Annotated in this window: 37 protein-coding genes and 1 pseudogene (1 of these 38 running past the window's edge); 22 read left to right on the top strand and 16 right to left on the bottom strand. The window is 69.2% G+C overall.

The window, feature by feature from the left end:
• From ACJ8AT_RS38950 to ACJ8AT_RS38935, 4 genes are all read left to right on the top strand, one after another.
• Nucleotides 1-56: the 3' portion of a Coq4 family protein gene (locus ACJ8AT_RS38950; protein ID WP_407743061.1), read on the top strand. 625 nt of this gene lie to the left of the window's left edge; the window shows 56 of its 681 coding nt (coding positions 626-681); the start codon falls outside the window, past its left edge; the stop codon is at nt 54-56.
• A gap of 16 nt (nt 57-72) precedes the next feature.
• Entirely contained in the window at nt 73-1,635 is a 1,563-nt protein-coding gene (locus tag ACJ8AT_RS38945; RefSeq protein ID WP_407743070.1) for an acyl-CoA carboxylase subunit beta, read from the top strand.
• A gap of 102 nt (nt 1,636-1,737) precedes the next feature.
• Nucleotides 1,738-2,340 (top strand): hypothetical protein, encoded by a 603-nt coding sequence (locus ACJ8AT_RS38940; protein ID WP_407743069.1) that lies wholly within the window; start codon nt 1,738-1,740, stop codon nt 2,338-2,340.
• A gap of 86 nt (nt 2,341-2,426) precedes the next feature.
• Nucleotides 2,427-3,527 carry an MBOAT family O-acyltransferase gene (locus ACJ8AT_RS38935; protein ID WP_407743060.1) on the top strand — a complete coding sequence of 367 codons (1,101 nt, stop codon included), beginning with the start codon at nt 2,427-2,429 and terminating at the stop codon, nt 3,525-3,527.
• 921 nt (nt 3,528-4,448) lie between these two features.
• Here the strand turns inward: ACJ8AT_RS38935 and ACJ8AT_RS38930 are convergent.
• From ACJ8AT_RS38930 to ACJ8AT_RS38920, 3 genes are all read right to left on the bottom strand, one after another.
• The gene (locus ACJ8AT_RS38930; RefSeq protein WP_407743059.1) at nt 4,449-4,670 is read right to left on the bottom strand and encodes a hypothetical protein; all 222 of its coding nucleotides are present in this window, start codon (nt 4,668-4,670) and stop codon (nt 4,449-4,451) included.
• 589 nt (nt 4,671-5,259) lie between these two features.
• Nucleotides 5,260-6,435, bottom strand: a complete 1,176-nt coding sequence (locus ACJ8AT_RS38925) for a hypothetical protein (RefSeq protein ID WP_407743058.1) — start codon at nt 6,433-6,435, stop codon at nt 5,260-5,262.
• A gap of 20 nt (nt 6,436-6,455) precedes the next feature.
• Nucleotides 6,456-7,601, bottom strand: coding sequence for a hypothetical protein (locus ACJ8AT_RS38920; RefSeq protein WP_407743057.1), 1,146 nt, complete (start codon nt 7,599-7,601; stop codon nt 6,456-6,458).
• A 127-nt stretch (nt 7,602-7,728) separates the two neighbouring features.
• Between ACJ8AT_RS38920 and accC the strand changes: the two genes are divergently transcribed.
• From accC to ACJ8AT_RS38905, 3 genes are read left to right on the top strand one after another with little or no spacing between them, the layout of a single operon-like run.
• A complete protein-coding gene (gene accC / locus ACJ8AT_RS38915) occupies nt 7,729-9,243 on the top strand; it encodes an acetyl-CoA carboxylase biotin carboxylase subunit (RefSeq protein WP_407743056.1) in 1,515 nt (504 codons plus the stop codon).
• Nucleotides 9,244-9,273: 30 nt separating this feature from the next.
• Nucleotides 9,274-9,783 carry a biotin/lipoyl-containing protein gene (locus tag ACJ8AT_RS38910; RefSeq protein WP_407743055.1) on the top strand — a complete coding sequence of 170 codons (510 nt, stop codon included), beginning with the start codon at nt 9,274-9,276 and terminating at the stop codon, nt 9,781-9,783.
• Nucleotides 9,783-11,444 (top strand): methylmalonyl-CoA mutase, encoded by a 1,662-nt coding sequence (locus ACJ8AT_RS38905; protein WP_407743054.1) that lies wholly within the window; start codon nt 9,783-9,785, stop codon nt 11,442-11,444. Before ACJ8AT_RS38910 ends, ACJ8AT_RS38905 begins: the two co-directional genes overlap by 1 nt.
• Nucleotides 11,445-11,517: 73 nt before the next feature.
• Here the strand turns inward: ACJ8AT_RS38905 and gvpU are convergent, their stop codons facing one another.
• A complete protein-coding gene (gene gvpU, locus ACJ8AT_RS38900) occupies nt 11,518-11,991 on the bottom strand; it encodes a gas vesicle accessory protein GvpU (protein WP_407743053.1) in 474 nt (157 codons plus the stop codon).
• 114 nt (nt 11,992-12,105) lie between these two features.
• On the opposite strand from gvpU, the gene ACJ8AT_RS38895 reads away from it, so the two are divergent.
• Nucleotides 12,106-12,621: a YfbM family protein gene (locus ACJ8AT_RS38895; RefSeq protein ID WP_407743052.1), complete on the top strand. Its 516-nt coding sequence runs from the start codon at nt 12,106-12,108 to the stop codon at nt 12,619-12,621.
• Nucleotides 12,622-12,636: 15 nt separating this feature from the next.
• On the opposite strand, the gene ACJ8AT_RS38890 is transcribed toward ACJ8AT_RS38895, so the two are convergent.
• The gene (locus ACJ8AT_RS38890) at nt 12,637-13,404 is read right to left on the bottom strand and encodes a TSUP family transporter (protein WP_407743051.1); all 768 of its coding nucleotides are present in this window, start codon (nt 13,402-13,404) and stop codon (nt 12,637-12,639) included.
• Nucleotides 13,405-13,519: 115 nt separating this feature from the next.
• Between ACJ8AT_RS38890 and ACJ8AT_RS38885 the strand changes: the two genes are divergently transcribed.
• The 3 genes from ACJ8AT_RS38885 to yhbY all read left to right on the top strand — a co-directional run bounded on the left by ACJ8AT_RS38885 (nt 13,520) and on the right by yhbY (nt 17,245).
• Entirely contained in the window at nt 13,520-14,332 is an 813-nt protein-coding gene (locus tag ACJ8AT_RS38885) for a hypothetical protein (protein ID WP_407743050.1), read from the top strand.
• Between the two features lie 77 nt (nt 14,333-14,409).
• The gene (locus ACJ8AT_RS38880) at nt 14,410-16,899 is read left to right on the top strand and encodes a DnaJ domain-containing protein (protein WP_407743049.1); all 2,490 of its coding nucleotides are present in this window, start codon (nt 14,410-14,412) and stop codon (nt 16,897-16,899) included.
• A gap of 55 nt (nt 16,900-16,954) precedes the next feature.
• A complete protein-coding gene (gene yhbY / locus ACJ8AT_RS38875) occupies nt 16,955-17,245 on the top strand; it encodes a ribosome assembly RNA-binding protein YhbY (RefSeq protein WP_407743048.1) in 291 nt (96 codons plus the stop codon).
• 24 nt (nt 17,246-17,269) lie between these two features.
• Here the strand turns inward: yhbY and ACJ8AT_RS38870 are convergent, their stop codons facing one another.
• The 4 genes and pseudogenes from ACJ8AT_RS38870 to ACJ8AT_RS38855 all read right to left on the bottom strand — a co-directional run.
• Nucleotides 17,270-17,869, bottom strand: a complete 600-nt coding sequence (locus tag ACJ8AT_RS38870; protein ID WP_407743047.1) for a hypothetical protein — start codon at nt 17,867-17,869, stop codon at nt 17,270-17,272.
• Nucleotides 17,870-18,032: 163 nt separating this feature from the next.
• A complete protein-coding gene (locus ACJ8AT_RS38865; protein ID WP_407743046.1) occupies nt 18,033-19,343 on the bottom strand; it encodes a neutral/alkaline non-lysosomal ceramidase N-terminal domain-containing protein in 1,311 nt (436 codons plus the stop codon).
• Nucleotides 19,344-19,548: 205 nt separating this feature from the next.
• Nucleotides 19,549-20,019, bottom strand: a complete 471-nt coding sequence (locus ACJ8AT_RS38860; RefSeq protein WP_407743045.1) for an NUDIX hydrolase — start codon at nt 20,017-20,019, stop codon at nt 19,549-19,551.
• A 1,388-nt stretch (nt 20,020-21,407) separates the two neighbouring features.
• Nucleotides 21,408-22,646: pseudogene (locus ACJ8AT_RS38855) on the bottom strand (hypothetical protein); the annotation flags it as partial.
• A 340-nt stretch (nt 22,647-22,986) separates the two neighbouring features.
• Between ACJ8AT_RS38855 and purF the strand changes: the two are divergent.
• From purF to ACJ8AT_RS38825, 6 genes are all read left to right on the top strand, one after another.
• A complete protein-coding gene (gene purF, locus ACJ8AT_RS38850) occupies nt 22,987-24,447 on the top strand; it encodes an amidophosphoribosyltransferase (RefSeq protein ID WP_407743044.1) in 1,461 nt (486 codons plus the stop codon).
• A gap of 21 nt (nt 24,448-24,468) precedes the next feature.
• Nucleotides 24,469-26,091, top strand: a complete 1,623-nt coding sequence (locus ACJ8AT_RS38845) for an ATP-binding protein (protein WP_407743043.1) — start codon at nt 24,469-24,471, stop codon at nt 26,089-26,091.
• Nucleotides 26,088-27,452, top strand: coding sequence for a sigma-54-dependent transcriptional regulator (locus ACJ8AT_RS38840; protein ID WP_407743042.1), 1,365 nt, complete (start codon nt 26,088-26,090; stop codon nt 27,450-27,452). Before ACJ8AT_RS38845 ends, ACJ8AT_RS38840 begins: the two co-directional genes overlap by 4 nt.
• A gap of 138 nt (nt 27,453-27,590) precedes the next feature.
• Nucleotides 27,591-28,904, top strand: a complete 1,314-nt coding sequence (locus ACJ8AT_RS38835; protein ID WP_407743041.1) for a TolC family protein — start codon at nt 27,591-27,593, stop codon at nt 28,902-28,904.
• Nucleotides 28,905-28,988: 84 nt separating this feature from the next.
• Entirely contained in the window at nt 28,989-30,125 is a 1,137-nt protein-coding gene (locus ACJ8AT_RS38830) for an efflux RND transporter periplasmic adaptor subunit (protein WP_407743040.1), read from the top strand.
• 18 nt (nt 30,126-30,143) lie between these two features.
• Nucleotides 30,144-33,281: an efflux RND transporter permease subunit gene (locus ACJ8AT_RS38825; RefSeq protein ID WP_407743039.1), complete on the top strand. Its 3,138-nt coding sequence runs from the start codon at nt 30,144-30,146 to the stop codon at nt 33,279-33,281.
• 80 nt (nt 33,282-33,361) lie between these two features.
• Here the strand turns inward: ACJ8AT_RS38825 and ACJ8AT_RS38820 are convergent, their stop codons facing one another.
• The 3 genes from ACJ8AT_RS38820 to wecB all read right to left on the bottom strand — a co-directional run bounded on the left by ACJ8AT_RS38820 (nt 33,362) and on the right by wecB (nt 35,995).
• Nucleotides 33,362-33,598 (bottom strand): hypothetical protein, encoded by a 237-nt coding sequence (locus ACJ8AT_RS38820; RefSeq protein ID WP_407743038.1) that lies wholly within the window; start codon nt 33,596-33,598, stop codon nt 33,362-33,364.
• A 99-nt stretch (nt 33,599-33,697) separates the two neighbouring features.
• Complete coding sequence (locus ACJ8AT_RS38815; protein WP_407743037.1) at nt 33,698-34,732, bottom strand: RluA family pseudouridine synthase; 1,035 nt, start codon at nt 34,730-34,732, stop codon at nt 33,698-33,700.
• A 135-nt stretch (nt 34,733-34,867) separates the two neighbouring features.
• A complete protein-coding gene (gene wecB / locus ACJ8AT_RS38810; protein ID WP_407743036.1) occupies nt 34,868-35,995 on the bottom strand; it encodes a non-hydrolyzing UDP-N-acetylglucosamine 2-epimerase in 1,128 nt (375 codons plus the stop codon).
• Nucleotides 35,996-36,100: 105 nt separating this feature from the next.
• On the opposite strand from wecB, the gene kdsB reads away from it, so the two are divergent.
• Nucleotides 36,101-36,853, top strand: coding sequence for a 3-deoxy-manno-octulosonate cytidylyltransferase (kdsB, locus tag ACJ8AT_RS38805; RefSeq protein ID WP_407743035.1), 753 nt, complete (start codon nt 36,101-36,103; stop codon nt 36,851-36,853).
• Between the two features lie 3 nt (nt 36,854-36,856).
• On the opposite strand, the gene ACJ8AT_RS38800 is transcribed toward kdsB, so the two are convergent.
• Nucleotides 36,857-38,263: a SagB family peptide dehydrogenase gene (locus ACJ8AT_RS38800; protein ID WP_407743034.1), complete on the bottom strand. Its 1,407-nt coding sequence runs from the start codon at nt 38,261-38,263 to the stop codon at nt 36,857-36,859.
• Nucleotides 38,264-38,423: 160 nt separating this feature from the next.
• Nucleotides 38,424-38,771, bottom strand: a complete 348-nt coding sequence (locus ACJ8AT_RS38795) for a hypothetical protein (RefSeq protein WP_407743033.1) — start codon at nt 38,769-38,771, stop codon at nt 38,424-38,426.
• Nucleotides 38,772-39,024: 253 nt separating this feature from the next.
• Between ACJ8AT_RS38795 and ACJ8AT_RS38790 the strand changes: the two genes are divergently transcribed.
• Together ACJ8AT_RS38790 and ACJ8AT_RS38785 are read left to right on the top strand one after the other, a co-directional pair.
• Nucleotides 39,025-41,238, top strand: a complete 2,214-nt coding sequence (locus tag ACJ8AT_RS38790; protein ID WP_407743032.1) for a TOMM precursor leader peptide-binding protein — start codon at nt 39,025-39,027, stop codon at nt 41,236-41,238.
• A gap of 9 nt (nt 41,239-41,247) precedes the next feature.
• On the top strand, nt 41,248-42,408 hold the full coding sequence (locus ACJ8AT_RS38785; protein ID WP_407743031.1) for an amidohydrolase family protein: 1,161 nt from the start codon (nt 41,248-41,250) through the stop codon (nt 42,406-42,408).
• A gap of 51 nt (nt 42,409-42,459) precedes the next feature.
• Here ACJ8AT_RS38785 and ACJ8AT_RS38780 read toward each other — a convergent pair whose 3' ends face one another.
• Complete coding sequence (locus ACJ8AT_RS38780) at nt 42,460-46,464, bottom strand: TOMM system kinase/cyclase fusion protein (RefSeq protein WP_407743030.1); 4,005 nt, start codon at nt 46,462-46,464, stop codon at nt 42,460-42,462.
• A gap of 147 nt (nt 46,465-46,611) precedes the next feature.
• Here ACJ8AT_RS38780 and ACJ8AT_RS38775 point away from each other — a divergent pair, with 147 nt between their 5' ends.
• Both ACJ8AT_RS38775 and ACJ8AT_RS38770 read left to right on the top strand, forming a co-directional pair.
• Complete coding sequence (locus ACJ8AT_RS38775) at nt 46,612-47,481, top strand: AAA family ATPase (protein WP_407743029.1); 870 nt, start codon at nt 46,612-46,614, stop codon at nt 47,479-47,481.
• A gap of 106 nt (nt 47,482-47,587) precedes the next feature.
• Entirely contained in the window at nt 47,588-49,348 is a 1,761-nt protein-coding gene (locus ACJ8AT_RS38770; RefSeq protein WP_407743028.1) for an ABC transporter ATP-binding protein, read from the top strand.
• Between the two features lie 55 nt (nt 49,349-49,403).
• Here ACJ8AT_RS38770 and ACJ8AT_RS38765 read toward each other — a convergent pair whose 3' ends face one another.
• A complete protein-coding gene (locus tag ACJ8AT_RS38765; protein WP_407743027.1) occupies nt 49,404-57,644 on the bottom strand; it encodes an immunoglobulin-like domain-containing protein in 8,241 nt (2,746 codons plus the stop codon).
• Nucleotides 57,645-57,671 lie beyond the last annotated feature (27 nt).

The raw sequence follows: 57,671 nt of genomic DNA, 5'->3' as shown, positions 1-57,671 counted from the left end.
GGTTGGAGCTGGAGGCCGTCGAGGCGTTGCTGCCCGCCGTTCCCCAATCGTGCTAGAGGGCGCCCCATGCCCATGGACGGAACCCCCGAGAAGGACCCTCTTCGCGCACGGCTCGAGCAGATGGAGAAGCAGGCCGAGCTGGGCGGCGGCGCGGACCGCATCGCCAAGCAGCACGAGGCCGGCAAGCTCACCGCTCGCGAGCGCATTGAGCTGCTGCTGGATCCCGGCTCCTTCTGCGAGCTGGACAAGTTCGTCACCCACCGCTCGAGCGACTTCGGCATGGGGGACAAGAAGATCCTCGGCGACGGCGTCGTCACCGGCTACGGCACGGTGGATGGGCGCCAGGTGTTCGTCTTCGCCCAGGACTTCACCGTGTTCGGCGGCTCGCTGTCGGGCGCGTACGCGCAGAAGATCTGCAAGATCATGGACATGGCCACCCGCGTGGGCGCGCCCGTCATCGGCCTGAACGACTCGGGCGGCGCGCGCATCCAGGAGGGCGTGGAGAGCCTGGCGGGCTACGCGGACATCTTCCTGCGCAACACCCTGGCCTCGGGCGTGGTGCCGCAGCTCTCCCTCATCCTGGGCCCGTGCGCCGGCGGCGCGGTGTACTCGCCGGCGATCACCGACTTCATCCTCATGGTGAAGGACACCTCGTACATGTTCATCACCGGCCCGGACGTCATCAAGACGGTGACGCACGAGGAGGTGACGAAGGAGGCGCTGGGCGGCGCGCTCACGCACAACCAGAAGTCCGGCGTGGCGCACTTCGCCGCGGAGAACGAGCAGGCCGCCATCCTGATGACGCGCGAGCTGCTCTCGTTCCTGCCCTCCAACAACCAGGAGGATCCGCCCGTCCAGCCGAGCGACGATGATCCGTTCCGCACCGAGGACAGCCTGAAGGACATCGTCCCGGCCAACCCGAACAAGCCCTACGACATCAAGGACATCATCCGCGCAGTGGTGGACCACAAGCACTTCTTCGAGGTGCAGGAGCACTACGCGAAGAACATCGTGGTGGGCTTCGCGCGGATGAACGGGCGCCCGGTGGGCGTGGTGGCCAACCAGCCGGCGGTGCTGGCGGGGTGCCTGGACATCGACGCCAGCGTGAAGGCGGCGCGCTTCGTGCGCTTCTGCGACTGCTTCAACATCCCGCTGGTGACTTTCGTGGACGTGCCGGGCTTCCTGCCGGGCACGGACCAGGAGTGGGGCGGCATCATCACCCACGGGGCCAAGCTGCTGTACGCCTTCGCCGAGGCCACGGTGCCCAAGGTGACGGTGATTACCCGCAAGGCCTACGGCGGGGCGTATGACGTGATGGCCTCCAAGCACATCCGCGCGGACATCAACTACGCCTACCCCACGGCGGAGATCGCCGTCATGGGCCCCGAGGGCGCGGTGAACATCATCTTCCGCAACGAGCTGGGCAAGGCCTCGGACGCCAACGCCGAGCGCACGAAGCTGGTGAACGACTACCGGGAGAAGTTCGCCAACCCCTTCAAGGCGGCGGAGCTGGGCTACATCGACGAGGTGATCCGCCCCGAGCAGACGCGGGCCAAGGTCATCCGCGCGCTGGAGATGCTCAAGGACAAGCGCCAGGAGAACCTGCCGCGCAAGCACGGCAACATCCCCCTGTAGGGTGGGCTGGGCCTCAAGCTGAGCAGGCAAGCACGCGCCGTCCGGGAAATTCTCAGGCGGCGCACAAGCTTTCTAGGGAGCTCACTTTTAATGGAGATCTCTTTGTCCCACCCGCGCCTCATCCTGTTCCTGTCCGACGTCGAAGGAAACCTCACCGCGCTGCGCCAGACGTTGAAGCGGGTATGTGAGGACCTGGGCCAGTCCACCCCTGAAGTGAAGTGGACTCAGAGCGCCTCGGCGCTGGGAGACGCGGGTTGGCACGTGGCCGAGGTGACGCTGCCCACCCAGCGCAAGCCCCGCGAGAGCCACCTGGAAGAGCACCTGGACAAGCTGACGCAGGCGCTGTCCCAGGACTTCCGCGACCGCGCGGTGGGCCTGTTCGCGGACAAGGCCAACAGCTATGCCCGCGTGTGCGTGGGCGGCCCGGGCCGGCCCTCGAAGATGCTGGAGGGCGAGTTCCTGGACGTGCTGCGGCAGGCGGCCAAGTGGCTCGAGGTGGAGACCACGGTGCTCGCCCGCCTGCTGGGCAACAACCCGGCGCGCAACCTGCTGGCCGCCGCGGTGGACTTCGGTGAGGAGGGCAAGGAGGCCACCGAGCAGCCCGCCCCGCCCCCGGAGCCGGACGAGGAGGACCGCTTCGTCGAGGCCAAGCTCTCCGAGGCCAAGCTGCTCATGGAGCGCTACCTCACCGCCACGCGCAAGTAGCAGCCCCCAGGTCCAATCGGTTGGACCTCCCGATTCAAGGGGCAAAGCGAGGGCGAGGGCCAGAACCCGCGTGTTAGATTGAGCGGGTGCTGCTCCTCGTCCTCTACGTGGGGCTGGTCTACGGGGCCGCGCTGATCGCGGCGCTGCTGGCCACAGGCCCGCGCTGGCGGCGAGGCGCGGCGGTGCTCCTCGTCGCAGCGGGGTATGCCGTCCCCTTCCTGGCTCCCACCGGCGACCCGACCTTCCGGGCCTTCGTGGCGCTGGGCAGCCTGTGGTTCACCGCTCGCACCGTGGAGCTTCTGCGCGAGCCCAAGCCCGTGCCCACCTCGCGCCGCATCTGGCATGTCCTGGGGTTGGTGGACACCCTGCGAGCGCGCCGCATGACTCCCCGGGTGGATACGTCCGCGCTGATCCGGCTGCTCGTGTGCGCGCCGCTGGTGGCCGCCGGATGGGCTGGAGTCTCCTTCGGCAGCTACCTGCCCTCGGGCGCGGCCCGGCTCGCGGTCCGCTGGAGCGCCGGAGTGGTGCTCGTGTACACCGGCGTGGAGACGGTCGTCGCCCTCGTCATCCTCCTCTATGGCTTGCTGGGCGTTGATCCCCGCCCGCTCCATGACGATCCCATCCGCTCGCGGACGATCACCGAGTTCTGGAGCCGCCGCTGGAACCGAGCCGTCCACCGCTTCCTGAAGCAGACCGTCTTCGCGCCCGTGGCGCGCCGGGGGCGCACGGGGCTGGGCCTGGTGCTCACCTTCCTGATGAGCGCCTTCATCCACTTCGCCTTCATGCTGCCGGCGGTGGGGCTCTTCTGGGCGGGGATGATGGGCGCGTTCTTCGTGCTCCAGCTCCCCTTCCTGTGGGCCGAGCGCGCCCTGGGCGTCAACCGATGGCCTGGGCTCCTCGCCCGGGCGTGGACCCTGGGCCTGCTGCTGGTGAGCTCCCCGCTCTTCGTCGAGCCGGCGCTCCAGATCGTCGATAGCTGGAGCGCGCCTCGGTCTTCGCAGTCGCTGACACGTCGCCTCAGCCCCTCTCAGCGAGATCCTCAGCTACCCAGTTCTGACGCGGAAGACCGGCGCGTGGTGATCGAGGCGGAGGGGACGAAAGCCGAGAGCTGGGGCAGTTTCACCCTCAAGGTATGGAATGATGACAGGACTCGGAGCCTCATCATCTCAGGGGTGACGTTCCCGTGAAAGAGCGCAGGTGTAGCGATGGGTACGCGGGGGCAGGAAGCTACCAATCTGGATGGCACCCAAAGGGCGAGTCGGGCCAGGGCTGCCGACAGCGATACCCCTCGGCGCATATGGAGGGGCACTGGGGATCGCAAGCCGGGACGCATTCATATTCGCTGCAGACCTTTCCCGTTGGGCAGGGCGGATCATTTTTGCCGCCGCACCCCTGGACACACCAGAGCCACGCCTTTCCGGGTTGCGGTGGGTCAGGCAAAGCTTGGCATTGCCGGCCCTCGGGACAAGGCGTCTGTTGGCAGTTAGGGCCGTACACGTGGACGCACCGGGAGGAGTCCTCGGAGAACCGGATGCACTGCTGGCCCGCAGGGCATTCTCGCCTCTCGCAGGTGGGCAGACATGCAGGCTCGGGAGTCGTGTCCGCGCAGAAGAAGCCCTCGGGACACTCCGCCTGCGCGCCCAGGCGGCATGAGTGGGCACACCAACCAGCCCGCCCCGCGCACAGAAGTCCGGCCGCACAGGCGCTCTTCTGGTCTACCGGAACTGGGTCACAGTTCTCGCCCTCCTGACGCACGCCCACGGGAATGCAGAGGCGCACGGCCGGTCCATGCTTTTCCGTGGCAAGCCTGAGGCAGACCTGTCCTTCGGGGCACTGCGCATCCGTGGTGCACTGGCTGTCAGTGCAGAACGCGTGCCGGTACCGGGACTGATACAAGCAGCCCAGCGGTGGGTCGCACTCAGCACCCGACTCGCAGGGCCGCTTGTACGTCAACAACCGTTCGCGCTGCTCACTGTCGAGCATCGGGCTGATGCGCACTCCTGTCGGGTCCGCTGGCTCGATCTCTGGGCGAAGGAGCGTCCCTAGCAGTAGTAAGAGCGGCAGCGGCAGGAGCACGCCCGCGCAGACGCTAAGGAGCGTGCGCCAATTCATGGGCCGCCGCACTGGTGACATTTCTTCTCATCCTTGTCGGGGCCATTGCCGCATACAGCATCTTTAAATGCCTGCGAGCAGCTCTTGAGCATCAGCAGGTTCTCCTGCGAATCGTTATGGACGGCCTTGGCCACGCGGCCGTCCTTGCCTAATTCAGAGGGGCAGCCGGTCATCGCCATGACTGAAAGCACGACCACTCCCGCTTGGAGCCACCGCATCAGGCCCTCCCATGAAGGACCCTCGACGCTACCAGCGCAGTTCCCGTAGCGTCCACGCTTCAACAAGTAGGCAGCACCAGTCGTGGACCCGTCGGAGTTCTGGATGAAAGAGGCAGCTAATGCTCTGAAGCGTTCGCGCTAACGACTGCCGCATTTTTGCGTCTGCATCAGGGGTGGGGCGGGCCCTTGGCCTCGCCCGCAGGCGGCCCCTGCCTACCCGGACGCGCTCCCCCCTCCCGATCATCGGGCCGGATCTGCGAGCTGCCAGCATCCGGGGCGATTCCGGCATCCGCTTTCTGTGTCCACGCACCCGACGAGGACTCGGTGGGAGCCTTTGCCGGGGCCCGCTCAGGAGCAGGCGCGGTGTCGCCGACTCCCGTTGCTCCATGCATATGCGGAGCCGAGGGCGTCGCCTCGGGAGTGGGGCTGGCCTGGGTGGGATTGGCTTGTGAGGGTTTGGCCTGGGCCGGAGTCTCAGCCGGCGGAGGGGTAACAAGCTTGTTGTCCTCGCAGCCTCCCAGCAGGAAGGCGGCGAGCAGGAGCTGTCCAACAGCGTTGCGCATGGGTGAAGTCCTCTCGATGGAAGGCGCTACTGCGAAGGGGCGGGTCTCGGCCAGAACACGGGAGCGCTGGCTTCCTCGACGGCGACGACGCGCTCCTTCTTCTTCGTATCCCAGACCTGGGCCGAGTGCGGATCCGCATAGTTGGCGATGAGCAGCCACTGCTCCTGGAGCCGCAGCCCCAGATAGTCATCCGGCTTGGCCCACAGGTCCTCCAGCTCCACCGGCTTTCCGCCCTGCTCCCAGGCCAGCGGCGCGGACGGATAGAGCAGCTCGCCTCCCAGCGCGCCCCGGTAGTAGACCGTCCCGCCCGGCGTGGACAGCGCCATCCACTTCCCCTCCTCGTGCTGCTCGGGCAAGGGCAAGGCCGCATCCAGCTTCTTCGCCACGCTCTTGGACACCTCCTGGCCCGGCAGCTCCGGCTCGGTGGGAAAAGCGCTCGCGATGAGCCCCAGGGTCTTCACCGTGTCGAGCACGCGAATGCCCGGCACGAAGTCCGACTCGAAGCCGCTGGCCTTCGTCTCCACGCGCTTCCAACTTCCCTCCTCGAGCCGGTACGCGTGAGCGAGCCCCGGAGAGCCATCCACCAACTCGGGCAGTGGGTAGCGCTGGCCCTCGAAGGTCAGGAACCGCTGGCCCTGGAGCCCCTTCTCGGGCGTCCTCTTCACGTAGACATCGGCGAGGATCGCCACCAGCCGGCCCTGCTTGTCGAAGCCGAGTTCCTGGATGGACGGCTTGTCCGGCCCAGCAGGCCCCGTGCCTCCGGGCAGCGTCTTCAGGTCGAGCGGCTTCCCCTTGTGCGTCGCGAGGTCTACCCGCCAGGCCCTCTGCACCTCCCCCTCGCCAGAGGGCCACGTGAACACGAGCCCCTCCTTGCCCTCCGGGCTCCAGGACACCATGGACCGGTCACACGCCCCGTTGAAGGAGAAGACCGCCACCGGCTCTCCAGAGGGGAGCGGATGCCGCAACCACTCACAGCGCTCGGGATCCGAGGGCTTCAAGTAGGACAGCGCGGGCCCAGCAGCGAGGACCGGCGCGGGCGCGGGCGTGGGAGCAGGCTTGGGCGCGGGAGCAGGCGCGGGAGCCGGAGCCGCAGCCGCGGCGGGCGGGCCCGAGTCCTGGGCCGTGGTGGACGGAGCGCTGTGGGACTTGCAGCCCGCCAGCACGAGGGTGCCCAGCAGGAGCTGTCCCAGGACATGGCGCATGGCGAAGGTCCTCCGAGCCATCACGGGCCGCCGGGCTTGGGCCAGAAGGTGGGCGCGTTGGCCTGTTCGGCGGTGAAGACTCGCTCCTTCGTCCGCGTATCCCAGACCTGGGCGACGTACGGCTCACTGTAGTTGGAGATGAGCAGCAGCCCATCCTGGACCTCAAGCTCAAGCGGATCCTCCGGCTTCGCTGACAGGCCCTTCACCGGCACCAGCTTTCCTCCCTGCTCCCAGGCCACGGGAACGGACGGAAAGAGGAACTCTCCGCCCTGTGAACCTCGGTAGTAGAGCGTCCCGCCCGGCGTGGAGAGCGACATCCACTGCCCGTCCGCGTCCTGCCCGGGGAACGCCACATCCAGCTTCTTCGCGGCGCTCTCGGAGGCCTCCTCCCCGGGCATGCGCCCCCCGATCCCCGGCTCCGGCACCACCGGCATCAGCGTCTCCCCCGCCTTGAGGATCCGAATGCCCGGAGCCAGATCCGTCTCGAAGTGGCTGGCCTTCGTCTCCACGTGCTTCCAGCCCCCCTCCTCGAGCCGGTACGCGTGGGCCAGCCCCGGTTCGCCCTCCTGGTTTTCATTGAGTGGGTAGCGCTGGCCCTCGAAAGTCACGAACGCCTGGCCGTCCTTTCCCTTCTCGGGCTTCCGCTCGCTGTAGATGTCTTCCAAGAGCGCCACCGGACGGCCCTGCTTGTCGAAGCCGAGTTCCTCGATGGACGGCGTATCCGCCTCGCCCGAGTTGCTGCTCCCAAGCAGCGCCTTCAGGTCCAGCGGCTTGCCGGTATGAGCTACCAGATCCACCCGCCAGGCCTTGACCGCGGGCGGGACGAACACGAGCCCCTCCTTGCCGTCCGGGCTCCAGGACACCATGGCCTGGCTGCAGGGCTCCTGGAAGGAGTACACCACCGCCGGCTCGCCCGAGGGGAGCGGTTGCCGCACCCAGTCACAGCTCTTGGGGCTCGTGTCCTTCAGGTAGGACAGCGCGGGACCGGACGCGGGGGCCGGAACAGGCGCGGGCGCGGGCGTGGGCGCGGGTGTGGAGCCCTTGGCTGAGGCCGAGGCCGCTGGCGTTCCCGAGCCCTGTGCAGTGGAGGACGGCTCGTCATGGGACTTGCAGCCCGTCAGCGCGAGGGCGGCGAGCAGCGCGGGGGTCCAGCGGCTCAGGGACATGGCGTTCCTCGAAAGTCCGGGTGCGTCAGAGCGGGCAGACTATCCCCGCTCCGCCCGGGGGAGTCACTCTCCGTGAGGCTCCCACGGCGTTCACCGAGCCAGCGCCCGCGTGTGGTAAAGGGCGCCCATGCCCAAGATTCGCAAGATCCTCATCGCCAACCGCGGAGAGATCGCCATCCGGGTGATGCGCACCTGCAAGGAGCTCGGCATCGCCACGGTGGCCGTCTACTCCGAGGCGGACCGCTCCGCGCTGCACGTCCGGATGGCCGACCAGGCCTACTTCGTGGGCCCGCCTCCCTCCCGGGAGAGCTACCTGGTCCAGGAGCGCATCCTCGAGGCGGCGAAGAAGTCCGGGGCGGACGCCATCCACCCGGGCTACGGCTTCCTGTCCGAGAACGCCTCGTTCGTGCGCGCGTGCGAGAAGGCGGGCATCACCTTCATCGGCCCGCCGGCCTCGGCCATGGACGCCATGGGCGAGAAGACGCGGGCCCGGCAGAACATGATCAAGGCCGGAGTGCCCGTGGTGCCCGGCACCGCCGCGCCCATCGACACCGAGGAGGAGGCGCGGGTGTACGCGGAGAAGATCGGCTTCCCCATCATGCTCAAGGCGGCCGGCGGCGGTGGCGGCAAGGGCATGCGCCGGGTGGAGGGCCTGCAGGAGTTCGCCTCCGCGTGGCGCGGCGCCAAGGGCGAGGCGATGAGCGCGTTCGGCAATGACGCGGTCTACATCGAGAAGTACCTGGAGAAGCCCCACCACGTGGAGATCCAGGTGTTCGCCGACCAGCACGGCACGGTGGTGCACCTGAACGAGCGCGAGTGCTCGGCGCAGCGGCGCCACCAGAAGGTGGTGGAGGAGACGCCCAGCCCCATCCTCACCCCGGAGCTGCGGGCGAAGATGGGCGCGGTGGCGGTGCAGGCCGCTCGGGCGGTGAACTACGTGGGCGCCGGCACCGTGGAGTTCCTGGTGGACGTGCACCGCAACTTCTACTTCCTGGAGATGAACACCCGCCTCCAGGTGGAGCACCCAGTGACTGAGTGGGTCACCGGGCTGGACTTGGTGGCGCTGCAGATCAAGGTCGCCCAGGGCGAGAAGCTGCCCTTCACCCAGCCCGAGCCGCCGCGCGGCCACGCCATCGAGGTGCGCATCTACGCGGAGGATCCGGCGCGCAACTTCATGCCGAGCCCGGGGAAGATCCAGTACCTGCGCGTGCCGGGAGGCCCCAACGTGCGAGACGACTCGGGCGTGTACGCGGGCTACACGGTGCCCAACTTCTATGATCCGATGATCTCCAAGCTGTCGGTGTGGGCGCCGACGCGGGCCGAGGCCATCGCTCGGACTCAGCGGGCGCTGAGCGAGTACGTGGTCAAGGGCATCACCACGAACACGCGCTACCTGAAGGCCATTGTCAGCCACCCGGAGTTCCAGGGCGGCGACTACGACACCAGCTTCCTCACGCGCGAGCACACCACGCTGCTGGGCCACGAGGATCCGAAGCTGCAAGAGGTGGCGCTGCTGGCGAGCGCGCTGTTCGCCCACCAGCGCGACCAGAAGCGCGCGAAGACGCTGCCCCAGAAGGCCGGCGCTGCCGGGACGGGCGGCATGTCCCCGTGGCGGCAGGGCCTGCGGACCCGTCGGCGTTAGCACTCCACCCTCTCTCGAGACACTCACTCCATGCGTTACTTCGCGAAGCTGCAGGGCCAGAAGGAAGCGGTGCCGGTGGACATCGAGCACCTGGGCGGCACCCAGTACCGGCTGACGCTCCAGGACAAGACGTACACGGTGGACGCGCTCACGTTGGATCACGGCGCGGTGTCCCTGCTGGTGGACGGCACCTCCTACCCCGTCGAGTTCGAGGAGAACGGGGATGAGGTGGGCGTGCTGGTGCGCGGGCAGGTGACCCGGGTGGACGTGGCGGACGAGCGGCGGCTGCGGCTGCGCGCGGGCTCCGCGGGCTTCACCGCCGAGGGCAAGCAGATCATCAGCGCGCCCATGCCCGGCAAGGTCGTCAAGGTGCTGGTGAAGCTGGGCGACGAGGTGAAGGAGGGGCAGGGCCTGGTGGTGGTGGAGGCGATGAAGATGGAGAACGAGCTGAAGAGCCCCAAGGCCGGCAAGGTGGTGGAGCTGCTGGCCAAGGAGGGCACGGCCGTGGAGAACAACGCGAAGCTCGCGGTGGTGGAGTAATGGCGGACATCAAGGACGAGAAGGCCCGCTGGCGGAAGCAGGTCTACGAGAAGGCCAAGGCGAAGGGCGGCGAGCGCCACCCCTCGTTCGTCACCTCGAGCGGCCTCGAGGAGCAGCCCGTCTACACCCCCGAGGACGCGCAGGGCGAGTACCTGGAGCAGCTCGGCTTCCCGGGCGAGTACCCCTTCACCCGCGGCGTGCAGCCGACGATGTACCGCGGCCGCTTCTGGACGATGCGCCAGTACGCCGGCTTCGGCTCGGCCGAGGAGTCCAACCAGCGCTACCACTACCTGCTGAAGTCCGGGCAAACGGGCCTGTCGGTGGCCTTTGATTTGCCGACGCAGATGGGGCGCGACGCGGACCACGCTCGCGCGCGCGGCGAGGTGGGCAAGGTGGGCGTGTCCATCTCCTCCCTCCAGGACATGCAGGTGCTGCTCAAGGGCCTGCCGCTGGCGGACGTGTCCACGTCCATGACGATCAACGCCACGGCGCCCATCCTGCTGTGCCTCTACGCGGCGGTGGGCGAGCAGAACGGCGTGGCGCTGGAGCAGCTCTCGGGGACGGTGCAGAACGACATCCTCAAGGAGTACATGGCTCGCGGCACGTACATCTACCCGCCCGCGCCATCGCTCCGGCTCATCACCAACCTGTTCGCGTTCTGCGCGAAGCGCATCCCCAAGTGGAACCCCATCTCCATCAGCGGCTACCACATCCGCGAGGCGGGCTCGACGGCGGCGCAGGAGAGTGGCTTCACGCTGGCTGACGGCATCGCCTACGTGGAGGCGGCGCTCAAGGCGGGCCTGCAGGTGGATGAGTTCGCCGGCCGGCTGTCCTTCTTCTTCAACGTCCACAACAACTTCCTGGAGGAGGTTGCGAAGTTCCGGGCCGCGCGGCGGCTGTGGGCGCGCATCATGAAGGAGCGCTTCCAGGCGAAGGATCCGCGCTCGATGATGCTGCGCTTCCACGCGCAGACGGCGGGCAGCACGCTGACGGCGCAGCAGGTGGACAACAACGTGGTGCGCGTGGCGCTACAGGCGCTGGCGGCGGTGATGGGCGGGGCGCAGTCGCTGCACACCAACAGCCGGGACGAAGCGCTGGCGCTGCCCTCCGAGGAGGCCGCGCGGCTGGCGCTGCGCACGCAGCAGGTGATTGCCTACGAGTCCGGCGTGGCGGACATCATCGACCCGATGGGCGGCTCGTACGCGGTGGAGGCGATGACGGACGAGCTGGAGGCCAAGGCCCAGGACTACATCCGCCACATCGACGACATGGGCGGCATGGTGGAGGCCATCGCCAAGGGCTACCCGCAGAGCGAGATCCAGGAGGCTGCCTACCAGGCCCAGCGCGAGCTGGAGCAGAAGCGCCAGGTGGTGGTGGGCGTGAACCAGTTTCAGATCCAGGAGCCCCCGCCCTCCGGGCTGCTGCGCGTGGACGAGAGCGTGGGGCGCGCCCAGTCCGAGCGCCTCCAGAAGCTGCGCGCCGAGCGGGACAACGGGGCGGCGGCCCGGACCGTGAACGCCCTGCGCAAGGCCGCGGCCACTGCGGACGAGAACCTCATCCCGCTGATCCTCGACGCGGTGAAGGCGTCCGCGACCCTGGGGGAGATCTCCGACGCCATGCGCGACGTCTTCGGCGAGCACAAGGAGCACGTAGTCCTCTAGCGCCCTGCCTCGGCTCGCGGCCCCTCCCGCGACGCGGGCCCCAGCTGGCAGGGCCCGCGCGCGGAGCCGGTGACTACTCCGCCTTCAGCATGCCGAGCGTGAAGCCATCCACCGCCGACAGCTTGCCGCGCCACCAGATGCCCTTGTTGTTCGGCACCGGCGTGCCGTTGGCCTGGAAGAAGCGCGCGTTGCGCAGGTGGATGTACGACGGGCCGGACGCCGTCCCCGTGCCGGACGCCGTCGCGTCATTGCCACCCTTGCGGTAGATCTCCCCCATCTTCGCGAAGGACTCCTTGGCGCCCTTGGCCGCCTTCTCGTCGCTGAAGTTCTGGGTGAACTCGGCGCCGAAGCCCTCGAAGTAGTGCTGGCCGCCCACGAGCTCGCCGGAGACGAGCACGCCTCCCACCGAGAGCGTGACGCCAAAGGACATGGCGCTGCTGTTCACCATCTCCACCAGGCTCTGGAGAAACCAATCCACGCGCGCGTTCCACTCACGCTCACGCTCGATCGTCGCATCGTCCAGCGTACCCTTCTTCTGATCAGCCATTGTGCCCTCCCTCTTCATCGAACCAGGCCCCTGAATAGCAGCCCACTGGGCAAACGCGAAAGATCTGGAATCAAAAGGCTTGAGCCGCCCGGGAGCGGATTGGAGGATGGCCGGATGGAGATGCTCTGCACGTTGCGCAGCGCGACGGAGTCCCAGCGCCAGGCGCTGCTGAAGGCACCCGAGCGGCTGCAGGACTTCCTGGATGACGCGGAGGACTTCGGGGACGCAACGGGCGCCAGGTTCCTCGAGCTCGACATCGGGGAGACGTGGCACGGGCTCCAGTACCTGATGACGGGGACGTCCTGGGAGGGCGCGGCGCCGCTGGACTTCCTGGTGCGCGGCGGCGAGGACGTGGGCGACATCCCCTCGGATGAGGGCACGGCGCGCATCTTCAAGCCCGCCGAGGCGAAGAAGCTCTCCGAGGCGCTACAGGCCCTCTCGTTAGACGCGCTGCGTCGCCGCTTCGACACCGGGAAGATGCAGGAGCTGGACATCTACCCCGGGCTCTGGGACGAGCCGGCGGACGAGGTGGATCCGCTGGAGGAGCTGATCAGCTACTTCGCGGAGCTGCGGAAGTTCGTGAGCCAGGTGGCGCAGCGGGGGCACGCGCTGCTGGTGCACATCGGCTGAGCTCCCGCCGGGCCCTCAGCCCATCAGCACGTCGCGCCCGAGCTTCAGCACGAGCGCCGTCACCACGACGAGCACCACCTTGCGCACCAGCTTGTCCCCGCCGCGCACGGTGAGGTGGGCGCCGATCCACGCGCCGGTGAACTGGGCCATCGCCATGGGCAGGGCCAGGTGCCACAGCACCACGCCCTTCCAGGAGAAGATCACCACCGAGGCGACGTTGGAGGCGAAGTTGACCACCTTGGCGTCCGCGGACGCGCGCATCAGCCCGTGGCCCAGCAGGGTGGAGAAGGCCACGATGAGAAAGGTGCCGGTGCCCGGGCCGAAGAAGCCGTCATAGGCCCCGAGGGTGAGAGCCACCACCCCACCCATGAGCCGCAGCTTCTCGAGCGGCGGCTCGGGCCTGTCCCCTGGGGGCGGGCCCTTGCGGAAGGCCAGGAAGGCGGCCACGGCCACCAGCAGCACGAGCACCAGCGGCTTGAGCACCTCGGGCTTCACCCACAGCACCAGCCGCGCTCCGGCGAACGCGCCCAGCAGCCCCAGCGGGAAGCTCACCCAGGCCAGCTTCCCGCTCACCAGCCGAGCGCGCGAGAAGCGCACCATCGCCGCCCCGGAGCCGAAGACGGACTGGCCCTTGTTGGTCCCGAGCACGAAGTGCGGCGGCAGCCCCGTGGCCAGCAGCACGGGCACGGTGATGAGCCCTCCGCCCCCCGCGATGGCGTCCACGCAACCGGCGCACAGCGCGGCCAGGCACAACAGGGCGAGTTGGAGACCGGTGACGTCCAAGGCAGGGCCCACCTCCCAGCGGGCGGCGCTCCCACTACCACGCCCGCCGTCCGCTTGCTTGCGCCCGAGCGAAACCTGAGCGTCAATCCGGGGGCTGCTCGCCCTCGAGGTGCTCGTGTCCGCTTCGCTCGTTCCCTTGATGCTCGTGCTGTTGTCGCAGGCGCCGGGAGCCACGGATCCCTCGGCGCCCAACTGCCGCTCCATCGACGGGCAGATCGCCTGCGGCTACGCCTGCAAGTCGGATGGCCTGCGGGTGCGGTGCGCCAAGACGCCCCAGGGCCGCTGCCAGGTGCTGGACGGCCAGGTGGTGTGCTTTGATCCGCCCGCCTACGTCATCCGGGCCTATGGCGGCTCGCTGCCGGAGCCCGAGTGCAAGGCCGGCGAAGGCGAGGTGGCGTGCGGCTACTCCTGCACCATGTACTTCGGGAAGCTGAAGTGCGCGAGCACCCCGGCGGGGATCTGCCGAGGCCGAGGCAACGCGGTGGAGTGCTTTGATCCGCCCGCCTCGGTGTTCGCCATCTACGGCCGGGAGACCCCCAAGCTCGAGTGCCGCACCCAGGGCACGGAGTTCGCGTGCGGCTACCACTGCACCAGCGGCTCCGAGGGGCTGAAGTGCGCGGCCACGCCCTTCGGCGTGTGCAAGGCCGAGAGCGGCCGCGTCACCTGCTTCGATCCCTCCCCCGAGGCCATCTGCGCCTTCGGGCGCTCCCTGCCCGCGCCCCAGTGCAAGAGCAGTGAGGGCCAGCCCGTGTGCGGCTATGGGTGCGCCTCGTCCTACGGGCGGGTGGCCTGCGCCTCGACGCCCCAGGGCTTCTGCAAGGCCTTCGACAGTGAGGTGCGCTGCTTCGATCCGCCGAGTACGCTTCAGGCAGAGTCCTCGTGTCTGGCCCTGCTCGGGCTGGCGGCGATTGAAGGGGCCAGGCCCTGACCCGGAGTACCCGCCCGCTTGCTTGGTTCGGCTCGCGGGTGGCGCTAGGGTTCAACCTCTAAGGAGCGAGACCGCACATGGCGGAGGGAGAAGTCCGGCAATACTTCGTCCGCAACGACAAGGGCACCCTCTGGGGCCCGCTGACCCTGACGACCATCGAGCTGCTCATCGATAACGGCGTCATCCAGGGGCGGGTGCAGGTGTCCGAGGACGGGCTCCATTTCGCCTTCCCGGGCCGCTTCCCGCACCTCCGGGATGCCTTCCCGCGCGAGCTGTGGGGAGACGTGATTGCCCCGGGCGAGACCGTCCAGGTGGCCAAGGCCGAGCTGCCCCCGGAGATGATGGGGCAGCGCGCTCCCGTGCCGCCCGCGGGCTCGGCTCCGTCGGCGGCGGGTGCGGCGCCCATGGCGGGTCCGGGCGCCATCTCCCAAGCCGCCGCGCCCCGGCCCGGCCCTGGAGCCATGGCCCAGTCCTCCGCGCCCAGGCCGGGTCCAGGCGCCATGTCACAGACCGGTATCCCCGCGGTGGGCCCGGGCGCCGTGCCCCGAGGCCCCGCGCCCATGGCGCCCCCCGGCGCTCCCGCCCAGGCCGCTGGGCCCAGACCGGGGCCCAGTGCCGGGGCCCAGCCCGGTGCTCCCGTGGCGGGCCCAGGGGCTCGTCCCGCGGCTCCTCCCGTCGCCGGGCCCGGGAATCCCTCGGGGAGCTTCCGCCCTGTTGCTCCCGCCAGCGCCGGGCCTCGTCCTCCGCCCGCGGCGGCTCCTGCTGGGGCGGCTCCGATCGCACCGCCAGCCCCTGCCGCCGCGGCCACGCAGGGTGCTCAGCCGGTGATGACTCCCTCGGGCATCTTCACCGCGACGGCCTCACCTCCGGTGCCTCCCGCGCAGGGCTCGCTCGATCAGCTCTCCCCCGTCGCCCTCTATGGCCGCATCGCCGCGGGCAGCCTCACGGGATTGCTCACCCTCTCCCTGGCCGACCGCTCCATCCAGCTCCACTTCCGCAAGGGCAGCCCTGAGTTCGTCGACTCGTCGCATCCCGAGGATGCCCTCGGCCCGATGCTCACCCAGGCGAAGCTGCTCACCCCCGAGCAGCTCCAGCAGGCCGAGGGGGCTCGCGGACGCTTCGGTGGAGAACTGCTCGCGGCCCTGTTCGGCCTGGGGTTGCTGCAGCCGGCCACCGCCTTCAATCATCTCTCGCAGCGCGCGCTCTCCATCCTCCACAAGGGCCTGCGCGCCGAGTCCGGCACCTTCACCTACGAGCCCAAGGAGCTGCCGGCGGCGAAGGCGATGCCGCTCGGCAACAAGTGGGCCGTGCTGAGCGATCAGATCCGCCGCCTCCCGGCCGTGGACCTCAAGCGGCGCCTGCAGCCGGTGCTGACCCTGCCCATCATGAAGTCCGAGGGCGTCGTCGCCACGAGCGACCTGCGCCTCACGCCTCACGAAGTGCGCATGCTCACCTTCGTCGATGGCGCGCGCTCCCTGGCGCAGCTGCTCACCGACTTCGCCCAGGACAGTGAGTACCTCATGCGGCTCGCGTTCCTCTTGAAGGAGCTCGACGCCGTGTCATTCGCGGCCGTCTCCCAACGCGCCCCCGAGCCGAAGGCGGCAGCGCCCAAGCCCGCTGCACCCCAGCCGCCTCAGGCGAGTGCGCCCGCCGCCGCGCCCAGGCCCGCCGCTCCCAATCCACCTGCCGCCGCTGCCCCCAAGCCGGCTGCGCCCAACCCGCCTCCGGCTGCCGCCGCCGCGCCCAAGCCCGCCGCTCCCGTCATCAAGCCCTCGGCACCGGCCGCGGCTCCAGCGCCTGGCGCGCCCGCGAAGCCCTCGGCACCGGCCGCACCGCAGGCAGGCGCTCCCGCGGCGGCAGCCACCCCCGCGAGCGGCTCCGGCGCGGAGGATCTCCCCGCGCTCCGGCAGACCGCCGCGACGATGAAGGGGCAGAACCACTTCGAGCGGCTGAGCCTCACGGACCAGGCGGACGCCAGCGCGGTGAAGGTCGCCTACTTCAAGCTGGCCAAGCTGTACCACCCGGACACGCTGCCGCCCGGCGCGCCGCCCGAGCTGGAGAAGCTCAAGGCCGAGATCTTCGGCTACATCGGAGACGCCTACCGGACGCTCACGGACGACAAGAGCCGCAAGGACTACCTCGAGCAGCTCAAGGCGGGAGACTCGGGCAAGGAAGAGGTGGACGTGGTGGCCATCCTCCAGTCGGAGGAGCGCTTCAAGAAGGGCATGGTCTTCGTGAAGGCGCGCAAGTACGCCGAGGCCGTCTCCATCTTCGACGAGGCCATCAAGCTCAACCCGGCCGAGCCCGAGTTCCAGGCCTGGCGCGGCTACGCCCGCTTCTGCGCCGCCACGGACAAGAAGGCCGCCATGGCCGAGTCGTTCCGCGAAATCCAGGGCGCCATCAAGAAGAACGATCGCTGCGCCCCCGCCCACTACTTCCTGGGTGTCATCGCCAAGACGCTGGGAGACCTCTCCGGCGCCCAGAAGCACTTCAAGCGGACCGTGGAGCTTCAGCCAGATCACATCGACGCGCTGCGGGAGATCCGCATGGCGGCCCAGAAGAAGTAGGGTGCGCCCTCCCATGGGCCGCCGGGAGGCGCCCCACCACTTCTGAGGAGGAGCTGTGCCGCTTACCGGGAAGCAACGCCGCGCCCTGCGCGCCAAGGGTCACCACATGGAGCCCATCGTCATCACCGGCCAGTCCGGAGTGACCGAGGGCGTCCTGAGCGCGGTGACGCAGGCGCTCCAGGACCACGAGCTCATCAAGGTGAAGATCAACGAGGGCCCCGAGGACCGCCACGAGGCCGCCGAGAAGATGGCGCAAGGCACCGGCGCGGAGCTGGTCCAGCTGCTGGGCCGCACCGCGCTGCTCTTCAAGAAGCGCGAGGAGGACTCGGAGTTCGAGGACCTCTGAGCGCCCGCGCCCCGCGCCGCGCCCCTACCAGGTGATGATGTAGCTGCACGTCGTGGAGCCCTTCTTCCGGCACGTGCTGGGGGTGTCGTGCTCCACCAGCGCGCCGGGCGCGAAGCGCCGGGCCCTCGCCTCGATGAGGGCATGGTCGAACGCGCAGGGGTACGGATCGTCGCAGCGCATGAGGATCCGCCGCTGTCCCACCACGTGCTGGCAGTGGTAGTGGCCAATCCCCTCCAGCATGACGCCCGTGATGCCGTCGAACATGATGCGCCCATGCTGGCGGTGGTTCATGTGGTAGCTCACGTCCATGCCCTGCATCGAGGTGGTGATGTCCACGAAGGTGGGCGGGGACAGGGAATAGCGCGCATGGGTCAGGCCCAGCTTGCGGATGAGCCCCGAGCCCAGCTGTTGCTCGATCTCCCTGCACGTCTTCAGGTACCCATCGAGCGGATACCAGCCATCCGTGTCGACCTGGACGAAGCCGTTCCTGTCGGCCCGGCCGACTCCGTTGGCCATCAGCATCTGCCCGGCCAGCACCGTGAATTCGCCAAAGGCCTCGAGCGCCGCGGGAATGACTCGGCCCGTGACCTCGATGCCTGAATGGATTGGGACGCCCGTGCGCATGGATGCCTCCCCCTGAAAAGGCGTCGTCGCAGCGATTGCTTTCAGCTCTTTCTTTCTATTGCAGCACTTCCAGCCTTCCCCGAACAGGTGGGATGGACGCTCCCCTCCAAAGGGGTAGCCGCGCATTGTGGTGACACTGCTCTTTTATGCGCAGAGTCCCTGCTCAAGGCTCGCGGCTGAACCCGGCGGTCTCGGCGGCGAGCTGGGCCGCGGCGCCCAGGTCCTCGAGCAGCTTGGGGCCGTAGTACTGGCGCTTGGACTCGCCGGCGGACTGGGCGACGAGCTCGGGAGTCTCCACGTAGCCCAGGTAGTCCCCGGACAGGCCGAGCACCCGCGTGGCGCCCGTGCGCCGTGTCAGCACCTGCCCCGCGCCCACGGTGGGCTCGCCCGGGAGGGTGAGCAGCTCCAGCGGCCCGAGCACCAGCGCATCCACCTCCGCGGTGCGCGCGGCGGAGCTGCACAGGAAGTTGTCTCCGGCGGCTCGCGTCACCGAGGGCACCAGCCGCGAGGCATCCGGCCGAGGCAGCGCCACCTCCGCGCGAGCCAGCGCCAGCCGTGCCGGGGCCGCCGTGGCCACGGGAGCGGCCTTGTCCGCCAGCCCAGAGAGCGCCTGCGCGAAGGCCGCGGCACGCTCCACGCCCTGGCCCTCGTTGAAGGAGACAGAGGCGTTGCCCACCGCGCCCTGGAGCATGAGCACCACGCCACCCTGGGCCTCGCGCAGCTCGCTGAGGCGGCCGGGGTAGTCGGGATCCACGTACTCACGCTGCCTCGGCACCAGCGCGGGGTGCGCGGCGAAGATGAGCAGCTCGGCGACGGGGCCCGTGGCGCCTCGGAGGACGGCGCGGGTGAGCGCCCCGTCCGGAGCCTCTCCGCCCGAGCGAGAGAAGACGAAGGCGGGCTCACGGGACTGGCCCACCTCCAGCGTCACATCGGAGAGCGTGGCGGTGGCCTGGTGGAGCGCCTGGTTGGCCGCGGAGACGGCGGCGCTCACGGAGTCCTCGCGGTAGCGCCCGGTGCCCACGAGCTGGGCCACCACCCGCGGATCATAGCCTCCGAAGGAGGAGTGCGTGTGCGTGGCGAACACGAGGATGCCGTTGAGCCCCAGGTCCGAGGCCTGCGAGCGGATCTGCTCCACCATGGGAGCCGTCACCGACATCATCTCCAGGGACACGAGGCCCACGCGGGCCGCTCCTGCCTGAAGGACGACGGCGCGGGCATGGAGCGGCGGGTTCGCCTGCGAGGCCTGGGCGCGAGGGGGTGGATAGCCGGCGACGATGATGGGGAAGGGAGGCACGAGGTCCACCTTCGCGGCGCCCGCGCGGAGCGGGCCTTCGGCCTTCACCTGGCCTCGGAGCACCGGGGCGCTCTCATCCCAGCGTCCGCACCAGTTCCACGAGGCGAGGGCATACGCCGCGCCCGCGGTCAGGAGCGCAAAGGGGAGCAAGGAGCGCAGGTAGCGGCGTCGCGTCGCCATAAGAGGGCCAGCCTAGCTGTTCACGCCGGTGCTCGGGGGGTTGTCGTCCTCGGTCGATCCGCCTGGATGCTCGCCATGGGGCCCCGCGAGCGCTGTCAAGGTGCCCAGCGGCTCCGGCCATGCCCGAACGTTCGGTCATGTCCCTCCATCTCCACCCGCCCCAGGGGGAAACCCCAAGCCTTCGTGAGTTCTAAAGCCTAGCTGATCAGACCTCATCATCCGGCAGGAGCGTGCGCAGCAACTCGTCATCAGGGCCGAGCGGGCGCCAACCGGCCGGAGGTGGATTGGCTCGAAGCGCTGCCCGGACTTGCTCGGCTCGCGACTGATGCGTCTCGGGAGTGTAGGCGGACCAGCGGCCGAGCGCCTTGGCGACCTTGAAGCGGTTGTCGTCGTCCATCACCGTCGGCCAGCCGTCAGGGAGGCTCTGAGACAGCATGCGCACGAGGACATCGCGCACAAAGCGCGTAACCTGCTTGCGCTGCTCTGCCTCGGCGAGCAATCCACTTAACACCTGTACCGCAGCGACGTCGTCCTTGCCCAGCTCATCGGCCAGCACGTACAGCGGGACGGCAGGCCGCGCCTCGGCGAAGGCGGTGAGCGAATCGTAACCGCGCTCGCGGACCCGCTCATACAAGCGTGCCTTGATATTCCCCCGCCAGGCACCTCCTTCGCTCATCGCTGTCTCCCGGAAACGAAGTTCAGCGGGATTTTATAGTCCTTCATATTCTCCGCGACGATGTTCAGGATCTCGTTCCGCGTCAACATCCGGCCAGCTTCGGTCTCGGCGTCACGTAGCGTCTTCATGATCATCCGGTTCCATTCGCCAGGCCATTTGCGGCCCAGGCGCCAGTCGCCACCACCGTGAATGGCCTGATGGTCGGCCTCTTCCAGCTCGACGCAGAACTGGTCGATGTCCATGGCTCCAGTGAAGCCGTGCTTCTCGAACCACTCGCGGGACTCATCCGGCATCACGTGGTGCCGGGGCCGCTCGGCCATGCCCGCCCCCGCCTTGCCCGTCTCGCGCATCGCGTCCACCTCGGGCCCATCGCCCAGCGCGTCTCGCACTCCCTGCGGCAGCTCCGGGTTCGCCTGCGCCATGAACACCTGGCCGGCGTGGATGCGGATGGCCGCGCTCACCGCTGGCACCGAGAGCACTCCGGCCTGCACCAGCCGGCGCATCATCTCCACCCACTCGGCACTGACCACCACCTGCGAGCCCACCATGACACCGCCGGAGCCCATCACCAGCTCCGCTCCCACCAGCGCGGGTGCGCTCGGCGGCAGCCGGGGCAGCGACAGCTTCATCGCCGACATCATGGTGATCATCTCGATGAGCTGAGCGGCCGCCAGCGTCTTTCCGCCGCGCTCGTTGGCCGTGCGCGCTCGCTCCTGAAGGGCCTGGAACTCGCCGGTGAGCTGGCCCATCAGCTCGGGCATCCGCGTGGCCGCCGCCTCCACCTGCCCGGGCTCCAGCGAGGCCAGCGCCGTCATCGTGGGCTCGATGCGCTGGCGCACGCGCTCCACGTCCATGAACAGCGTCTCGGCGCCGTAGAAGGGGCACTGGTGCAGCACCGCGTCCGCCAGCGAGAGGTAATCCACCCACGCGGCCAGCAGCGTGGTGCCGAACAGGGCCGCCTCCACCCGGGGGCCGCTCAGCCGCAGCAGCGCAAGCTTCAGGTCCGGATCCTCGACCTCCCGCGCCGCGTCGGCCAGCGTGGTGGCGCCCTCCAGCGCGCCGTGAATCCATGGCAGTTGCTGGCCGCCATACTCCACGGAGCGGTTGAAGACACCGTTGGCCCGGCTTCTCAGTCCCGCGAGCCTGGGCAGCGCGCCCGCGATACCCGCCGTGGAGCCCGATACTTCCTCCAGGGCCTGGAGGACCGTTTCACGGGTCAGCGTGGGGCCCGAGCCCTGCGAGGCTCCCGCCGCGCTCGCAGGGGCCGCCGCCGTCACCTCCTCCCGCTGCTCCCGGCGGCGGTGCAACCGCTGGGGCGCCTCGGCTTGCGGCCCGGAGGATGGAAGGGCGGCCAGGGTGCGGGGACGCTCCTGCTCCGGCCGTGGCGCCAGCCCCAGCCCCAGGGACACCAGCGCTCCCGGGCGCAGCGTCCCATCTGCTTGAGGAGACAGCAGCGTGCCCGCCGTGCCCAGCGCGTACAGCCGTCCTCCCAGGAAGCGCCAGCGTACCTCAGCTGCCCCCAGGTAACGCGCCCCGGGCTGCCCCAGGCCCACTCCCAGCCCCTTCACCGCCACCTCCAGGTCGCGGTGCAGCAGTTGCACCGCCACCCGCCCATCCACGTCCAGCCGGCCCCAGCTGAAGGCCTCGGCGCCCAGCGACAGCTTCAGGTGCCGCTGCTGCCCGCCGTAGCGCACTCCATCCCAGCCCACAACTGCTTCGCCATAGAGGGAGAAGCCCTTTGGAAAGCGCTCCTCGGCCAGCGGCAGCCCCGACGAGCCCGCGGCCCGAAAGCGTGCCAGCTCATAGTCCGGGCCGAAGAACCCTTGGCGGAAGCCGCCGTGCTGCCTTCGCACCTCCAGCCTCAACCTCATCTCCAGCGTGGCCGTCACCGCATCCGCGCCCACTCCGGCCACCGCTCCCCACGCGCCGCCCTGGCCGGGCCGTCCTCCCCAGCCCGCCAGCACCTGGGCCTCCACTCCCGGCAGCGCCACCACCACCGCCGTGCCATCCACGTGCGCCAGTGTCACCGAGGGCGCCGCTGCCTCCGCTCGGCCCCAGTCCCTCACCGCTGACAGTGCCAGCGTGTAGCGCCCGCGCTCCGAGGGTTGGCTGAACAGCAGGTGCTCTACGTCCAGCGCCGCTTCGGCTCCCATCAGCCGTGCGCCCAGCACATCCGAGGAGAAGCCCTCCAGGTACAGCGGCCCCCAGGTGCCGGTGAGAAAACCCCCAGCTGGGTGGTAGTCCGGGTTGAGCCGGTTGGAGTAACGCCGCACCAAATGTCCGGACAGCAGGCTGTACTCCTCCAGTCCGCCCAGCCACGCGGCCACGGGCGCGCTGTCCGAACCCAGCTTGAGCCCGCGCACCAGTTGCCCCCAATCCGAGAGGCTGTCCCAGTCCTGGTGCCGCACCGGCTCGCGCCCCGCCTGTGCCCCCCACAGCCGCAGCCGCACGGGCGCTCCCAGGTTGAGCCCGAACCCGGCCCCACCGTCCACCACCAACGTAGGCTCCACTTGCGCGTACCCCTCCCCCGGCCCCGCGCTCGGCAGCAGCCCCAGCGTCGTCACCTCCAGCCGCGCCAGCGAGTGCCACTGCCCTTCCGGCATAACCGGGGCGAGGGCAGGCGCCATGCTCCTGTCAGCGGAGGGATTGCTGGCCCCGGCCAGCACCGGCCACAGCCACAGCAGCCACAGCACGCCACGGCGGCTCCGCTCCATGGACGCTCCTGTCCAGGCTCAAGGCTCGAGCACTCGCGGCCACAGTACCCGCCTCCTCCAACAGGGCAGCCTGTCCCGGGCTCCTCCTGGGGAGCATGACCGAACGTTCGGGCATGGCCCCTCCCCTACCCGCCTGCCCTCTGGGGACGAGCCCCTGCCCACACGGAGCCACCTCAGTGGTGGGTGGAATACCAAGCAGTTAGACACGGGTTCCTGTTCCGCTGTGCGCTTGAAAAGGGGATAAGGCGCCACCATGTGCGGCATCTTCGGAATCACTGGCCACTCTGAGGCTTCCAATCTGACCTACCTGGGGCTGCACGCGCTGCAGCACCGCGGGCAGGAGTCCGCCGGCATCGTCGCCTCGGACGGCAACCAGCTGCGCGCCTTCCGGGCCATGGGCCTGGTGGCCGACATCTTCACCGCGCCCACGCTCGAGAAGCTGCCAGGCAGCTCGGCGATCGGCCATGTGCGCTACTCCACGGCCGGCGTCAGCCAGCTCAAGAACGCCCAGCCGCTGTCCGTCGAGTACGCGGGCGGCCACCTGGCCGTCGCCCACAACGGCAACCTGGTGAACGCCCGGGAGCTGCGCGCCTCGCTCGAGTCGGACGGGGCCATCTTCCAGTCGGACTCGGACACCGAGGTCGTCATCCACCTCATCGCCCGCTCGCGGCAGCCCACCTTCGAGAAGAAGGTCATCGAGGCCCTGAGCAAGGTGCAGGGCGCCTATAGCCTGCTGTTCCTCACCAAGAACCAGCTGGTCGCGGTGAGGGACCCCTACGGCTTCCGGCCCCTGGTGCTGGGGCGGCTGCGCAACAGCTACGTGCTGGCCAGCGAGACCACGGCGCTCGATCTGATCGAGGCCGAGTACATCCGCGAGCTCGAGGCCGGCGAGATGGTGGTCATCGACGCGCAGGGCCTGCGCACCCTGCAGCCCTTCGCGCCCACGCGGCTGGGCCGCTGCATCTTCGAGCACGTGTACTTCGCCAAGCCGGACTCGGTGCTGTTCGGCACCAGCGTGTACGAGGCCCGCAAGGAGCTGGGCCGGCAGCTGGCGCGCGAGCAGCCCGCGCCGGGAGCGGACCTGGTCATCGCCGTGCCGGACTCGGGCGTTCCGTCCGCCATCGGCTTCTCGCAGGTGAGCGGCATCCCGTATGACGTGGGGCTCATCCGCAGCCACTACGTGGGGCGCACCTTCATCGAGCCGCAGCAGTCCATCCGTCACTTCGGCGTGAAGCTGAAGCTGTCCGCGGTGCGGCAGGTGCTCAAGGGCAAGCGCGTGGTGGTGGTGGATGACTCCATCGTGCGCGGCACCACCAGCCGGAAGATCGTCAAGATGCTGAAGGCGGCGGGCGCGGTGGAGGTGCACCTGCGCATCTCGTCGCCGCCGACGAGCTGGCCCTGCTACTACGGCATCGACACGCCGAGCCGGCAGGAGCTGATCGCCTCCAACCACACCACCGAGGAGATCGCCCGCTACGTGACGGCGGACACGCTGGGCTACCTCTCGCTGGAGGGGCTGGGCAAGGCGCTGGGAGACCCCGAGCGCAGCACCTTCTGCACGGCGTGCTTCTCGGGCAAGTACCTGGCCGGCGAGGTGAGCCCGGAGGCCAAGGCCCAGAGCGCCAAGGCCCAGCACACCTCCGAGGCGGCGGTCGCCGAGTCCGCGGTGGCCACCGGCCCCACGGTGCTCCCCCCCAAGCAAGCCAGCGCGTGAGGCGTCCTCTGCCCTGCCGGTATGTCCCCCTCCTCCTCCCGGCCTGAGTTCATCCACGCGGAGCGGCAATTCGCCCGCTCCGTGCTCGGGGGGCTCCTCTTCCTGGGGCTCGTCGCGGTGACGGGGCCGCTGCTCTCCTACCGCAGTGACGTGGCCGAGGTGCGCGCCTGGCACGCGCACCGCGTCGCGCACGAGGCGCAAGTCTACGCGGATGCGCTCGGCCTGCACCTCCAGTCCCTGGCCACGGAGCTGCGGCGGGTGACGAAGGATCTCGGGCCCCGCCTCGAGGTGGAGGCCCTGGCCGCCGAGGACATGTCGGACCTCACCACGCCGCAGGGGCTGTTCCACACCGGTGCCATGCTGTTGGACGACGCGGGGCAGGTGCGCTGGAGCGATCCGCCGCGCCAGGCCTCCAGCGAGTCCTTCCGGAACCGGCCCTGGTTCCAGCAGGTGCTCGCGCAGCGGGCGCCCATCGTGGACTCGCTGGCGCCGGGCTCCTCCAGCTTCGTCGTCGCCGTGCCGGTGGAGCGCCAGGGGCGGCTGGTGGGAGTGCTGGCGGGGCTGCTCGACGCCGCCGAGGGCCTGCCCGGCGGCCGGCCCGTGGGCGAGAACCTGGAGCTGCTCGTGCTCAACCGCGCGGGGGATGTCTTCCTCCCGGAGTCTCCGCCGCGCTGGGCCAGCAACCCCAGCTTCGCCCGCACCCTGCGAGAGATGCTCGCCGAGAGCAGCATGCCGGTGACGCTCGCGGGCCGCGAGGTGTACGCCTCGGCCACGCCGGTGCCGGGCACGGAGCTGGTGCTGGTGCTCGCGGCGGACGAGAGCCCCTTCCTCGCGGGCATCCACGCGCGGGTGCTGATGCAGCTGTTCGTCATCGCCCTGCTGCAGGTCGGCACGCTGGTGCTCTTCGGCTTCCACTGGCGGCGGGTCTACGCCCTGTTCCTGGCGATGGAGGAGCGCACCGCGCAGCAGGAGAAGATGGCGGCGCTCGGCGGCGCGGCGAGCCTCATCGCCCACGAGGTGAAGAACTCGCTCAACGGGCTGAAGGCGGCCACGGGCCTGCTGTCCGGCCAGAGCGAGCAGGGGCTGGTGGTGCGCACCCTGTCTGGACAGATCGACCGGCTGGCGCACCTGGCCACCTCGCTGCTGCACTTCGGCCGTCCCCCCATGCCCCAGCGCACCCCCGCGGATCTCACCCAGCTGGCGCGCGAGGTGGTGGAGGCGCTGCGCACGCTGCCGGAGGCGGAGGAGGTCCAGGTGGAGGTGGAGACGCCGGAGCGCCTGCCGCTCTCGTGTGATCCGCTGCTGCTCACCACGGCGCTGGACAACCTGGTGCGCAACGCCATGGAGGCCACGGTGGCGGCCAAGGATCTGGGCAAGCTGAGCACGCCCACGGTCCGCGTCCAGGTGCGCCAGGAGGCGGGCGCGGCGGTGGTGGACGTGGAGGACAACGCGGGCGGGCCGCCGGTGGAGCTGGAGGGGCGCCTCTTCGAGCCCTTCGTCACCTCCAAGCCCAAGGGCATTGGCCTGGGGCTGGCGATGACGCAGCAGGCGGTGGAGCAGCAGGGCGGGAGTCTCACCTTCGAGCGCATCCTCGGCGGCAGCCGCTTCCGGATACGCTTGCCTTTGCAGGAGCCGAACCCATGAGCCTCTCGGCCCTCTTCGTGGATGACGATCGCGCCTTCTCCTCCATCGCCGCGGCGGGCCTGCAGCGCGAGGGCTTCACCGTCACCCTGGCGCGCTCGCTGCACGAGGCCCGGGGGGCGCTCGCCAAGGGCACCCCGGAGCTGGTGGTGCTGGATCGCCGGCTGCCGGATGGGGACGGGCTGTCCTTCCTCCAGGAGGTGAAGGCCCAGGCGCCCGGCGCGGCGGTGGTGATGGTGACGGCGCACGGGGACATCGCCAGCGCGGTGGACGCGGTGCGCGCGGGGGCGGCGGACTACATCGCCAAGCCGGTGGAGCTGGCGGACCTGGTGCTGCGCGCGCGGCGGGCGGTGGACGCGGGCCGGTTGAAGGATCGCCTGGACACGGCCGAGGCCGAGCTGTCCGGACGGCGCCGCCTGGTGCCGCCGGTGTCCGAGTCCATGAAGCGGGTGCTCGCCATGCTGGAGCGCATCGCCGGCTCGCCGCGCAGCCCGGTGCTGCTGCTGGGAGAGACGGGCGTGGGCAAGGAGCAGCTCGCCCGGCACCTGCACTCGCTCTCCTCGAAGGGAGAGGGCGCGCCCTTCGTCCACATCAACTGCGCGGCGCTGCCGGAGCAGACGGTGGAGAGCGAGCTGTTCGGCCACGAGCGCGGCGCCTTCACGGACGCTCGCGCCACGCGCCGGGGGTTGGTGGAGGTGGCCCAGGGCGGCACGCTCTTCCTGGATGAGGTGGGCGAGCTGCCCCTGGGGCTGCAGGCCAAGCTGCTCACCTTCCTGGACTCGGGGCGCTTCCGGCGGCTGGGGGGCACCTCGGAGCAGACGAGCCAGGCGCGCATCGTCGCCGCCACCAACAGGGATCTCGAGGCGCAGATGCGCGAGGGCACCTTCCGCGAGGATCTCTGGTTCCGGCTGAGCGTGTTCCGCATCGACGTGCCGCCGCTGCGCAACCGGCGCGAGGACATCCTCCCGCTGGCCGATGGGCTGCTGGCCGAGCTGAGCCGGGAGCTGGGCCGCAAGGAGGTGCAGCTGGGAGCCAAGGCCCGCACGCGCCTGTCCCACTATCGCTTCCCGGGCAACGTGCGAGAGCTGCGCAACATCCTGGAGCGAGCGCTCGTGCTCGAACCGGGGCCGGAGCTGGAGCTGGAGGTGCTGGGGGGCCGCACAGAGTCCAGCGCTCCTCCCGCGGCGCCCGGTTCCGGAGCCTTCGTGATGGACGGAGAGCCCCTGCCCATGGAGGAGCTGGAGCGGGCCTATGCGCGCTGGGTGCTCGAGCGCATGGGCGGCAGGCGAATGGATGCAGCCAAGGCGCTGGGCCTGTCCTACCCCACCTTCCTCAAGCGCATCGGCACCTCCGAGGAGGAGTGAAAGCCGCTTGCAGTGCCCCCGCTGACTGCAAGGATTTTGAACCCCGCGCGAGGCGTAACCCGTCGAAATTGCTGATCCGACGGTCGGCACGAGGCTTGCCATAGGGACTCCGGTCAACCCTCCGGGAGTCTCTTCTTCGTGCGACCTCCATCGCTGCTTGCCTGCATCGTCCTCCTCGGCGCCACTGCCGCGTGGGCCGAGGCTCCCTCTTCTCTTCCCCTGGCCTCCCTGCCGGACGAGGAGCACCTGGCCGCGCTGCTCTGGGAGCACTCGCCTGACTTCGCGGCGGCCCGCTCTCGCATGGCCTCGGCACAGGCGGACCTCACCCGCTCTCACCTGCTGCCCAACCCCGAGGCCGACCTCTCCTGGAACACCCTCCCCATTGGCCCCACCAACCCTCCGGGCCTGGATCGCCTCAAGGAAGTCCCCAACTACAACATCGGCCTCTCCGAGCTGGTGGAGCTGGGCAAGCGTGGGCCTCGCCAGGACGCGGCTCGCGCCTCGCTCTCCGCCACCGCGCTGGACACGCTCGCCTCGCTGCGGGCCCGCACCTATGACGTGCTGGACCGAGCCGCCGAGGTCGCCACCTCCGAGGTGCGCCTGTCCCAGTTGGAGGCCCTCGCCGCGGATGCCGCGAAGCTCAGCGAGCTTCAGCGCGCCCGCCAGCAGCATGGAGACTCCGCCGGCCTCGACGTAGACCGCGCCCTGCTGGAGGAGGAGCAGCTGCAGACCTCGCTGGGCGAGGAGCGGGCTCACCTGTCCGATACGCTGCTGGCCTGCACTCGCACCGCGGGCCTGCCCTGCGAGCCCTTTGGCTCACGGGACTCCGCCGCGGCCTTCCTCTCCTCGCGCCTGTCCCGCGCTCCTGCCGCCTCTGCCTCCAATCTCGAGGCCCGGCCGGACCTGCGCTCGCTCCAGGCCCAGGAGCAGAGCGCTCAAGCCTCTCTCACCCTGGCTCGCCGCCGCTGGCTGCCGGACCCCACGGTGCGCCTCGGCTACGTGCGGGATCAGTTCGTCACCGCCGGCAACCAGAAGGACTCCTTCTTCGTCGGCCTGTCCGTTCCGCTCACCTTCTTCGACCACGGACAGGCCGATGCGGCTGCCGCGAGCGCCTCGCTGGAGTCGGCCCGGCAGACCCGGGAGCTGCTGCACGCTCAGGCTCAGCGCGATGTCGCCACCCTCACCGCCCAGCTCCAGGCCGTGCAGGAGCGGCGCACGCGCCTGAGAGCTCAGACGCTCCCTCTGGCCGAGAACGTGGTGAAGCGCCTGGATGCCGCCGTGCGCGCGGGCGGAGCCTCCCTGCAGGATCTCATCCTGGCTCGGCGCAGCTACAGCGAGCTGCTGCTGCACGCCGCCGACCTGGACCTCACCGCCTTCCACCTGACCTTGGAACTGGACCGCGCTCGCGCTGCCGGCCCTGACGCTCCTCCCGCGCTGCGCGACGCCCTCTGACCCCACCTTTCCGGAGAACACACCATGACCCCTTCCTCCTCTGAGACTCCACTTGTTGCTCCCGCGGCTCCCTCCTCGCGTCGCGTGCCCATATGGCTCGCCTTCACTGGGGGCGGATGCGTCGTCGCCGCGCTGGCCTTGCTGGCCCTGTCCCCCTCGGCCCCCGCGGAGCAGGGGCTCTCGCACCCGACCGTCACGGTAGACGGTGAGTCCGTGCGCATCCCCGATGGCGCTCCCCAGTGGCACTACGTGGAGCTGGCCGTGGCCCAGGAGGCTCCCGCCATCGCGCCCCTGCCCGCTCCGGGACGAGTGGACTTCGATGAGACTCGCACCGCCTCCGTCGGCGCACCCCTGGCCGGCCGCGTCGAGCAGATGCGCGTGCGCCTGGGCGACCGCGTGAAGGCAGGGGATCGGCTCTTCTCCGTGCGCTCGGCCGCCTTCGCGGACCTGGACCGCGAGCTGCACGGCGCCGAGGCCGAGCTGACCGAGAAGCAGCGCACCGCCGAGCGCCTCAAGGAGTTGGTCGCGCTGAACGCCGCGCCCGAGAAGGATCTGCTGGCAGCGCAGACCGAGCAGCGCCAGGCGGAGCTGGCCCTGGAAGCCGCCCGCGCCAAGCAGGCCAGCCTCAAGGTCGCCAGCGAGGGCAGCAACCTCTACTGGGTCACCGCGCCTCGCCCCGGCACCGTGGTGGACCTGGACGTGGTGGCCAGCCAGGAGGTGACGCCGGAACACGACAAGCCCCTGCTGCGCATCTCGGATCTGGACGAGGTGCTCGTCATCGCCGACATGCAGGAAGCGGACGCGGCGGACCTACGCGAGGGCCAGTCCGTCTCCGTGCACACCCAGAACGGCGGCGCGGTGCGCACCGGCAAGGTCGAGCGCATCTCCGAGGTGGTGGATCCGCAGCGGCGCACCGTCGAGGTGCGCGTCCGGGTCGCCAACGCCGATCGCGTGCTGCACCCCAACGCCTTCGCGGAGGTGACGCCGGAGCCTCCGGCCGGAATCAAGCGGGTGCGGGTGCCTGCCGCGGCGGTGGTGACGGATGGGGCCCGCTCGGTGGTCTTCGTGGCCCGCGAGCCCTCACGCCTGGAGCGCGTGGCGGTGGTGCCGGGCCGGCAGCGGGATGGACAGGTGGAGCTGCACGGCGGCCTGAACGCCGGGGAGCACTTCGTCGCCCATGGCGCGTTGCTGCTCGAAAACCAGATCGAGCTGGCGAACTGAGCCAGGCGCGAGACAGCCATGTTCGAGAAAATCGTCCAGTTCAGCCTGCAGAACCGCGCGGCGGTGGTGTTCCTCACCCTGCTGGCCGCCATCTGGGGTTACTTCTCCTTCAAGGATCTCACCGTCGAGGCCTTCCCGGATCCGACGGACACGCAGGTCAACGTCATCACGCTGTACCCGGGCCAGCCCTCGGAGGAAGTGGAGCGCCAGATCGGCCTGCCGCTGGAGCGCGCCCTCAACGGCACGCCGGGCCTCGGCCGGCTGCGCAACCTGTCCCTGTTTGGTCTGTCCTACGTCACCCTCACCTTCAATGACGGCGTGGACGCGCTCTTCGCCCGTCAGCAGGTGTTGGAGCGGCTGCGAGACGCGGAGCTGCCCGAGGGCATCACGCCCGAGCTGGGGCCCCTGGCCACGCCCATCGGAGAGATCTACCGCTACACGCTCACGGGAGCGAAGGGCGATCCGATGAAGCTGCGCACCCTGCAGGACTGGGTGGTGCAGCCGAGCCTCCTGCGCGTGGATGGCGTGGCGGACGTGGTCAGCTACGGCGGCCTGCTCAAGGAGATCCACGTCCAGCCGAATCCCGCGAGGCTGGCCTCGTATGGGCTGACGCTGGCGGACCTGGAGCAGGCGCTGAAGGAGGGCTCGCTCAACGCCAGCGGCGGCACGCTCGAGCGCGGCAGCGAGCAGTTCGTCATCCGCAGCGAGGGCCTCTTCCACTCGATGGAGGACATCAAGAACGTGCGCGTGGCCACCCACCAGGGCACGCCCGTCTTCATCAAGGACGTGGCGGAGGTGGCCGAGGGCTGGGCTCCGCGCCAGGGCGTGGTCAGCCGCGAGATGAACAACGACGTGGTGGAGGGCATCGTCCTCATGCGCCGCGGGGAGAACCCCTCCGTGGTGCTCTCTCGGGTGCGTACCGCCATCGACAACATCAACGCCCGCCTGGAGCCGGACGGCGCCAAGGTGGATCCATTCTATGACCGCACGAACCTGGTGAACACCACGCTGCACACGGTGGGGCACAACCTGCTGGAGGGAGCCATCCTCGTGACGTTGGTGCTCTTCGTGTTTCTGCTCGATCTGCGCGCGGCGCTGGTGGTGGCCGTGCTGATTCCCCTCTCCCTGCTCACCTCGTTCATCTACCTGAAGCTGCGCGGCATGTCGGCCAACCTGCTGTCCATGGGCGCGGTGGACTTCGGCGTCATCGTCGACGGAGGCGTCGTCATCATCGAGAGCATCCTCGCGCGGCTGTCGGACGAGCGGAGAAAAGCGGAGTCGCCCATGGAGCGCATCGCCCTGGCGACCAAGGCGGTGGTGCGGCCCACGGTGTTCGCGCTGCTCATCATCATCGCCGCCTACCTGCCCATCTTCATGCTCCAGCGCGTGGAGGGCCGCATCTTCGCCCCCATGGCGAACACGGTGGTGAGCGCCCTGGTCGGAGCGCTCATCTTCTCGGTGACGCTCATCCCGGTGCTGGCCTCCTTCGTCTATCGCAAGCCCGTGCACCACAAGGAGTCCCCCGTCCTCAAGCTGGCCGAGCGCGCCTACAGCCCCACCCTGCGCTTCTGCCTCAAGCACCCCGCGCTGGTGCTGATCCTGGCGTGTGCGGGGCTGGGGCTGGCCGGGTGGATGCTGCCGCGCATGGGCAGCGAGTTCCTCCCGGAGCTCAACGAGGGCGGCCTGTACCTCACCTTCACCCTGCCCTCGAACGTCTCGCTCTCCGAGGGCCGCAAGCTGGTGCCGCGCCTGACGCAGCTCATCCGCCAGGGCCCAGCCGTGGAGGCCGTGCTCAGCCAGCTCGGCCGCCCCGAGGACGGCACGGACGCCACGCTCACCAACAACCTGGAGTTCTTCGTCAAGCTCAAGCCGCCCGAGGAGTGGCCCAAGCGCACCCCGGACCTGGCGGGCGTCATCGATGACTTGCAGAAGCGCATCGATGAGGTGCCCGGGCTCGAGGTGAACTTCAGCCAGCCCATCCGGGACAACGTCAACGAGAACATCAGCGGCCAGTTCGGCCAGGTCGCGGTGAAGCTCTATGGCGAAGACCTGAAGGTGCTTCAGGACCAGGCGGAGAAGACCAAGAACGTCATCGCCAAGGTGGAGGGTGTGGCGGACCTGGGCATCGTGAAGAGCGGCGAGGTGCCGGACATCAAGGTGACGCCGGACCGGGTGGCGCTGGCCCGCTACGGCATGTCGCTGGGAGACTTCCAGCACGTCTTCCAAACGGCGGTGGGCGGCCGGCCCGTCTCCGAGTTCTGGGAGGGCGAGCGCCGCTTCGACGTGGTGATGCGGCTGCCGCTGTCCACGCGCGATGACATGGAGAAGATCTCCCGGATGCAGGTGCCCGTGGAGGGAGGCGTGACGGTGCCGCTGGAGTCGCTGGCGCACGTGGAGACGGGCCTCGGCCGAGCCTCCATCAACCGCGAGAACGGCCGGCGCTACATCGGCATCCGCATGAACATCCGTGGCCGGGACATGGGCTCGTTCGTGGCCGAGGCCCAGTCGCGGGTGGCGAAGGAAGCGCCCCTGCCTCCGGGCGTCTCCATCGAGTGGGGCGGCGAGTTCGAGAACAAGGAGCGCGCCATGGCACGCCTGACCACCGTGGTGCCGGTGGCGCTGGTGCTCACGCTGCTGCTGCTCTTCAAGGCATTCGACTCGTTTGGCCGGGCGGTGGTGACGCTGCTCAACGTGCCCTTCGCGCTGATGGGGGGCGTGTTTGGCCTCTACCTCGCGGGGATGCCGGTGTCGGTGGCCGCGGCGGTGGGCTTCATCGCGCTCATCGGCCAGGCGGCGCTCAACGGCGTGCTCGTCATGTCCGCCATCGCCGAGCGGCGGGAGGCTGGCGAGCCGCTCGATCAGGCCATCGTCAACGGCTGCAAGGAGCGGCTGCGTCCGGTGCTGATGACGGCCTCGCTGGCGGCGCTGGGGCTGGTGCCGGCGTGCCTGAGCCACGGCATCGGCTCGGAGACGCAGAAGCCGCTGGCGGTGGTGATCGTCGCGGGCACGCTGTCCGCGTGCGCGCTCACCCTGGTGCTGCTGCCGGTGATGTACCGGCTCTTCCTTCAGGGCATGGAGCAGGTCGCCCAGCGGGTCCCAGGGCGTCCGCTGCGCGTGGTGCCGCCCAGCCAGAAGGCGAGCGAGACCGGCACCTGAGATTCGCCAGCCAGGGTGGGCAGGGGCCTCCGAGGGACTCCCGACACCTCGAATCCTTGCCCCCCTGGCTGGCGGAGTTATCAATGGACGTTGTCGAACTCGATGCCGGCCTTCACCTCTTCAATGGCCTGCCGCGTGTGCTCGATCGCCTTCACGCGGTGGCCGCCCTTGTCCGCGCTGGCCTTCTCGAGCGAGTCGAGGGCGGACTTCAGCGAGGCGAGCGCATCGTGCATCCGGGGCTGCTTCTCGGCGAACGCCTGGGTGGCGCAGGCTCCGAGGCAGAAGGCAACAACAGCAATCATAAGGTTGCGACGCATGAATGACTCCTTGAGGGTTGTAGACAGAAATACCTGCATCAGCGCAGGGCTCGCGAGAAAATCGCGGCGCCCATTCTAACGCAACCCTATTGCGAATAATCACGCCGCGCTGGCGGCAGAACCGGGCCTCATCGCCACCGGCTTGCCGGCGATGAAGTCGATGAGATCCGTTGGAAGCGGCGCGTCGAAGGTGACGAGCTCCCGAGTCCCCGGGTGGGGAAAGGAGATGTGCGCGGCGTGCAGCGCGTGGCGAGGCAGGCGCAGGCGCACCCACGCCTCGGGCTCCAGGCAGTGCTTGCTGAAGCGGTCGAAGTAGCCCGGGTCCGGCCCGTACATCTTGTCTCCCACGAGGGGAAAGCCCACCTCGTGCAGGTGGATGCGGATCTGATGCTGGCGGCCCGTCTCCGGGTAGCAGCGCAGCAGGGCAAAGGGCTCGCCGTCGCGAGTGAAGCGCTGGAGCACCTGGAAGCGGGTGCGGCTCTCCTTGCCTTCCGCCGGATCGATGCGGACGGCGATCCGGATCAACTCCGTCCCCTCGGCGATGGGCGCATCCACGACGAAGGTGTCCTGCGGAGGGTGTCCCTCGCAGATGGCGAGATACTCCTTGTGGACATCGCGCGAGAGGAAGAGGCGGCCAAGCACCCGGCAGGACTCGGTGGTGCGCCCGCAGACGACCAGGCCGCTGGTCTCGCGATCCAGGCGGTGAGCCGGCTCGGCGAAGCTCTCACCAAAGCGCTCGCGTAGCAGCGAGACAAGGGTCCCGGTCTGATAGCGCGCCGTGGGGTGGATGGGCAGCCCCGCGGGCTTGTCGAGCACCAGGAGCCAGTCATCCTGGAAGACCACAGGCAGCTCGGTGGGAGTCTCGGGCTCGTCGGTGACGCGGCGGCGGAGGCTGAAGGTGAGCCCCGGGTACACGAGGGTGGAGGGCTTCAGGCGCTGCTCGCAGAGGAGCCCGCGCTGGATGATCCCCTGAATGCGCGTGTGTGACAGCCGGCGGATCTTCTCGCCGAGGTAGCGCTCCAGGCGCCACCCCGCGTAGTTGGGCTCCACCACGTACTCGATGTCGATGTAGCCCTCCGGCGCCTCACCGGATGGCTGGAGCGCTGGGGGGCTGTCAGCTGTCTTCTCGCTCATGCCCGGAGCCCCGCCTCCTAGCACGAGCGAGCAGCTCCGGGCAGGTGCAACAGCCTCCTGCCCCACCAGCCAGGCAGGAGACTCCTCGGCACTCCGGCAGGGCCACGCCAGCGCGGCGCTCCCGGGCCCCTTCCGTCACGCGGACGCGCGCAATGCTCCCGAGCCCTCGCCCAGCACGCGCTCATACAGCTCGGCGATGCGCTCGGCGGTGCGCCCGTCCCACAAGGCAGGCACGCGGCCCTTCTTGCCATTGCCATCCAGGGCGCGGTCCGCCTCCTCGCTGATGCGCACCGGATCGGTGCCGACCACGAGGTTGGTGCCCTGCTCCACGGTGATGGGACGCTCGGTGTTCTCGCGCAGCGTCAGGCACGGCACGCCCAGCGCGGTGGACTCCTCCTGCAACCCGCCCGAGTCGGTGAGGATGAGCTGGGCCTGCGAGGTGAGCGCGAGGAACTCCAGGTAGCCCATGGGCTCCACGAGGCGCAGCCCCGGAGAGCGCTCCAGCATGCCGCTCAGCCCATGGTCCGCCAGCATCTTGCGAGTGCGCGGGTGCACCGGGAAGACCACGGGCACGCGCGTGGAGACGTGCGCGAGCGAGGACAGCAGCCCGCCCAGGACCTTGGGATCATCCACGTTGGAGGCGCGGTGCAGCGTGCACACCGCATAGGCGCCCGGCGTGAGCCCCAGCTCGGAGAGCGTGGGCAGCTTTTCGGCCTGGGCCTTGGAGGCCAGCAGCGTGTCGATCATCACGTTGCCCACCAGGTGGATGCGCGCTGGGTCCACGCCCTCCTTGAGCAGGTTGGCGTCCGCGTCCGGCGACGGCGTCAGCAGCAGATCCGCGAGCCGATCGGTGACGATGCGGTTGATCTCCTCCGGCATGCGGGGATCGAAGCTGCGCAGGCCCGCCTCCACGTGGGAGATGCGGATGCCCATCTTCGACGCCACCAGGGCGCCCGCCAGGGTGCTGTTGACGTCTCCCACCACGGAGACGAGGTCCGGCTTCTCGCGAAGGAAGACCTTCTCCAGCTCGATCATGGTGCGAGCGGTCTGCTCCGCGTGGCTGCCCGAGCCGATGCCCAGGTACACATCCGGCGGGGCCATGCCCAGATCCGTGAAGAAGACGTCACTCATCTTCACGTCGTAGTGCTGGCCGGTATGGACGAGGACCTGGACGAGCCGGCCGCGCTCGGCGATGGCCTTGTGGATGGGCGCGGCCTTCATGAAGTTGGGACGCGCGCCGACGATATGGAGGACCTTCTTCATGGCCCGGGGAAGCTAGGCACTGTCCGCTGGATGGCCAGTGTCGGGCCGACGTCGATGGCGCTCCAGCGCGGGCGGGGCGTTCTGAATCTGATAGATGGGCGGGCCATGGCCTCTCCCCGGACTGTCGCCGTCATCCCTGCCCGCCATGCCAGCACCCGGTTCCCTGGCAAGCCGCTCGCCCTCATCGCTGGCACCCCCATGGTGGAGCATGTCTGGCGCCGCTGTCAGGAGGCTGGGGCCTTTGAGGAGGTGCTGGTGGCCACGGATGACGAGCGCATCCGGGACGCCGTTGCACGCTTTGGAGGCACGGCGGTGATGACGAGCCCCGCGTGCGCCACCGGGACGGACCGCGTGGCGGAGGTGGCGCGCAGCCGCACGGGCGTGGAGGTGTGGGTGAACGTCCAGGGCGACGAGCCGCTGCTGGATCCGGAAGCGCTCAGGGTGCTGGCGGGGCTGTTCGCGGATCCATCGGTGGGGATGGGGACGTTGGTGCGGCCACTCGAAGCGGTCGAGGTGCCCAACCCCAACGTGGTGAAGGCGGTGCTGGCGCAGAACGGAGACGCGCTCTACTTCAGCCGGGCCGCGCTGCCCTTCATCCGCGAAGCGGGACACGAGGAGAGCGTGCAGCGCTGGGCGCACATCGGCCTGTATGGCTACCGGCACGACACGCTGTTGAAGCTGGCCTCGCTGCCGCCCTCGCCACTGGAGGAGGCGGAGAAGCTGGAGCAGCTCCGCGCGCTGGAGCACGGCCTGCGCATCCGCTGTGGTCAGGTCCACTGGAGCACGGTGGCGGTGGATGTCCCCGGGGACGTGGCCCGGGTGGAGGCCGTCATGCGCTCGCGGGGACACCGGCCCTGAGCGTCAGGAGCGCTCCGAGTCCTGGCGAGTGCCCAGCACGAACTCGCCCACCGAGCCCTCCACGAGCGGATCCAACCCCGTGGCGCGAGCGAACAGGTCCGACGCGCCGCTGCCCAGCGCGCACGGCGCGAGCCCCATGGCGGTGGCCACCAAGTACAGCGTCTGGAAGATCACCCCCACGTGTTTGAGCATCGCCGCGTAGGCCATGGTCTCGTACTTCCAGGCCATGCGCTCGAAGCGGGCGGTCAGTACGAGCAGCACCTGGGGAAGGACGGTGCGCGCCATGCTCCCGGCGGCCAGCTTCAGCATCCGCTCCAGCTCCGGCGCCCGAGCCTCCACGCGATAGAGGGCATGCTCCTCGAGCCGATAGGAGTACAACCCCGGCTCCAGCCCCTCGCAGCGGTGGACGAGGACATACACCTCGGTCTCGTAGATGGCTCCGCCGGAAGGATACGGACGCGCCTCCTTCTGGTCGCGGTCCGCCAGGTCCGCATGTCTCAGGCCCACGGCGCGATAGAGCAGCTCACCCAGCTGCTCCCGAGTCACCGGCCGCGCGCCCTGATTGCGGACCGTGCGGCGGCGCTCCAGCACCGCCGTGAATGAGCCGTCACGCTGGCTCAGCTCGGCCAGCTCGGGCCGCCGCAGGGGGACCGGCTCTCCCGAGGGCAGCGGCTTCCTTCCGGGCTGCGGACGCCGGCCCCGGAAGCGATAGGTGGCGCCACCGTAGCCCTTCTCGTGCCGTCCCCAGCGGGTCCAGCCATGGAACAGCAGATCGTGGAACTCCCAGGTGGTGAGCGCCTCGGGCTCGATGGGGACGCCATCGGCTCCGGCCTCCACCAAAACTCCCGCCTCCAGCAGCATGCGCAGGAAAGCGGCCGCGGCCTCTCCGGGGATGCCCGGCACTGCCTCCGCCAGCTCGGCGGGACGCCTCGGCGTGGCAAGCATTCCCAGCAGCGCCGGGCCATGCCACGTCGCCATCCACACGCTCGACAACGACAGAGGCGTCTCCAACATCAGGCCCGCATCGACCCTCCGGCTGAAGGCGAAGCGGGAGAGCTGGTAACGCACATCTCCTCGCACCGAGGCCTTGGGCTCATGGGCCCCTTCCGGGGCCAGCCGGGCGAGGAGCACCTCATCGAGGTAGAGACCGCGGGCCAGCGCCCCATGCGCGCGCAGAGCGCCCACCAGGCCATGGAAGAGGGCCGCGTCCGTCAGCCCGCCACCGCCCGCGAGCTCGGCCAGCGCCTCCAAGCCCAGCCCACCCTGGGCCAGGGCCTCGAGCGCGGCGGTGACACCGGGAGAGACGGGCGGCAACTCCAATCGGACGCGCCCGGCCACCGCGCACCGGCCATCAGCGGTGCGTGCCAGGGCGACACCGGGCGCCAGGGAAAGCGTCTCACGAAGAGCCATGAATGCCTTCGGATGTGAAGAGCGGAGGCCGGCCGCTCTCCATGATGGAGATGACCGAGGCAGAGACACGCTGGGAGGGGGACCCAGCGCTGGGCCCGGAGAGCTCCCGGATGAGAGTCCTCTCAGGCGCTACATCTTCTCGGGGCTGGACCGGGGTGGGTCAGCTGGTGAAGGTGAAGTGCTCGGAGAAGTGCGAGTATGGCTTGGCGCCATCCATGCCCTTCTCGACGTCGGTGATGGCCACCTCACGCAGCTCCATGGCCGGCGCGGGGGGAATCACCATGCGCAGGGTGTCCGCCTGGGCGGACTGCTCGGCCGAGTGGCCCTCGACGATCTCCACCTTGACGCCCTCGGGGAAGGTGAACTGGTAGGACTCACGGATCGTCCCCGTGGGGTCGCGCTTCAGCGCCTCACGGAAGTCCGCGTCCTGCCACGCACGCGCGATGCACTGCGGCCAGATTTTTCCGAACTGCTGGATCGAGCTCGCTGCATTATTGGTAGTGATCACGATTTCCCTCTCTTTTGTGCTCGCGGCCGCAGGGGTTGGACTGCTCACGGCCGCCCGTTTAGTTTATCATATTGTCTAGCGGTTGACCTCAATTCCTTGCGACATCACTGACACTCATACGCGGAGCGCAACTCTTTGCGACACCCGCCTCTCCCCACCAGCAAACGGATAGTCATCGCATATGCATGTACGCGGGTCATCGCCGACCCGATGAGTCAATGGCTTGCACTCGCTAGAGTCACCGGTGACCACCATGAGCGACCCTTTCAATCGTGTGATGCAGTTCAAGGCTCACCTCCGGCTGGAGGTTCTCGACTCGGAGCGGGCCTTCCTCCTGGCAGAGCGTGAGCAATACATGTTGACAGGGCGCAGCCAGGTGCTCGTGGCGGGGATGCTCGACGGCCGCCGCTCCGTGCAGCAGCTCATCGACGCGCTCGAGGGACAGGTCTCCGCGCCCGAGGTGCTCTATGCCCTCGCGCACATGGAGAAGAAGGGCCACCTCTCCGAGTCTGGGTCGGAGCTCCCCCCCCAGAGCGCCGCCCTCTGGCAGGCCTTGGGTGTGAGCCCTGCGGAGGCCCACTCACGGCTCTCAGCCACTCCCGTGGCCGTGCATGCGCTGGAGGGTCTAGAGCCCGCGCCCCTCATCGAGGCTCTGCGCGGCGCGGGCCTCACCGTGCAGCAGGGAGCCTCGCTCCACGTGGTCCTCGTTCAGGACTACCTCACGCCGGAGCTGGAGGCGTTCAACCGCCGGGCGCTGGAGCGGCACGAGCCCTGGTTCCTCGTGAAGCCCTCGGGCGCCATGCCGTGGATGGGGCCGGTGTTCCGCCCGGATGAGGGTCCGTGCTGGGCCTGCCTCGCGCAGCGCCTGCGGTGGAACCGTCCCGTGGAGAGCTTCCTGCGCGAGCACAAGGGCCACGCGGGCCCGTTGCTTCCCCCTCGCGCGGAGGTGCCCGCGAGCCTCCAGGCGGGGATGCAGCTGGCTGCCCTGGCGCTGGCGCGGTGGATCGCCTCCGGCAAGCAGGGCTCGCTGGGCCACACCCTGCTCTCGCTGGAGCTGTCCCGCTTCCAGCTCACCGAGCACCCCGTGGTGCGGCGGCCCCAGTGCCCCGTGTGCGGCGATGGGGAGCTGCTGAGGAAGCGCGGCGAGAAGCCCGTGGTGCTGGAGTCTCGCCCCCGGGGCTTCACCGAGGACAATGGCTTCCGGACCGTGACGCCCGAGCAGACCTTCGCGCGCCTCCAGCACCAGCTCAGCCCGCTCACCGGAGCCCTCTGCACGCTGGCGCCGCTCGAGTCCCGCACCCACCCGCTGCGCCCCGTCTTCGCCTCCACCTTCTTCTGCCCGGTGCCCTCGAAGGCGCCCCACTTCACCGAGTTCCACGCCATGAGCCTCGGCAAGGGGCGCACCCCTGCCCAGTCCCGCGCCAGCGCTCTCGGCGAAGGCATCGAGCGCTGGAGCTCGCTGTTCCAGGGCGACGAGCCCCGCCTCAGCGCGCGCCTCTCGGAGCTGGGAGAGGCTGCATACCATCCACACGCGCTGCTGTTGTTCAGTGCCGCACAATACCGGGACCGCGAGGAGATCAACCGGAGGCACCAGCACGAGCGCATGGGCATCCCCCTGCCGTTCGACGAGCGCGTGGAGGTGGAGTGGACTCCGGTCTGGTCCCTCACGCACGAGCGCCGGCGGTACCTGCCCACCTCGTTCTGCTACAACCGCTACCCCGCCCCGCCCAACGCGCGCTTCAGCACCGGGGACTCCAACGGCACGGCGGCCGGCAACTGCCTGGAGGAGGCCATCCTCCAGGGCTTCCTGGAGCTGGCGGAGCGGGATGCGGTGGGCCTCTGGTGGTACAACCGCCTGCGCCGGCCGGGAGTGGACCTGAGCAGCTTCCAGGATCCCTACTTCCAGGCGCTGCAGGAGAACTACCGCTCTCAGCAGTGGCGGGTGTGGGCGTTGGATCTCACCCAGGATCTGGAGATCCCCACCTTCGTCGCGCTGGGGATGTCGAGCCGGACGGGCGCGTACTGCATTGGCTTTGGGGCCCACCTGGATGCGCGCATCGCGCTCCAGCGCTCGCTCACCGAGTTCAACCAGATCTTCGATCCGAGCGACAAGGCGAGGTCTCCCTGGGCGGAGTTCAAGATGGAGGATCCGTCCTTCCTCCACCCGGATGACACGGTGCCCCCGCGGACGCTGGCGGACTACCCCAAGCCTCCGCAGCAGGTGGACCTCCGGGACGACGTGCGCACGTGCGTGGCGAAGGCCGAGCGCGCGGGGCTGGAGACGCTGGTGTTGGATCTGACGCGGCCGGACGTGGACCTGCATGTGGTGAAGGTCACCGTGCCGGGGCTGCGCCACTTCTGGCCCCGCTTCGCGCCCGGGCGCCTCTACGACGTGCCCGTGAAGCTGGGCTGGCGCTCCAGCCCGTTGACCGAGGCGCAGCTCAACCCCGTCCCCATCCTCTTGTAGGAGCCACCCATGCGTGAAGGTCTTCGGATCCTGGATGCGGACCGCCACGTCGTCGAGCCCATCGACATGTGGAAGGAGTATCTGCCCCCTCAGTACAAGGAGGGCGCGCCCTACGAGAAGGTCATCGTGCCGGAGGAGTCCCTGGAGCAGCGCGTGGCGCGGCTGGGCGCCAAGGGGCTGCTGCCCGCCATCCCCACGCTGATGCTCGATGGGAAGCCCGCGTGGAACGGGGTGACGGAGCGCGCCATGGTGGAGGTGGCCTGGGGGCTCGCCCAGCGGACCGGGGCCTACTCTCCCGGCGTCACGCCCTCGCACCACCTGCAGGCCATGGAGGAGTCGGGGTTGGATCTCGCCTTCCTCTATCCCTCGTTCGGCCTGTTCCTGCTGCGCATTGACGGCATGGAGCCGGCTCGGGCCACGGCCTTCGCTCGGGCCTACAACGACTGGCTGCGGGACTTCTGCCGCGCCGCTCCCGAGCGCCTGCGCGGCGTGGGCGCCCTCTGTCTGCACGAGCCTCAGGCGCTGCCAGCGGAGGTGGAGCGCATCGCCAGCTTCGGGTGGAAGGCGGTGGTGGTGCCTCCCAACCCCGTGGGCGGCCGGACCCTGGCCCACCCGGACTATGAGCCCTTCTGGTCCACCTGCGAGCGCCTCTCCATCGCCGTCTCGCTCCATGAGGGCACGCACGCGCGGCTGCCCACCGCCGGCGCGGATCGCTTCAGCACCCGCTTCGCGCACAACGCGTCCTCGCACCCGCTGGAGCAGATGCTGGCGATCCTCACCCTCATCGAGGGCGGAGTGCTGGAGCGCCACCCACGCCTGCGGGTGGGCTTCTTCGAGGCCGGCTGCGGCTGGCTGCCCTTCTGGCTGTGGCGCCTGGACAACTCCTACAAGTTCATGGCGGGCGAGGTGGCGGAGAACGTGCGCATGAAGCCCTCGGAGTACTTCCGCCGCCAGTGCTTCATCGGCGTCGAGCCCGAGGAGCCCGGCATCGCGGACGTCATCCGGCACCTGGGCGCCGACAACCTCCTGTTCGGCACCGACTACCCCCATGCCGACCATGGGGATGACATCGTGGAGCACCTGATCGGCTTGCGCTCGGCGCTGCCCGAGGAGGCGATGAGGAAGATCCTCTGGGAGAACCCGGCCCGGTACTACGGGCTGAGCGGCTGACCCAGGTGCCGCGGCGCCTGGGAGCCTTGTCCGCCTGGAGTCCGCTCCGGGTCAGGCGGTCAGTTGCCCGAGCAGCTCCTTGGCCTGAACGAGGTTGGGCGTGTCAAAGCCCTCGGTGAACTCCTTCAACAGGGGCGCGAGGAGCTCCCGGGCCTCGGCCGGCCGCCCTCGCTCGCGCAGCAGCTCGCCCAACGCGATCGCGGCCCTGAGCCCCAGCATCCTCGCGCCCTGGGCCTGAGCGGTCCCGATGGCCTCCCGGAGCACGGCCTCCGCCTGGGCGTGTTCACCCCGGGCGCGAAGGCAGAGGCCCTTGAGGCGCATCAAGTCCGCCATCACGTAGAGCTCGGCGTTGGCGTGCCCCCAGGAGATGAGCTCGTCGGCCATGGCGAGCACGACATCGTGCCGGCCTGCCTCCAGCTCCACCTCCGCCAGCAGGAGCCTGTGGTACGTCTTTCCCAGCTCCAGCCCGGCGCCCTGGAGGGTGGTGTTCGCCTGGCGCAGCAGCTCCGCATCCCCCGCCGCCCAGCCTCGGAACAGCTGGCAGTACAGGGCGTGCATCGGCAGGCCGTGCCGCTTCAGGAACTCCTCACCGGCGTTGGCCACCTCGATGAGCTTCTCCCGCTCTCCACGCCACTGCATGACGTTGAGGCGATAGAGGTACCCGAGCCCGATGCTGCTCGTGTGCTTCATCTCCTGCGCCCACTCGAGCGAGCGCTTGGAGTGGGCCTCCGCCTGATCCGGGTAGCCCATCAGCCACTTCGCCCAGCTCACGAACCCCTCGCTCCAGCTCCGCGCGTCCTGCCCGTACAGGCTGGCCAGCGCCTGGTGCTTGGAGGGCTCGTACACGGAGAGCGTCCGCTCGAAGTACCCGAGCGCCTCGGCGAGCTTGCCCGACGTGAAGGCGCTGTTGCCCAGCGCGTTCTGGGCCATGATCTCCAGCTCGGTGCTGCCCGCCTGCTTCGCCATGGACACCAGGCGCTCGGCCAGCGGCCGGGCCCGGAGCTGGTTGCCTCGGGTGAGGTGGAAGAGGGTGACGCCCCACAGGGTCGGCACCGTCTGCGGGCTGTCTCCCAGGATGTCGACGAGCTGCTGGGAGCGCTCCACCAGCGCGCCGATGCTCGCGTCGGACCAGAGCTTGATGGCCATCATCGCCGGGGTGAGCACGCCATTGAGCCCCAGCTCGAGCTGGGCCCGCTCGCGCGGATCCTCCGCCACGTCCAGCCAGGACATCGCCTCGGTGATGTACGCGATGGCCTCCTGGTTGGCCGAGCGCATGAGCGCCGCCATGCCGGCCTTCTGGGCGTAGCCAATCGCCTCGCGCTTCTGGCCCGCCTGGGAGTGGTGCATGGCCAACAGGTCCGGGCGCGTCTCCACCAGCTCCGGGAAGTGTGCCTCCAGCGTGGCGGCGATGCGCGCATGCACCTGGCGGCGCACGGGCCGGAGCATGGACTCGTAGGCCGTGTCGCGGATGAGCGCGTGCTTGAAGAGATAGGTGGGGTTGCGCGCGCCTCTCCGGCGGTGCACGAGATCCGCGTCCACCAGGGCCTTGAGCTCCTGCTGGAGCACGGGCTCCTCGCGCAGGGAGATGGCCTTGAGCACCTCGTAGCTGAACTCACGCCCCAGCGCCGAGGCGAGCTGCGCCACCTCCTTGGCCGGCCCGAGCCGATCCAAGCGCGCCATCAGCGAGTCCCGCAGCGTGGTGGGGATGACAATCTGCGAGAGCGTCCACGAGCGCGAGGGCGTCTCCCCCCGCTTGGGCAGCGCCTCGGCGACGATGCGGGTCAGCTCCTCCACGAAGAGCGGCACGCCGTCCGTGCGGTTTATCAGCTGCTCCAGCACCGCTGGCGGCACGGCCCTGTGCTGGACGAGCCCGCCCACCATCTCCTCGATGCGCTTGCGGTCCAGGCGGCTGAGCTGCAGGTGGTGCGCGGTCGCCCACGACACGGTGAACTCCGGGCGCGCGGTGAGCAGCAGGCAGATGGAGGCGCTGGAGACGTCCTTCACCAAGTGGGAGAGCAGCTCCAGCGTCGTCGGGTCCGCCCACTGCAGATCCTCGACGAGCAGCAGCAGCGGCTGCTGCTGGGCCATCTCGAAGAAGAGGCCCGCCAGCGCATCGAGGGTCCGCTCCTTGGTCATCTGCGGCGAGACATCCGGCGCGGGGTAGCGGTCCGCGCTCCCCTTCACGAAGAGCAGCCCGAGGAACAGCGGCATGGCCTCCTTCAGCTCGAAGCCGTGCTGAGACAGGAGCGCCTCGAGCGCGGAGATCGTCTGCGCCGGCGTCCAGTCCCGGCTCACGCCCAGCAGCCGCTCCAGCAGATCCACCATCGGGGACAGGGCGCTGTTGCGGCCTTCCGGGACGCAGCGGACCTCGAGCACGGTGTGCGGTGTGCCTCGAACGTGGCGGATCAGCTCCTGCACCAGCCGCGACTTGCCGATGCCCGGCTCGCCCGTGAGGAGGATGCTCTGCCCCGTACCCGCGTTCACCTTCCACCAGCGCTGCTGGAGGTAGTCCAGCTCCTGCTCCCGGCCATACAGCACGCCGACCTGGGACGGAGGCATGGCCGGCCCCTTGTACTCGTGGAGCAGCCGGAACACCGGCCGGGCGGAGCCGCCGTTGCTCTCCCCCGCGGGCTCGAAGGCGAAGTGGCCACGGAGCAGCGTCGAGGTCTCCTCGCTCACGAGGATGGAGCCCGGCTCGGCCCGTGACTCCAGCCGCACCGCGCGGTTGGGCGTGGTGCCCAGCAGCGAGGGCAGGCTCCCATAGGCGCCGGCTCGGTTCCCTTGGCTGATCACCAGCCCCGTGTGGATGCCCGCCCGGAAGTCCAGGCGGCGCTTGTGCTTCTGGGCCAGCTCCGCGGCCTGCTGCTCCATGAGCGCGCTCATCTCCAGCACCGCGCGGGCCGCACGCCGGGCGTCATCCTCCTGCGCCCGGGGGTAGCCGAAGTAGAACAGCATCCACTCGCCCAGGACACTGCCCACGTGCGCGTCATACTGGCGGGCGATCTCGGCGCAGCTGGCGTGCAGCGATCTCAGCAGCCGGTCCAGATCCTCCTCGTCCATGGCATCGCCCTGCTCGGACAGGCGGAGGCTACAACAGACGGCGGTGAGCTGGCGGCGCTCGCCCTCGGCAATCCCGGGGAGCGTGTCCGGCGCCGGGAGCTGGGAAGGCGTGGGCGGCCGCGCTCCGGCCTCGTTCACCGGCCAGGCCTCGGAGGTACAGGCCTCCAGCTCGCGCATCACGTTCGGGTCGGAGATGTCCCGCAGCTCGGGGTTCTTGTTCGTCACCTTCCGCAGGAGCCGGCCGAGCCGGTGGTTCTCGAGCCACGAGGGGATGGAGATGGGCTCGGGCCCGAGCTGCTTGAAGATGATCTGCTGCAGCGTGGCCCCATCCACCGCGCGGCGCCCGGTGAGACACTCCAGGAAGATGAGCCCCCACGAGTAGAGATCCGCGAGCGCCGTCACGGGCTCGCCCCGGAGCTGCTCGGGCGCGGCGTAGGTGGGCGTGCCCAGCACCTCGCGCGTCTGGGTGATCTTCGCCAGATCCTCCTGGTTCTCCGAGGGCAGCGTGCCCAGCCCGAAGTCGAGCACCAAGGCGTTGCGCCGCACGCCCGTGGTGGTGACCATGATGTTCTGGGGCTTGAGGTCGCGGTGGATCACCCCCTTGTTGTGCGCGCAGGCCAGCGCATCCAGCACCTGGAGCATCAGCTGCGCGGCCTCCCACGGCGGCAGCGCGCCCTCGGCCGCCAGCACCTCCGTGAGGGTCCGTCCCGGCACGTACTCGAAGACGGTGTACAGCAGATCCGGCTCCGCCTTCCCCGAGTCGATCAGCCGTACAATATTGGGGTGGTAGAGCTGAGCGCACAGCTGCATCTCGCGTTGGAAGCGCGCGATGTGCGTGTCATTGGTCGTATGCAGGGTCCGCAGGACCTTGATCGCCACCTCATGGTGGGTGACGCGCTGCCGCGCCCGGTAGACCTGGCCGAACCCTCCCTCGCCCAGCTTGGAGACGACCTCGTAACGCTCCTGAAACACAGTGCCCGTGACGATGGGATCCAAGATGATGTCCTTCTGGGAACACGGTGGGTACAGCCTCACCCCTCAACCCCAGTAGATGAGAATTTCAGTCCGATGTAAAATATAGGTCATGGCTGTAATGACTTCCGTGAAAAGCTGGGTTTGCGTCCTACACGTGGAGCGGAGCCGATGATCCGCTCGGTTCGCTTCGAGAACTTCCGCTGCCTGCGGGAGCTTGAGCTGTCGTTGACGCCCCTGACGGTGTTGGTGGGGCCCAGCGGCTCGGGGAAGACCTCGGTGCTCGAGGGGATGCAATACCGGATGGCGTGTGAGCACTCGGACTACTGGCGCCTGGATGCGACGCAGCCCATCTCCCTGCAGTGGACCTTCACGGACGGCAAGCAGGTGCGCCTGTCGTTCCCCATCGTCGAGCTCGACTCGTGGTCCATGCATGGCCATGCGGTGCAAGGGTTGGCGCTGGAGCTGCGCGCGCTGCGAGAGGACAGCTCGCTGGGGCGGGCCACGACGCTGAGCCCCAACGGAGACAACCTGGCCAGCGTGTTCGCCTCGCTGGGGCCCGCGCAGCGGGAGACCGTGGTGGAACAGCTCTGCCGGCTGGTGCCGCACATCGGGGACGTAGCCGTGCACCAGACAGGGCCGCGCTCACAGCAGCTCCGCTTCCAGGATCGCTGGCAGCCGGGCCTGTGGTTCACCCCCTGGCAGGTGGCCGACAGCGCGCTGCTCCTGCTCGCCTTCCTCGTCCTTCCCCACCAGACACCGCTCCCGGACGTGCTCACCCTCGACGAGCCGGAGCGGGGATTGCCCCCCCGCATGCTGCGCGAGGTCATGAACATGCTGCGGCGGCTCACCGTCGGCACACCGCAGACGCCTCCCGTCCAGGTCCTCCTCGCCACGCACTCCTATGAGCTGCTCGAGTTCGTGCAGCCGGAGGAGGTGCGCCTGCTCTCGCGCTCGACGGAGGATGGCTCCGTGCGAGTGAACACCTCGCTCCAGGAATCGCCGGAGTGGCGTGGCCGCTCCTCCTCCGAGCCCTCGTGAGGCTTGCGTAAGCGATTCGCGGACTTAGCAGCCCACCGCTCGGAGGGCAGCACGCTCTGCCCACGAACCGCTGCGCCCCCGGCACACTCGGGTTAGGCTGCGCCGCGTGGAAAAAGCCCCCAAGTCCCCCCGTGTTGCTCCCAAGGTGACGCTGCGCCGGCTGCTCAGTCTGGCCCGGCCGGAAGTGCCCACCTTGGGTGTCGGCTCCTTCTTCCTTGTCATCGGCGCCCTCATGGGCCTGCTCTACCCCCTAGCCATGCGCCAGATCATCGACGCGGCAAGTGCCGGGAATCGGGCGTTGATCGATCAGACCGCGCTGGGGATCGGAGCCGTCGTCGCCATCCAGTCGGTGGCTATGGCGCTACGCTTTTACCTCTTCTCCACCGCGGGCGAGCGCGTGGTGACGCGGCTGCGGCAGAAGCTCTTTGCCAGCCTCATGTCGCAAGAGGTGGCCTTCTTCGACGAGCGCAAGACGGGCGAGCTCACCAACCGGCTCGCCTCGGACACCGCGGTGCTGCAGAACACCGTGAGCACCAACATCTCCATGGTGCTGCGCAACGTGGCGCAAGCCCTCGGCGGCATTGGGATGCTCTTCTACACCTCGCCCAGGCTCAGCCTGCTGATGCTGGCCGTGGTGCCGCCGGTAGCGGTGGGCGGGGTGATCTACGGGCGGCGGGTGCGCAAGCTCTCCAAGGAGGTGCAGGACGCGCTGGCGGTCTCGAACGAGGTGGCCGAGGAGAGCCTGTCCGGGGTGCGCACCGTGCGCTCCTTCGCGGCGGAGAAGAGCGAGGTGGCTCGTTACACCAGCGCGGTGGAGAAGTCCTTCCAGATCTCGCGGCGCCGGATCCGTCAGTCCTCCACCTTCATGGCCATTGCCTCCTTCGGCGGCTTCGCGGCCTCGGTGGTGGTGCTCTGGTACGGCGGCCGGCTGATGGTGAACGGCGTGCTCACCGTGGGTGGACTGGCGTCCTTCATGCTGTACTCGACGACCGTCGCGTTCGCGCTGGGCGCGCTGACGGATCTCTGGGCGGACTTCATGCGCGCCTCGGGCGCGGCCGAGCGCGTGTTCGAGCTGCTGGATCGCCCGCCTGCCATCCCTGCCTCGGGCGGCGAGCGGCTGGCCAGCACCGAGGGCCGCGTGCAGCTGCAGGAGGTGCACTTCAGCTACCCCGCGCGTGCGGACGTGCCGGTGCTCCAGGGCATTGATCTGAACATCGAGCCCGGCGAGGTGGTGGCCATCGTCGGCCCCTCCGGCGCGGGCAAGTCCACCATCGCCTCGATGCTGGGCCGGCTCTATGATCCGCAGGGCGGCCGCATCCTGCTGGACGGCAAGGACCTGAAGGCGCTGGATCCAGAGTGGCTGCGCCAGCAGATCGGCGTGGTGGCCCAGGAGCCGCTGCTGTTCTCGTCCTCCGTCGCGGACAACATCCGCTACGGCAAGGCGGGCGCCAGCGACGCGGAGGTGGAGGAGGCGGCGCGGGCCGCCAACGCGCACGACTTCATCACGCGCTTCCCGGAGAGCTACCAGACGCTGGTGGGAGAGCGCGGCGTGCAACTGTCGGGCGGCCAGAAACAGCGCGTGGCCATTGCCCGCGCGGTGCTGAAGGATCCGCGGCTGCTCATCCTCGATGAGGCCACCAGCGCGCTGGACGCCGAGAGCGAGCATCTGGTGAAGGACGCGCTGGAGCGGCTGATGAAGGGCCGCACCACGCTGATCATCGCCCACCGGCTCTCCACGGTCATGGGCGCGGACCGGGTGTTGGTGCTCGAGGGCGGAAAGATCGTCCAGAGCGGCAGCCACTCCACGCTGATGGGCCAGGACGGCCTCTACCGCCGGCTCGTCGAGCGGCAGTTCGTGGCCGCCTGAGCGACCCTTCGCCTCCTCAGGCACCCCCAGGGGAGCCCCGCGAGGGCCCCCTTCCTCACGGGACGGCCTGGACGTAGCGAGTGATGAACTCCACCCGGCGATTGGCCGCGCGGCCCTCCTCGGTGGTGTTGGGCTGAACGGGGCGCTCCTTGCCGAAGCCCTTGGGCTCCATGCGCTCGCGAGCCACCCCCTTCTGGGCGAAGTAGTCACGGACGGACTCCGCACGCCGCTGGGACAGGTCGCGGTTGTACTCGGCTGAGCCTCGGTCATCCGTGTGGCCTTCGATGGTCACCGAGAGGATCTCCGGGTGCTCGACGAGGACCTGGGCCACCTGATCCAGGAGCGGGAAGGAGCGGGGCTGGATGGTGGCCTGATCGAACTCGAAGTGGACCGTGTCCTGGATGTCGATGCGGCCCTTCTGGATGGCCACCAGTTGCTTCTCCTTGGCGGGACAGCCGTGGTTCTCGACGGGGCCTGCCACCTCTGGGCAGTTGTCGAGGTGGTCCAGCACCGAGTCGGTGTCCGTGTCCTTGGCGGGGCATCCGTGCATCTCGGGGATGCCGGCCTCGGCGGGACAGGCATCCTCCGCGTCCAGCACTCCATCAGCGTCCGAGTCCTTCGCCGGGCTGCGATCCACTCCGTCCGCGATGCCATCCGAGTCCGTGTCCTTCAGCGGGCAGCCCTGGTTGTCCATGGAGCCGGGCTCAAGTGGGCAGAGATCGTCGCGGTTCTTCACTCCATCGCCGTCATCGTCGAGGTCCGGGCAAGACTGGGGCTGGTGCCTGCCGCCCGTGACGCAAGCCGGGTGGGTGCGGCCGTAGGCCACCCCGAGCAGCAATCGGAAGTCGGGGGTGCCCGGAGCATTGCCATAGCCCAGGCCCGCCAGGCCGTACGCCTCCAGCGAGTCCCCCCATGGCAGTCGTGCACCAACCAGGGTCTCGACGGACGAGCCCTCTCGCGAGAGGGGCACCGAGGCGATGACGGCCAGCTCGCCCCGCATACCTTCACCGACGGTGGCCAGGGCGGCTCCCAAGCGCAGCGCGTGGCCGATCTCGTCGTGGATGCTCGTGTCCGGGCTGAGGATCGTGTGCGAGCGCAGCAGGACGCCCGCGTCGACCCCGGCGCGGAGGAAGCCGAAGCGGCGGCCCACCATGAGACTGGGCGTGGCACGCAGCTCCCGAGCGAGCGCCGTGCCTCGGCCCAAGGGAGGACCGGCCTGCACTCCGAGCGAGAGATCCACTGGATCCTGCTCTCGCTCGGCGAGCAGCTTCGCCCGCAAGGTGAGCAGAGGCGTGCCGAGCGCCGGGCCTCCTGCGGGTGGGGCAACGCCTTGGGCCGTGAGATCATCGCCTCGCTGGAGAAGGAGCACGGGGAGCTGCACTCCGAGCTCGACCCTGCCCCACAAGCCATAGGCAGCCGCCAGTTGGGCCGTGGCTCGGTGCCGTACCACCGCGCCCAGCCGCGCGCCGTCCTGGAAGAGAACGAGGGGATCCTTCTCATAGTAGGTGGTGAGGGAGAGACGATAGGCGCCCGCTGGCAACAGCTCGCCGGTCCCCAGCACCAGCGAGCCCGTGCCGCTGGGGTTGAGCTTCAGGAGCTCCAGCTCGAACGAGGGCACGGGCTGGGGCTGCGCGAAGGCCTTGGCCTCGAGGAGTAACGTGGCCAGGGCCAGCACCCGCGTGCCCGTCCGCTTCCGGGCGCGCAGGGCCACGAAGAGCCCCAGCCCCAGCATCGCCAGCCAGGACGGGCCGCCCTCCGTGGATGAACAGCCACGCCCACCTCCGAGGAAGTCACGATCCGGGCTCCCAATCGGCGCAGGAGGCAGCACCGTCCAGGAGGCCGCGGCGGGGGTCGGGTCCACCTGGCCCGCACTGTCTCTCGCGCGCACTTGTAGGGTGTGCTTGCCTTCGGCGAGCTCGGTGAACTGGGTGCTGGCCGGGCACGGCGTAAAGTCGGCGCCGTCCAGGCTGCACTCGTACGTCACATTGGATTTCGTGGCGTCGAACACGAAGGTCGCGCCCGCGTCCTCGGTCTGGTCGGGAGGACTGGAGACAATGAACGTGTCGGGCGGAGCGGTTGTCAGCACGGTGATGGTCGACGAGCAGGTCGCTGTGTTGCCCGAAGCATCCGTCGCCGTGTACGTCACCGTCGTGGTGCCCAGCGGGAAGCGCGTCTGCGTGGGGCCGGAGATCCGCACCTCTGGATCACATGCATCTGTGGCCCGAGCGGCTTCGAGGGTGACAGTGGCCTCCTCGCCTTCGAAGAGTTCAACGACCGTGGGACCCGGGCAAGCGATCTCGGGAGGCTGATCATCGACCACCTCGACCGTACGGCTCGCTGCGGGTGCGGTGTTACCTGAGGGATCCGCCACGTTGTAGACGACCGTGTAGTGGCCCGGCACCCGAGGATTCACCGTATCGGTCGTGACGATGGCGGCCGAGAGATCTCCAGCGCACGTGTCGGTGGCCAGGGCGCCCGGATCCACATACGGCCCGCTGCCACACTGGAACTGCTGGTCAAGCGGGCCAAGGATGGTGATCGACGGGGCCTGCGTGTCATACACGTTGACCGTACGGTAGACCGGCGGAGCGCTCTCTCCTGTGGGGCCTGTCACGTTGTAGGCCAGCGAGTAGCTCACCGGCACTTTCGTGTTCACCGAGCCCGTCTGGGTGATGCGGTCGGTGACATCCCCGAAGCACACGTCATAAGCCGTGGCCCCTGGATCCGCATAGAAGGAACCGCACTCGAGTGATTCGGTGTCTGCGCCATTGAGTTGCAGTTCCGGCGCCGGGTCCACCACCGTGAAATGGCGTGACGCGCCGTTGAGGGCCCGGTTCCCAGCCGGATCCGTGACCGAGTAGAAGACGGTGTAGTCACCCGGCACCTTGGGCAGCGTGGCCGGCGTGGCCACGATGTTGGCCGTCAGGTCGCCGTAGCAGGCGTCCGTGGCGGTGACCCCCAGCGCAGGCTGCACGCCGCACTCGATCTCCTCAGTGGCCGGGCCCACCACCGTGAGCACCGGGGCCGTGGTGTCCCTCACCCGCACGTCACGCGACGCGTGGGCCGTGTTCCCGAAGTTATCGCGGGACCGGTACTTCACGATGTAGCTGCCCTCGGTCTTGTTATCCACGCCGTTGAACTCGACGAAGACCGAGCTGGTCACATCACCCTGGCACGCGTCACTCGCCGTGGCGCCCGGATCCACGTACGGGCTGCCGCACTCGAGCTGCATCGGGATCGGCTGGTTGAGCGAGATGACCGGCGCCTGCGTGTCCGTGACGTTCACGTTGCGCACTGCCATGTTCGTGTTCCCGCTGGCGTCCGTCGCGGAGTAGCGCACCAGGTAGAAGCCCGTGGCGTCCGTGGTGACGGAGTTGTCCGTGGTGACCGGGGCCGGACCGGAGCACACGTCCTCGGCCGTGGCGCCCAGATCCGTATACGTGCCCTTGCACTCGACGGTGACGGCAATGCCGCCGTTGACCGTGATGGCCGGGCCCACCGTGTCGGTGATCTGCACGTCGCGAGTCACCATAGGCGAGGTGTTGCCCGCCGTGTCCTGGGCCGAGTAGCTGAGCACGTAGTGGCCCGCCACCCGCGTGTTCACAGAGCCGCTGACCGACACCGGCACCGAGCCCACGCACGAGTCGTTCGCCGTGGCACCCGGGTCGGCATACGGGTTGGAGCTACACTCGAACACCTGGCTGGCCGGGCCGTTGAGCGAGATGGTGGGCGGCTGGTTGTCGTTCATCGTCACCGTGCGCGTCACCGGCGAGACCGTGGTGTTGCCGGACGGATCCGACACGCTGTAGGTGATGGTGAAGTTGGACGGCTGGTTCGGGTTGGGCGTCTGCGTGGCGACGATGCGCGACGTCAGGTTACCCGCGCAGGAGTCCGTGGCCGTGGCGCCCGGATCCGTGTAGGTGGTGCCGCACTCGTACGTGGTGCTAGCCGGGCCGAGCACGGTGAGGGTCGGCTTCTGCGTATCCTGCACGTGCACCTTGCGGCTGACGGACGGCGCGCTGTTCCCCGCCGTGTCGGCCACGTTGTAGATGAGCGTGTAGTCGTTGGGCGTGCCCGAGTTCACCGTGCCACTGGTCGTGATGGAGGCCGTCAGGTTGCCCTCGCACACGTCCTGGGCCGTGGCGCCCGGATCCGCATAGGCGGAGCCGCACTCCAGGTTCACAAGGGCCGCGCCCTTGAGCGCCAGCGTCGGCGCCACGTTGTCGTTCACGTGCACCGTGCGCACCGTGGGCGAGACAGTCTTGTTGCCCGACGGATCCGTCACGCTGTAGGTGATGGTGAACTGGCCCTGCTGGTTGGTGTTGCCCGAGCGCTGCGCCACGATGGCGGCCGTCAGATTCCCGGCGCACGCGTCAGAGGCCGTGGCGCCTGGATCCGTATAGGTGGAGCCGCACTCGAACGTCTGATCGAGCGGGCCGGTGACCGAGATGGTCGGCTTCTGCGTGTCCTTCACCTGCACCGCGCGGGTGACGGCCGCGGCAGCGTGGCCCGCCGTGTCCGACACGTTGTAGGTGAGGTTGTAGCTGCCCACCGCGGCCGCGTTCACCGAGCCAGACACCGTCACCGCGGCGTCCAGGTTGCCCGCGCACACGTCCGTCGCGGTGGCACCCGGATCCAGGTAGCTGGAGCCGCACTCCACCACCTGCGTCGCCGAGCCATTGAGGGCCAGCGTCGGCGGCAGCGTGTCGCTCACCGTCACCGTGCGGTCCACCGTCGCCGTGTGGTTGGACGGATCCGTCACGCTGTAGCGCAGCGGATAGACGGCCGGCACCTTCTCGTTGACCGTGCCCGTCTTGAGGATCTGGGCCGTCAGGTCGCCCGCGCACGCGTCATTGGCCGTGGCGCCCGGATCGCTGAACGGCGTGCCGCACTCCAGCGCGGGGCTGGGAGAGCCGTTGAGGGCAATGCTCGGCGGCAGCTCATCCACCACCGTGACGGAGCGAACGTCGGAGGAGGTGACCGAGTTGCCCGACGGATCAGCCACGCTGTACTTGATGGTGTAGCTGCCCGCAGCGCCGGAGTTGACGCTGCCCGTCTTCACGATGGCGGCCGTCAGGTCGCCCGCGCACGCGTCAGAGGCCGTGGCGCCCGGATCGGCGTACGCGCCGCTGCCGCACTGCACCGACTGGGTGAGCGGCCCCAGGACGGTGATGGACGGAGCCCGCGTGTCGGACACGTTCACCGTGCGGTGGACCGCCGGAGCAGCATTGCCCGCCGGATCCGTCACGTTGTAGGTGACCTGGTAGTTGGCCGGAGCCATGTTGTTGACCAAGCCGGTCTTCGTGATGCGGCTGGAGATGTTCCCGAAGCACGCGTCGCTGGCGGTGGCGCCCGGGTCGGTGTACGGCGAGCCGCACTCCAGCGACTGGGTGGACGGCCCCAGCAGTGCCAGCATCGGCGCCTCGTCGTCGTTCACGTGCACCGTGCGCACCGTGGGCGAGACAGTCTTGTTGCCCGACGGATCCGTCACGCTGTACTGGATGGTGAACTGGCCCGTCGAGCTGGTGTCGCCCGACTGGGTCGTCTGGATGGCGGACGTCAGGTTCCCGGCGCACGCGTCATTGGCCGTGGCGCCCGGGTCGGTGTACGTCGAGCCGCACTCGAACGTCTGGTCCGTCGCGCCCAGCACTGTGATCGTGGGCACCTGCGTGTCGCGCACCTTCACCGTGCGAGCGGTCGAGGCGATGTGGCCGCTGCCGTCATTGGCGCTGTAGGTGAGCGTGTAGTCGGCGGGGGCCTTGTTGTTCACGCCACCGGCCACCGTCACATTCAGGTTGCCGACGCACTGATCCGTCGCAGTGGCGCCCGGATCGTTGAAGGTCGAGCCGCACTCCAGCGGCAGGGTGGCCAGGCCATTGAGGGTGATGGTCGGAGGCAGCGAGTCCTCCACCGTCACCGTGCGGCTGCCGGACGAGGTGCCCACGTTGCCGGACGGGTCCGTCGCCGTGTAGCTCACCGCGTAGTTACCCGGAGCGTTCGCGTTGGGCGTGGAGGTGGCCACCGCCGGCAGCACGCCAGCGCATGCGTCGTTGGCCGTGGCGCCCTGGTCCGTGTACGAGCTACCGCACTCCACCATCTGGCTCAGCGCGCCCGAGATGGTGACGGACGGCGCCTGCGTGTCGCTCACCGTCACGGTACGCGTCACCGGAGTCGCGGCGTTGTTCTTCGCGTCCTTGACGTTGTAGGTCAGCGTCTGGGGCGTGTTCAGCAGCTTGTTGTCCAACGTGCCCGTCCTGACGATGGAGCTGGTCAGGTTGCCGTAGCACTGGTCATTGGCCGTGGCGCCCGGATCAGTGAATGTCGCGGCGCACTCCAACGGCACGTTGTCCGAGCCCACCAGCGTCAGCTTCGGCGCCAGCGAGTCCTGCACCGTGACCGAGCGGCCGGGTGAGACGCCCGCGTTGCCCGACGGGTCCGTCGCCTTGTAGTTGATGACATACGAGCCCGGCACGGCCATGTTGATCGTGCTGCTGTTGATCGACGCCACCAGCGTCCCGGCGCACAGGTCCGAGGCCGTGGCGCCCGGATCCGTATACGTGCCACCGCACTCCACCGTCTGGCTCACCGGGGAATTGAGCGTCACGGTCGGCTTGATCGTATCGCGCACAGGCACGGTGCGGGTCGCTTGCGCGGCGTGGCCCGATGTGTCCGACACGGTGTACTGGAGCGGGTAGTTACCAACCACGGCGGTGTTCACCGAGCCGCTCTTCACGATCTTGGCGGTGATGTCGCCTTCGCACTGATCGTTGGCCGTGACGCCCGTATCGGTATACCCCATCACGCCGCACTCCACCGGGCCGGCTACGGGGGCCGTGATGACGGGCGCCAGCGTGTCGGCCACGGTCACGTTGCGCGTCACCGTCGGGGACCGGTTACCGGCCGGATCCGTGGCGGAGTAGCTCAGCGTATAGGCGCTGGGCACTGCCACGTTCACTGTGCCGGTCTTCGTGACGCTGCTCTGCGGCAGCGGGCCCGAGCACATGTCGTTCGCGCTGTAGCCCGGGTCGGTGTACGTGCCGCCCTTGGTGCACTCCAGCGACTGGTTCACCGGCGCGGTGAGCGTCACCACCGGCGCCACCTTGTCCAGCACCGTCACCGTGGCCGAGCACGCATTTGAGTTGCCCTTCTGGTCCGTGCACGTCAGCGTCACCGTCGTGTTGCCGATGTTGTACGGCCCGGCCGGGCTCTGCACGCAGCCCACCAGATCGCCATCTGGATCGCTCGAGCCGCCGTTGATGTCGGCCGTCATGCCGCACTGGTTCGTCGCCGACACCGTCCTGTTCGCGCAGACCGCGACCGGCGGATGGGCCGACGGCATATGAGGGATCTTGCAGAACGAGGAGCACGCGCCGACCGGGGCGCCGACCAGGGACAGGTCACGGCCGTTGTTGACGCCATCGTCGCACTCCTCACCGAACTCCGTGTCCACATGGCCATCGCCGCACCAGTGCTGGCGGCACGACCACGAGCACGTCTCACTGGGCGGCTGTCCACCGCTGGCGGGCGCGCCGTTGATGCCGTCGCCCAGGTCGCACTCCTCACCCGAAGGAATCCAGTCGGGCGAGCCGCAGCCACCGCCGTAGGGCGCGGCGCCGCGCACCAGGACATACGGCGTGCCCACGACGGGCGTCTCGTTGCCGTAGTCGATAGTGAAATCGCTATAGACCTTCTGGCCGGGAATGGGCACCGAGGGGTCGTAGTTCTGCGCCAGCGCCACATACGAGAAGGTGCGATCCGGATAGGTGGTGAACACCGTACCCGTCGAACACCCGTCGTTCCCCACGAGCAACGCGTCCCACATGTTCCGGGAGATGACATCGTTGCTCATCTGGAAGATGTGCCCACTGTCGGCGCACGTCGACAGGCCCTGCACCTTGAAGGTGCCGAACGGCTCCAGCAGATCCACCACCTTGTCGGGCGGGGCGCTGTTGTAGGCGCAGCCCAGCGCGATGTACATGCCCGTGCGGTACTGCACGGTGTTGAGCGCGAAGTTGACGGCGCTGGTCACCAGATCAATCTGGCCGTTGGAGCTCGGGGCCGCGGCAACGATGGCCACGTCGCCGTCGACGATGGCGCCCCAGGTGGCGCGGGTGTCGATCGCCACCTGGTATGCGGCCGGGCCGGCCTCGCACGCCGCATCGCCAATGATGAGGGCCTGATAGGACATGAACTGATCGGCCGTCATGTCGTGCCACTGCGCCGGCGTCACCACTTGGGGCGTCAGCCCCCAGGCATAGACCGCCTGGGCCTCGGGGCTGTTCAGTCCGTCGGCCACGCTGCTGCCGAGGATCAGCACCTTGTT

The organism is Hyalangium sp. (assembly GCF_045802625.1).
Taxonomy (GTDB): Bacteria; Myxococcota; Myxococcia; order Myxococcales; family Myxococcaceae; genus Hyalangium.
The sequence above is the reverse complement of the archived record's forward strand: the minus strand, read 5'-3'. Positions and strand labels throughout refer to the sequence as shown.

Excerpts from the sequence above, each read along its gene's own strand:
- ACJ8AT_RS38840 (WP_407743042.1), top strand. The coding sequence starts at position 26,088 with ATGAGCCTCTCGGCCCTCTTCGTGGATGACGATCGCGCCTTCTCCTCC.
- ACJ8AT_RS38790 (WP_407743032.1), top strand. The coding sequence starts at position 39,025 with ATGAGCGACCCTTTCAATCGTGTGATGCAGTTCAAGGCTCACCTCCGG.
- ACJ8AT_RS38800 (WP_407743034.1), bottom strand. The coding sequence starts at position 38,263 with ATGGCTCTTCGTGAGACGCTTTCCCTGGCGCCCGGTGTCGCCCTGGCA.
- ACJ8AT_RS38920 (WP_407743057.1), bottom strand. The coding sequence starts at position 7,601 with ATGTCCCTGAGCCGCTGGACCCCCGCGCTGCTCGCCGCCCTCGCGCTG.
- ACJ8AT_RS38860 (WP_407743045.1), bottom strand. The coding sequence starts at position 20,019 with ATGAGCGAAGGAGGTGCCTGGCGGGGGAATATCAAGGCACGCTTGTAT.
- gvpU (WP_407743053.1), bottom strand. The coding sequence starts at position 11,991 with ATGGCTGATCAGAAGAAGGGTACGCTGGACGATGCGACGATCGAGCGT.
- ACJ8AT_RS38845 (WP_407743043.1), top strand. The coding sequence starts at position 24,469 with ATGTCCCCCTCCTCCTCCCGGCCTGAGTTCATCCACGCGGAGCGGCAA.
- ACJ8AT_RS38880 (WP_407743049.1), top strand. The coding sequence starts at position 14,410 with ATGGCGGAGGGAGAAGTCCGGCAATACTTCGTCCGCAACGACAAGGGC.
- accC (WP_407743056.1), top strand. The coding sequence starts at position 7,729 with ATGCCCAAGATTCGCAAGATCCTCATCGCCAACCGCGGAGAGATCGCC.
- purF (WP_407743044.1), top strand. The coding sequence starts at position 22,987 with ATGTGCGGCATCTTCGGAATCACTGGCCACTCTGAGGCTTCCAATCTG.
- ACJ8AT_RS38910 (WP_407743055.1), top strand. The coding sequence starts at position 9,274 with ATGCGTTACTTCGCGAAGCTGCAGGGCCAGAAGGAAGCGGTGCCGGTG.
- ACJ8AT_RS38825 (WP_407743039.1), top strand. The coding sequence starts at position 30,144 with ATGTTCGAGAAAATCGTCCAGTTCAGCCTGCAGAACCGCGCGGCGGTG.
- ACJ8AT_RS38945 (WP_407743070.1), top strand. The coding sequence starts at position 73 with ATGGACGGAACCCCCGAGAAGGACCCTCTTCGCGCACGGCTCGAGCAG.
- kdsB (WP_407743035.1), top strand. The coding sequence starts at position 36,101 with ATGGCCTCTCCCCGGACTGTCGCCGTCATCCCTGCCCGCCATGCCAGC.
- ACJ8AT_RS38925 (WP_407743058.1), bottom strand. The coding sequence starts at position 6,435 with ATGCGCCATGTCCTGGGACAGCTCCTGCTGGGCACCCTCGTGCTGGCG.
- ACJ8AT_RS38905 (WP_407743054.1), top strand. The coding sequence starts at position 9,783 with ATGGCGGACATCAAGGACGAGAAGGCCCGCTGGCGGAAGCAGGTCTAC.
- ACJ8AT_RS38815 (WP_407743037.1), bottom strand. The coding sequence starts at position 34,732 with ATGAGCGAGAAGACAGCTGACAGCCCCCCAGCGCTCCAGCCATCCGGT.
- wecB (WP_407743036.1), bottom strand. The coding sequence starts at position 35,995 with ATGAAGAAGGTCCTCCATATCGTCGGCGCGCGTCCCAACTTCATGAAG.
- ACJ8AT_RS38930 (WP_407743059.1), bottom strand. The coding sequence starts at position 4,670 with ATGCGGTGGCTCCAAGCGGGAGTGGTCGTGCTTTCAGTCATGGCGATG.
- ACJ8AT_RS38785 (WP_407743031.1), top strand. The coding sequence starts at position 41,248 with ATGCGTGAAGGTCTTCGGATCCTGGATGCGGACCGCCACGTCGTCGAG.
- ACJ8AT_RS38865 (WP_407743046.1), bottom strand. The coding sequence starts at position 19,343 with ATGGCGACGCGACGCCGCTACCTGCGCTCCTTGCTCCCCTTTGCGCTC.
- ACJ8AT_RS38895 (WP_407743052.1), top strand. The coding sequence starts at position 12,106 with ATGGAGATGCTCTGCACGTTGCGCAGCGCGACGGAGTCCCAGCGCCAG.
- ACJ8AT_RS38820 (WP_407743038.1), bottom strand. The coding sequence starts at position 33,598 with ATGCGTCGCAACCTTATGATTGCTGTTGTTGCCTTCTGCCTCGGAGCC.
- ACJ8AT_RS38870 (WP_407743047.1), bottom strand. The coding sequence starts at position 17,869 with ATGCGCACGGGCGTCCCAATCCATTCAGGCATCGAGGTCACGGGCCGA.
- ACJ8AT_RS38775 (WP_407743029.1), top strand. The coding sequence starts at position 46,612 with ATGATCCGCTCGGTTCGCTTCGAGAACTTCCGCTGCCTGCGGGAGCTT.